Annotated in this window: 44 protein-coding genes, 2 rRNA genes and 1 pseudogene (2 of these 47 cut by a window edge); 14 read left to right on the top strand and 33 right to left on the bottom strand. The window is 59.6% G+C overall.

Features of this window, described 5'->3' with window-relative positions:
• Both PSPTO_RS04335 and PSPTO_RS04330 read left to right on the top strand, forming a co-directional pair.
• Positions 1-373, top strand: the end of a protein-coding gene (locus PSPTO_RS04335; protein ID WP_011103299.1) for an efflux RND transporter periplasmic adaptor subunit. It extends 743 nt beyond the left edge of the window; 373 of the gene's 1,116 nt are visible here — the last part of the coding sequence; its start codon lies off the left edge, out of view; it ends in the stop codon at positions 371-373.
• The gene (locus PSPTO_RS04330) at positions 370-3,480 is read left to right on the top strand and encodes an efflux RND transporter permease subunit (protein ID WP_011103298.1); all 3,111 of its coding nucleotides are present in this window, start codon (positions 370-372) and stop codon (positions 3,478-3,480) included. Before PSPTO_RS04335 ends, PSPTO_RS04330 begins: the two co-directional genes overlap by 4 nt.
• On the opposite strand, the gene PSPTO_RS04325 is transcribed toward PSPTO_RS04330, so the two are convergent.
• The 9 genes from PSPTO_RS04325 to PSPTO_RS04285 form a co-directional block, all read right to left on the bottom strand.
• Entirely contained in the window at positions 3,477-4,223 is a 747-nt protein-coding gene (locus PSPTO_RS04325) for an NADPH-dependent F420 reductase (protein WP_007246762.1), read from the bottom strand. The two genes, PSPTO_RS04330 and PSPTO_RS04325, sit on opposite strands and share 4 nt — an antisense overlap.
• Before the next feature lie 38 nt (positions 4,224-4,261).
• Positions 4,262-4,705: a MarR family winged helix-turn-helix transcriptional regulator gene (locus PSPTO_RS04320; protein ID WP_005769271.1), complete on the bottom strand. Its 444-nt coding sequence runs from the start codon at positions 4,703-4,705 to the stop codon at positions 4,262-4,264.
• Between the two features lie 130 nt (positions 4,706-4,835).
• Positions 4,836-5,939: a glycine oxidase ThiO gene (gene thiO, locus PSPTO_RS04315; protein WP_011103297.1), complete on the bottom strand. Its 1,104-nt coding sequence runs from the start codon at positions 5,937-5,939 to the stop codon at positions 4,836-4,838.
• A 28-nt stretch (positions 5,940-5,967) separates the two neighbouring features.
• Positions 5,968-6,369, bottom strand: coding sequence for a type IV pilin protein (locus tag PSPTO_RS04310; protein WP_011103296.1), 402 nt, complete (start codon positions 6,367-6,369; stop codon positions 5,968-5,970).
• Positions 6,370-6,380: 11 nt separating this feature from the next.
• Entirely contained in the window at positions 6,381-9,584 is a 3,204-nt protein-coding gene (locus PSPTO_RS04305) for a pilus assembly protein (protein WP_011103295.1), read from the bottom strand.
• Positions 9,571-10,077, bottom strand: coding sequence for a pilus assembly PilX family protein (locus tag PSPTO_RS04300; protein WP_011103294.1), 507 nt, complete (start codon positions 10,075-10,077; stop codon positions 9,571-9,573). The genes PSPTO_RS04305 and PSPTO_RS04300 overlap by 14 nt, the downstream gene beginning before the upstream one ends.
• Positions 10,078-10,088: 11 nt before the next feature.
• On the bottom strand, positions 10,089-10,796 hold the full coding sequence (locus PSPTO_RS04295) for a PilW family protein (protein ID WP_011103293.1): 708 nt from the start codon (positions 10,794-10,796) through the stop codon (positions 10,089-10,091).
• On the bottom strand, positions 10,793-11,308 hold the full coding sequence (pilV, locus tag PSPTO_RS04290; protein WP_011103292.1) for a type IV pilus modification protein PilV: 516 nt from the start codon (positions 11,306-11,308) through the stop codon (positions 10,793-10,795). The genes PSPTO_RS04295 and pilV overlap by 4 nt, the downstream gene beginning before the upstream one ends.
• Positions 11,308-11,781, bottom strand: a complete 474-nt coding sequence (locus PSPTO_RS04285) for a GspH/FimT family pseudopilin (RefSeq protein WP_007246769.1) — start codon at positions 11,779-11,781, stop codon at positions 11,308-11,310. Before PSPTO_RS04285 ends, pilV begins: the two co-directional genes overlap by 1 nt.
• A gap of 131 nt (positions 11,782-11,912) precedes the next feature.
• Between PSPTO_RS04285 and PSPTO_RS04280 the strand changes: the two genes are divergently transcribed.
• A complete protein-coding gene (locus tag PSPTO_RS04280; RefSeq protein WP_005769263.1) occupies positions 11,913-12,413 on the top strand; it encodes a GspH/FimT family pseudopilin in 501 nt (166 codons plus the stop codon).
• A gap of 6 nt (positions 12,414-12,419) precedes the next feature.
• On the opposite strand, the gene ispH is transcribed toward PSPTO_RS04280, so the two are convergent.
• From ispH to murJ, 6 genes are all read right to left on the bottom strand, one after another.
• Positions 12,420-13,367 carry a 4-hydroxy-3-methylbut-2-enyl diphosphate reductase gene (gene ispH, locus PSPTO_RS04275; RefSeq protein WP_005769262.1) on the bottom strand — a complete coding sequence of 316 codons (948 nt, stop codon included), beginning with the start codon at positions 13,365-13,367 and terminating at the stop codon, positions 12,420-12,422.
• An 83-nt stretch (positions 13,368-13,450) separates the two neighbouring features.
• Positions 13,451-13,927, bottom strand: a complete 477-nt coding sequence (locus PSPTO_RS04270; protein ID WP_003381292.1) for an FKBP-type peptidyl-prolyl cis-trans isomerase — start codon at positions 13,925-13,927, stop codon at positions 13,451-13,453.
• On the bottom strand, positions 13,920-14,441 hold the full coding sequence (gene lspA / locus PSPTO_RS04265; protein WP_005769261.1) for a signal peptidase II: 522 nt from the start codon (positions 14,439-14,441) through the stop codon (positions 13,920-13,922). The genes PSPTO_RS04270 and lspA overlap by 8 nt, the downstream gene beginning before the upstream one ends.
• Positions 14,434-17,265 carry an isoleucine--tRNA ligase gene (gene ileS, locus PSPTO_RS04260; protein ID WP_011103291.1) on the bottom strand — a complete coding sequence of 944 codons (2,832 nt, stop codon included), beginning with the start codon at positions 17,263-17,265 and terminating at the stop codon, positions 14,434-14,436. Before ileS ends, lspA begins: the two co-directional genes overlap by 8 nt.
• Before the next feature lie 20 nt (positions 17,266-17,285).
• Positions 17,286-18,212: a bifunctional riboflavin kinase/FAD synthetase gene (gene ribF, locus PSPTO_RS04255; RefSeq protein ID WP_005769259.1), complete on the bottom strand. Its 927-nt coding sequence runs from the start codon at positions 18,210-18,212 to the stop codon at positions 17,286-17,288.
• 132 nt (positions 18,213-18,344) lie between these two features.
• Positions 18,345-19,883: a murein biosynthesis integral membrane protein MurJ gene (murJ, locus tag PSPTO_RS04250; RefSeq protein WP_005769258.1), complete on the bottom strand. Its 1,539-nt coding sequence runs from the start codon at positions 19,881-19,883 to the stop codon at positions 18,345-18,347.
• A 250-nt stretch (positions 19,884-20,133) separates the two neighbouring features.
• On the opposite strand from murJ, the gene rpsT reads away from it, so the two are divergent.
• Positions 20,134-20,412, top strand: a complete 279-nt coding sequence (rpsT, locus tag PSPTO_RS04245) for a 30S ribosomal protein S20 (RefSeq protein ID WP_003344603.1) — start codon at positions 20,134-20,136, stop codon at positions 20,410-20,412.
• A gap of 204 nt (positions 20,413-20,616) precedes the next feature.
• Here the strand turns inward: rpsT and PSPTO_RS04235 are convergent, their stop codons facing one another.
• The 5 genes from PSPTO_RS04235 to rplU form a co-directional block, all read right to left on the bottom strand.
• The gene (locus PSPTO_RS04235) at positions 20,617-21,087 is read right to left on the bottom strand and encodes a CreA family protein (protein ID WP_005769257.1); all 471 of its coding nucleotides are present in this window, start codon (positions 21,085-21,087) and stop codon (positions 20,617-20,619) included.
• Positions 21,088-21,112: 25 nt separating this feature from the next.
• Entirely contained in the window at positions 21,113-22,231 is a 1,119-nt protein-coding gene (gene proB, locus PSPTO_RS04230; protein ID WP_003381304.1) for a glutamate 5-kinase, read from the bottom strand.
• Positions 22,232-22,321: 90 nt separating this feature from the next.
• On the bottom strand, positions 22,322-23,545 hold the full coding sequence (gene cgtA, locus PSPTO_RS04225) for an Obg family GTPase CgtA (protein WP_005769256.1): 1,224 nt from the start codon (positions 23,543-23,545) through the stop codon (positions 22,322-22,324).
• A gap of 216 nt (positions 23,546-23,761) precedes the next feature.
• A complete protein-coding gene (gene rpmA, locus PSPTO_RS04220; protein WP_002551972.1) occupies positions 23,762-24,037 on the bottom strand; it encodes a 50S ribosomal protein L27 in 276 nt (91 codons plus the stop codon).
• Between the two features lie 32 nt (positions 24,038-24,069).
• Positions 24,070-24,381, bottom strand: a complete 312-nt coding sequence (rplU, locus tag PSPTO_RS04215; protein ID WP_003381306.1) for a 50S ribosomal protein L21 — start codon at positions 24,379-24,381, stop codon at positions 24,070-24,072.
• Between the two features lie 239 nt (positions 24,382-24,620).
• On the opposite strand from rplU, the gene PSPTO_RS04210 reads away from it, so the two are divergent.
• On the top strand, positions 24,621-25,589 hold the full coding sequence (locus PSPTO_RS04210; RefSeq protein WP_003381308.1) for a polyprenyl synthetase family protein: 969 nt from the start codon (positions 24,621-24,623) through the stop codon (positions 25,587-25,589).
• Between the two features lie 72 nt (positions 25,590-25,661).
• On the opposite strand, the gene PSPTO_RS04205 is transcribed toward PSPTO_RS04210, so the two are convergent.
• From PSPTO_RS04205 to selD, 3 genes are read right to left on the bottom strand one after another with little or no spacing between them, the layout of a single operon-like run.
• Positions 25,662-26,426 carry a sulfite exporter TauE/SafE family protein gene (locus PSPTO_RS04205; protein ID WP_011103289.1) on the bottom strand — a complete coding sequence of 255 codons (765 nt, stop codon included), beginning with the start codon at positions 26,424-26,426 and terminating at the stop codon, positions 25,662-25,664.
• Positions 26,427-26,460: 34 nt separating this feature from the next.
• Positions 26,461-27,561, bottom strand: a complete 1,101-nt coding sequence (gene mnmH / locus PSPTO_RS04200; protein ID WP_011103288.1) for a tRNA 2-selenouridine(34) synthase MnmH — start codon at positions 27,559-27,561, stop codon at positions 26,461-26,463.
• The gene (selD, locus tag PSPTO_RS04195) at positions 27,561-28,595 is read right to left on the bottom strand and encodes a selenide, water dikinase SelD (protein WP_011103287.1); all 1,035 of its coding nucleotides are present in this window, start codon (positions 28,593-28,595) and stop codon (positions 27,561-27,563) included. Before selD ends, mnmH begins: the two co-directional genes overlap by 1 nt.
• 236 nt (positions 28,596-28,831) lie before the next feature.
• On the opposite strand from selD, the gene PSPTO_RS04190 reads away from it, so the two are divergent.
• From PSPTO_RS04190 to phnE, 4 genes are read left to right on the top strand one after another with little or no spacing between them, the layout of a single operon-like run.
• On the top strand, positions 28,832-29,683 hold the full coding sequence (locus tag PSPTO_RS04190) for a putative selenate ABC transporter substrate-binding protein (protein ID WP_011103285.1): 852 nt from the start codon (positions 28,832-28,834) through the stop codon (positions 29,681-29,683).
• On the top strand, positions 29,680-30,477 hold the full coding sequence (locus tag PSPTO_RS04185; RefSeq protein ID WP_011103284.1) for a phosphonate ABC transporter ATP-binding protein: 798 nt from the start codon (positions 29,680-29,682) through the stop codon (positions 30,475-30,477). Before PSPTO_RS04190 ends, PSPTO_RS04185 begins: the two co-directional genes overlap by 4 nt.
• Positions 30,471-31,298 carry a PhnE/PtxC family ABC transporter permease gene (locus PSPTO_RS04180; RefSeq protein WP_011103283.1) on the top strand — a complete coding sequence of 276 codons (828 nt, stop codon included), beginning with the start codon at positions 30,471-30,473 and terminating at the stop codon, positions 31,296-31,298. Before PSPTO_RS04185 ends, PSPTO_RS04180 begins: the two co-directional genes overlap by 7 nt.
• Complete coding sequence (gene phnE, locus PSPTO_RS04175) at positions 31,295-32,062, top strand: phosphonate ABC transporter, permease protein PhnE (RefSeq protein WP_005769243.1); 768 nt, start codon at positions 31,295-31,297, stop codon at positions 32,060-32,062. Before PSPTO_RS04180 ends, phnE begins: the two co-directional genes overlap by 4 nt.
• Positions 32,063-32,141: 79 nt before the next feature.
• On the opposite strand, the gene ggt is transcribed toward phnE, so the two are convergent.
• Positions 32,142-33,869 carry a gamma-glutamyltransferase gene (ggt, locus tag PSPTO_RS04170; RefSeq protein ID WP_011103282.1) on the bottom strand — a complete coding sequence of 576 codons (1,728 nt, stop codon included), beginning with the start codon at positions 33,867-33,869 and terminating at the stop codon, positions 32,142-32,144.
• A gap of 292 nt (positions 33,870-34,161) precedes the next feature.
• On the opposite strand from ggt, the gene PSPTO_RS04165 reads away from it, so the two are divergent.
• Both PSPTO_RS04165 and PSPTO_RS04160 read left to right on the top strand, forming a co-directional pair.
• Positions 34,162-34,926 carry a response regulator transcription factor gene (locus PSPTO_RS04165; RefSeq protein ID WP_005769238.1) on the top strand — a complete coding sequence of 255 codons (765 nt, stop codon included), beginning with the start codon at positions 34,162-34,164 and terminating at the stop codon, positions 34,924-34,926.
• Positions 34,927-34,955: 29 nt separating this feature from the next.
• Positions 34,956-36,302 carry an ATP-binding protein gene (locus tag PSPTO_RS04160; RefSeq protein ID WP_005769235.1) on the top strand — a complete coding sequence of 449 codons (1,347 nt, stop codon included), beginning with the start codon at positions 34,956-34,958 and terminating at the stop codon, positions 36,300-36,302.
• 284 nt (positions 36,303-36,586) lie between these two features.
• Here the strand turns inward: PSPTO_RS04160 and PSPTO_RS04150 are convergent, their stop codons facing one another.
• From PSPTO_RS04150 to PSPTO_RS04140, 3 genes are all read right to left on the bottom strand, one after another.
• Entirely contained in the window at positions 36,587-38,557 is a 1,971-nt protein-coding gene (locus PSPTO_RS04150; protein ID WP_011103281.1) for a TonB-dependent receptor domain-containing protein, read from the bottom strand.
• A gap of 114 nt (positions 38,558-38,671) precedes the next feature.
• On the bottom strand, positions 38,672-39,562 hold the full coding sequence (gene mmsB, locus PSPTO_RS04145) for a 3-hydroxyisobutyrate dehydrogenase (protein ID WP_011103280.1): 891 nt from the start codon (positions 39,560-39,562) through the stop codon (positions 38,672-38,674).
• Between the two features lie 34 nt (positions 39,563-39,596).
• Positions 39,597-41,123 carry a CoA-acylating methylmalonate-semialdehyde dehydrogenase gene (locus tag PSPTO_RS04140; protein ID WP_011103279.1) on the bottom strand — a complete coding sequence of 509 codons (1,527 nt, stop codon included), beginning with the start codon at positions 41,121-41,123 and terminating at the stop codon, positions 39,597-39,599.
• A 157-nt stretch (positions 41,124-41,280) separates the two neighbouring features.
• On the opposite strand from PSPTO_RS04140, the gene PSPTO_RS04135 reads away from it, so the two are divergent.
• Positions 41,281-42,225 (top strand): LysR family transcriptional regulator, encoded by a 945-nt coding sequence (locus PSPTO_RS04135; RefSeq protein ID WP_005769228.1) that lies wholly within the window; start codon positions 41,281-41,283, stop codon positions 42,223-42,225.
• A 53-nt stretch (positions 42,226-42,278) separates the two neighbouring features.
• Positions 42,279-42,593 (top strand): annotated as a pseudogene (locus PSPTO_RS04130) (transposase); the annotation flags it as partial.
• 146 nt (positions 42,594-42,739) lie between these two features.
• Here PSPTO_RS04130 and PSPTO_RS04125 read toward each other — a convergent pair.
• Positions 42,740-43,717 carry an IS5-like element ISPssy family transposase gene (locus PSPTO_RS04125; RefSeq protein ID WP_007247571.1) on the bottom strand — a complete coding sequence of 326 codons (978 nt, stop codon included), beginning with the start codon at positions 43,715-43,717 and terminating at the stop codon, positions 42,740-42,742.
• A gap of 593 nt (positions 43,718-44,310) precedes the next feature.
• On the opposite strand from PSPTO_RS04125, the gene PSPTO_RS04120 reads away from it, so the two are divergent.
• Positions 44,311-45,213, top strand: a complete 903-nt coding sequence (locus PSPTO_RS04120) for a hypothetical protein (RefSeq protein ID WP_044393960.1) — start codon at positions 44,311-44,313, stop codon at positions 45,211-45,213.
• Positions 45,214-45,439: 226 nt separating this feature from the next.
• Here PSPTO_RS04120 and recD read toward each other — a convergent pair whose 3' ends face one another.
• The 5 genes from recD to PSPTO_RS04095 form a co-directional block, all read right to left on the bottom strand.
• The gene (gene recD / locus PSPTO_RS04115) at positions 45,440-47,533 is read right to left on the bottom strand and encodes an exodeoxyribonuclease V subunit alpha (RefSeq protein WP_011103277.1); all 2,094 of its coding nucleotides are present in this window, start codon (positions 47,531-47,533) and stop codon (positions 45,440-45,442) included.
• Positions 47,530-51,222 carry an exodeoxyribonuclease V subunit beta gene (gene recB / locus PSPTO_RS04110; RefSeq protein ID WP_011103276.1) on the bottom strand — a complete coding sequence of 1,231 codons (3,693 nt, stop codon included), beginning with the start codon at positions 51,220-51,222 and terminating at the stop codon, positions 47,530-47,532. Before recB ends, recD begins: the two co-directional genes overlap by 4 nt.
• On the bottom strand, positions 51,219-54,695 hold the full coding sequence (gene recC / locus PSPTO_RS04105) for an exodeoxyribonuclease V subunit gamma (RefSeq protein WP_011103275.1): 3,477 nt from the start codon (positions 54,693-54,695) through the stop codon (positions 51,219-51,221). Before recC ends, recB begins: the two co-directional genes overlap by 4 nt.
• 193 nt (positions 54,696-54,888) lie before the next feature.
• A 5S ribosomal RNA gene (gene rrf / locus PSPTO_RS04100) occupies positions 54,889-55,004 on the bottom strand.
• Positions 55,005-55,162: 158 nt separating this feature from the next.
• Positions 55,163-57,671 (bottom strand): 23S ribosomal RNA (locus PSPTO_RS04095) (it continues 385 nt past the right edge of the window).

Genomic DNA, 57,671 nt, shown 5'->3' with positions numbered 1-57,671 from the left:
CCGCCAGACCCGCACCTTCGAGGCACGTTATGTGCTGGAAGGCGAGATGGCGAATGCACCGCTCGGCACCACCATTACTGTGAAGATCCCCAGTGCCGATGTCGCCGGGCAGAGCACGCTGCAGGTGCCCATAGGTGCGTTATACGACGCTGGCAAAGGACCGGGTGTCTGGGTCATTCAAGGGGAGCCGGCTCAGGTCAACTGGGCACCGGTAGTGGTTCAGCACCTTGATGACGAGCACGCCCGCATCAGTACGCAACTCAAGCCTGGCGCGCGGATAGTCGCACTCGGCGCGCACCTTCTGCATGAAGCCCAGCAGGTCAGGGTGATCGCTCCAGCGAACGTCTCCGTGGCGGAGGGTGCGCGCCCATGAGCGAAGGTCGTTTCAACCTGTCAGTGCTGGCCGTGCGCGAGCGCTCGATCACCCTGTTCCTGATTTGCCTGATTTCGCTGGCCGGGGTCATTGCCTTTTTCAAACTGGGCCGCGCCGAAGACCCGGCCTTCACGGTCAAGGTAATGACCGTGGTGTCGGTCTGGCCGGGCGCAACCGCCCAGGAGATGCAGGATCAGGTGGCGGAGAAGATCGAAAAGCGCCTTCAGGAACTGCGCTGGTACGACCGCACCGAAACCTACACGCGGCCTGGCATGGCATTCACAACCCTGACCCTGCTCGACAGCACGCCGCCGTCGCAAGTGCCGGATGAGTTTTATCAGGCACGCAAGAAAATCGGTGACGAGGCCATGACGCTTCCGGCCGGGGTGATCGGGCCGATGGTCAACGACGAGTATTCGGACGTTACTTTCGCGCTGTTCGCGCTCAAGGCCAAAGGCGAGCCGCAGCGCGTGCTGGCACGTGACGCCGAATCGCTGCGCCAGCGCCTGCTGCATGTGCCGGGCGTGAAGAAGGTCAACATCGTGGGCGAGCAGCCCGAGCGCATCTACGTCGAGTTCTCCCACGAGCGACTGGCAACGCTGGGTATCAGCCCGCAAGAGGTATTTGCCGCGCTGAATAATCAGAATGCGCTTACCCCGGCAGGCTCGGTCGAAACCCGTGGGCCGCAGGTGTTCATTCGGCTCGACGGCGCTTTCGATGAGCTGCAGAAGATCCGCGATACGCCGGTTGTGGCTCAGGGCCGCACGCTGAAGCTGGCGGACATTGCCACGGTCAAACGCGGTTACGAAGACCCGGCAACGTTCATGATTCGCAACGGCGGCGAGCCGGCACTGTTGCTGGGGATCGTCATGCGCGATGGCTGGAACGGGCTGGACCTTGGAAAGGCGCTGGATCATGAGGTGGGCGCGATCAACGCCGAGCTGCCCTTGGGCATGAGCCTGAACAAGGTCACGGACCAGGCCGTCAACATCAGTTCGGCGGTCGATGAGTTCATGATCAAGTTTTTCGTCGCATTGCTGGTGGTCATGCTGGTCTGCTTTATCAGCATGGGCTGGCGTGTGGGCGTTGTGGTGGCTGCCGCCGTACCGCTGACCCTGGCGGTGGTCTTCGTGATCATGGCCATGAGCGGCAAGAATTTCGACCGCATTACATTGGGTTCACTGATTCTGGCGCTCGGGCTGCTGGTCGACGACGCGATCATCGCCATCGAAATGATGGTGGTGAAGATGGAAGAAGGTTACGACCGCATCGCGGCCTCTGCGTACGCCTGGAGCCACACCGCCGCGCCCATGTTATCCGGCACCCTGGTCACCGCTGTCGGCTTCATGCCCAACGGTTTTGCGCGCTCCACGGCAGGCGAATACACCAGCAACATGTTCTGGATCGTCGGTATCGCGCTGATTGCCTCATGGGTGGTCGCGGTGTTTTTCACACCGTATCTGGGCGTGAAACTGTTGCCTGAGGTGAAGCAGGTCGAAGGCGGACATGCAACGCTTTACGACACCCCACGCTACAACCGTTTCCGCCGGGTTCTGGCACGCGTCATTGCAGGCAAGTGGCTGGTCGCAGGTTCGGTCATCGGGTTGTTCGTCCTGGCAGTGCTGGGCATGGGGCTGGTCAAGAAACAGTTTTTTCCGGTGTCCGACCGCCCAGAGGTGCTGGTCGAACTGCAGATGCCTTACGGCACCTCGATTGCTCAAACCAGCGCGGCCGCGGCCAAAGTGGAAAGCTGGCTGGCCGAGCAGGCAGAAGCCGGGATCGTCACCGCCTACATTGGCCAGGGCGCGCCACGTTTCTACATGGCGATGGGGCCGGAATTACCTGACCCGTCATTTGCCAAGATCGTGGTGCGCACCGACAGCCAGGAACAGCGCGAGACACTGAAACACCGCTTGCGTCAGGCTATTTCCGAAGGGCTGGCTGGCGAGGCGCAAGTGCGCGTCACGCAACTGGTCTTCGGCCCGTATTCACCCTACCCGGTCGCCTACCGCGTTACTGGCCATGACCCGGACACACTGCGCAGCATTGCGGCGCAGGTGCAACAGGTGCTGAGCGCCAGCCCGATGATGCGCACCGTCAATACTGACTGGGGCACGCGCACCCCAACGCTGCATTTCACCTTGCAACAGGACCGGATGCAGGCCATCGGGTTGAGTTCCAGCCAGGTCGCGCAACAATTGCAGTTCCTGCTGACCGGCCTGCCGGTTACGGCGGTGCGCGAGGACATTCGCACCGTGCAGGTGGTTGCCCGCTCGGCTGGCGACACCCGACTGGATCCGGCAAAAATCATGGACTTCACCCTCACAGGCGTCGATGGGCAACGTGTTCCGCTGTCGCAGATCGGTGCAGTCGATGTGCGCATGGAAGAGCCGGTCATGCGCCGGCGCGACCGCACGCCAACCATCACCGTACGGGGCGACATCGCCGACGGCCTGCAACCGCCAGATGTATCGACGGCCATTACCCGGCAGTTGCAGCCCATCATCGACACGCTGCCCAGTGGCTATCGGATCGATCAGGCAGGTTCAATCGAGGAATCCGGCAAGGCAATGGCGGCGATGTTGCCACTGTTCCCGATCATGCTGGCGGTCACGCTGATCATCCTGATTCTGCAGGTGCGTTCGATATCGGCCATGGTCATGGTGTTTCTGACCAGCCCGCTGGGGCTGATCGGTGTGGTGCCTACGCTGATCCTCTTTCAGCAGCCCTTCGGCATCAATGCACTGGTCGGGCTGATCGCACTGTCCGGCATTCTGATGCGCAACACGCTGATCCTGATCGGCCAGATCCACCACAATGAACAGGCGGGGCTCGACCCGTTTCAGGCCGTGGTCGAAGCCACCGTACAACGTGCGCGCCCGGTGATACTGACAGCGCTGGCCGCCATTCTGGCGTTTATCCCCCTCACCCATTCGGTGTTCTGGGGCACGCTGGCCTACACGCTGATCGGCGGCACATTCGCCGGTACGGTGCTGACCCTGGTGTTTCTGCCGGCAATGTACTCGATCTGGTTCAGGATCAGGCCCGATGGCAACGAGCGGCCGCAAGGCGGTCATTCCTTGTCCACAGGTAAAGGGGTGAGCTAGTGCAAGACCGTTCCGGTGACTGCACGATTCAAGGCAACGGTCTGAGTGTGGCTCAGGGGCTCGGGTGCAGACATGAGCGCTTTCAGCACAGTTTCACGATGCTGCGCGGCTTGAGTTTTATCAGCAGCGGCCAATGCGCGCTCCAGCTCACCAACCAGCAATTCGGTGCAATAAGCCGGAGTGCCCGGCTGCTGACGCCATGAGTCGGATAAACTGCCCGAGTCCACGGCATCAAAGCCCGTTGCATCGACCAGCTTCAGCGCTACCGCCTTGGCTTCGTCATTATCGCCAGCAACCGGAAGGGCCAGTCGCAAAGGCGAACCGATTGGCAAGCCCTTGCTGGCAAGCGTCTCGGCCAGCAAAGCATTCCAGGCTTTAACCACAGGGCGGCCGATCTGTTTACTGACCCACACGCTTTCGGGCTGGCCATCGTCAATACCCTCTATCACGCCGTCGCGGATGGGGTAGTAATTGGACGTGTCGATAACCACAACATGCGCAGGCACCTGGCTGAACAGGTTAGCCAGGTCCGGATAGTTTGCGAACGGGATCGATGTAATCACCACATCAACGCCGTTGACCGCCTCTTCCTTACTGACCGCACTGGCACCCACATCGCGGGCAAGATCGCCAATGGAGTCGGGGCCTCTGGAGTTGGCCAATTTGATTTCATGGCCACTGGCGGCCAGTTTACGGGCCAAGCTCGCGCCGATTGAGCCCGTGCCGATAATTCCGATCTTCATGTGTTCGTCCTCGTTTGGGGATAGGTACAGCGCGCCGCTCAGTCAGTCGCAGGACGCGCAAAGTCGTTCAGCGTGTCGCGAAGTGTCTCCAGCCCATCGTCGGTCAGCTGACAAGCGCTCTTTATTTGCTCGGTGATGCTCCACGTAGCGTCACGTAGCGCCTCTCCAGCCTCGGTCAACGCGATCAATACCCGGCGCTCATCACTCCGATCTCGAGTACGCGTGACCATGCCCGAGACTTCCAGGCGTTTGAGCAGTGGCGTGATGGTGCCAGTGTCCATCGCAAGTCTGGCGCCCAGTTCGCCCACGCTTCTGGGGGCGGCGCTGAACAGCTCAAGCATGACGAGGTATTGCGGAAATGTGAGACCCAACGGCTCCAGCAGAGGCTTGTGCAGACGGATCATTCGGTTGGCGGCGCCATAGAGTGCGAAGGACAGTTGAGTCCCGACTTCTCGGCGCGCTTTTGATTTATTGGCACTCATTGCGTTTTCTAGCTCGCTACTATCTAGTGCACTAGACAATAGCAGCAATAACCGCTTCAGGCAAAACAGGCGGACTTGAATGACAGCATCAGATTCAGGCGAATGTGCTTTGCCGCATGAACTCAGTCAGTCAAAAATGCAGACGGCCTAACGGTGAGTAAGGTGCAGGATCGATGATCGGTTTGCGGCCCAGCAGCAAGTCGGTGAGTAGCTGGCACGAAGCAGGTGCCAGCACCAGGCCGTTGCGGTAGTGGCCGCAGTTGAGCCACAGCCCATCGAAGCCAGCCAGCGGTCCGATGAAGGGAATGCCTTCGGGCGAGCCCGGACGCAGCCCGGCCCATTGGGCGATGGGTTCGGCGTTGGCCAGTTCGGGAATCAATTCGATGGCCGACGCCTTGAGACTTTCCAGCGCGGCCTGCGTGGTGGTCTTGTCGAACCCTTCATGCTCCAGCGTGCTGCCGATCAGAATGTGGCCATCGCGGCGCGGGATTGCGTAGCGCCCTTTGGCCAGGACCATGCTGGAAAGGAAGTCAGATGCGCATTTGTAGAGGATCATCTGCCCTTTCACCGGCTCGACCGGCAGGTCCAGGCCGAGGGTTTTGAGCAAGTCACCGCTCCAAGCTCCCGCCGTCAGAATCACCCGGTCACCGGTGACATCGCCTGACGGCGTGCTCACGCCTGAAACCCTGCTGCCTTCGCGCACAAAACCGCTGACGTTGCACTGCTCGCGAATGTCCACGTTGGGCATCGCCAGCAGCGCGGCTTTGAGCGACTTGACCAGCCTGGGGTTGCGCACATTCGCCACGTCGGCCATGTGGATCGCCCGCGAGTACCCCTCCCCCAGCGCCGGCACCGCATCGTTCACTGCCGAGATATCGACACTGCTCAATGGCCGGTTCTCACGCGCAGCCCATTCGAGCGCGGCCTGTTCATCGTCGAGGTCGAGCCAGTACAGGCCGGTCTTGTGAACTTCGGGGTCAATGCCGGTTTGCGCAAACAGACGCTCGGCGAGGTGCGGGTAGAAGTCCTGCGACCAGTGCGCCAACGCGGTGACTGCCGGGCTGTAGCGCCACGGATAAAGCGGCGAAACAATCCCGCCGCCCGCCCAGGAGGACTCTTGCCCGACACCCGAGCGATCCAGCAATACGACGTTGACCTGCTCGGAGGCGAGATTGAAGGCGGTCAGCAGACCTATGACACCGCCGCCGACAATGACTATTTTTTGCTTGGGCATCTTGGTCTCGGAACAAGGAAAAACGGTTTTAGCGGCCCCAGCAGTCTTTGGTGGTCACGCCAGTGGTCGCGCCTGAGTTACTGCGCGCACCGGTATTGGTGATGACGAAACTGCCGCATTTGTCGCCGGCCATCATAGTGCCCCCGGTGGGGGCTGCTGTCAGGGTGAAATCAGTGGCGTTGAGGACCGGTGTAATCGTGTAATAGGCATTGCCGCCAACCACACCTTTGTAATCAGCGTAATTGCCCTTTTGCGAATAGAAACGCTCCAGCGCTTGAACCTGTTCGGAAAGCAAACTGGCGACTGCCGAGCGCTGAGTACGCTTCACGTACTCGGTATAACTGGGGTACGCGATGGCGGCCAGAATACCGACAATCGCCACGACGATCATGAGTTCGATTAACGTAAAGCCCCTGGATGTCGCTCGCATGATTCGTTTCCCTATTGGATTTGTCGCCACATGATGCGCTGGTTGCCGCTCCCGCCCTTTTCCTTCAGAACATCAGGCGTGTTACCCGTGGAGTTATTAATGATCTTCACCTCATTCCCGTCCCCGGTACCCGAAACGATAGCGGATACGACGGGGATACCTGTGTACCCGATCCCGGCGGCAAACAGGTCTGAATTGTTGATGCTGTTATCGCCGTTGGTATCAAGCACCTGGTAGTTGAGCATGCTGCCGGTGGCAGCATTGAGTTCAAATACCCGCCCGGTGCCTGTGCTTTCACAGGGGTCAGCGGAGTTCACGGATGCTGTCGAGAAGATAATCCGGCCTCGACTGGTCTGCGCGGGGTAAATGATTCGCTCCCCCAGATAGGGCGCTACGGCGGAAAGCGGCATGTACCAGCCCTTCTTGACTGACCAATCCACATCGTTGGTTGTCGACGTGAAATAGGTGGTTCCGTTACTGACAACACTGCCATTGACCGCCTGCGCTTGCAGGTTCGCCTCGACCGTGCCGCCCGCTCCGGAGTCCGCATCCCATATCGCGTAGAAATCCTGAAGAGCGGAGGTCTGCTTGTCTGCAACTTCGAGGAACTTGCCGGTGCCGAAATACACGATCTTGCCGTTGAGCGGATGATCAAGCACGAATGGCTGAACCGTTATTGGCTGATTGGCGCCTCGCGGTGCAGTGAACAAAGGCGCGCCGCCAAACGCTATTTTCCAGCTGGCAGCGGTTGCGCCACTCAAGTCGAACTTCCACAACCGCCCCTTCAGGTCGCCCGCATAGGCAGCCTGAACCACATTCTGAGAGTTGACGCGCAATTTGACCGAAGAAAGCCCGTTATCGGTTTCGCTATTAAGGATCGGTGTCTGAATCTCGGCAATGAACGCCCCGGTGTTGGCATTCAATACATAGAGCGAAGCTCTGCCGGTGAAGCTGCCGTAACCGTTGCCGACCACCACAATCCCGGTGCCATCCGCCATCCGGGCAACATCAGGCCTTGCATAGGCATAGCCAAGATTGTTGAATTTATTGTTGGTGTCGGAAGTGTCGGGGGCCTTGACCTCCCATAATGCGCTGACAGTGTTGCTGACACCCTCGAATAACTTGATTGCGAAGAACGCTTTGCCGCCCGCCCCCGTACCACCATAGGCAACGGTGCGCCATGAGGAACCCGCGGCAAGCTGTGTATCGAACACTGCGATCTGGCCATCGACGGTGAACTTGTGAACGCCAGATCCATAGGTGGTTGATGCGATGGTCGCCAGCGACGTCAGAGCCGTCGAAGGCATATACGCATAGCGCCTTGAACCATCGCCAGAATTGATGACGTTGAAAAAGCCGTCATTGGCATTGGCCAGAATGCTGGAGCTCATGCTGTTTGCCTTGATGGCCAGATAGGTGGTGTAGGTGGTATCACCCGTCAGGTCGGCGGCGGTCTTTTGCTTAGGGAACGCAGTACCTAGCGAAGAGTTGACGATATCGCCCAACAGCCGGGTGCGTGGCCGAAACTTCGCGTTGGCAGTGCCTTTGGCCCAGTTAATAAGCTCTATACCGTTGGCATTGCCTGGCAATGTTGCATTCAGTGCCGCCTGCTGAGCAGGGCTGAAGTTGTTGTAATCCAGAGCGATCCTTCCCGAAGTGGAAACCGTGTTCCAGGATTCAAAAACCGGTGCCGTTGATCCACTGACAATGGCAGTGTCGGTAGTCCATACGGGGGCACTCAATGCTCCCGTGGTCTGATCCAGATTGAAGGCTCTGATGGTGCCGTGCCAATCGGTCGGGTCATAGAGCGTCTGGTAAAACTGGGTACCCGCCTGGAGCGTTGATGAGTTCGCTGCCCCACCTGCGCCAGAGCCGACTTTGGCGTAAATATCGCTCAACGCCAGATTCAAGGCTGAAGTCAGCCCCGTGCTGTCATTGGCCTGAAAGTATTTGCCATGGCCATGGGTATCGTCGGCAGCATCGTTCAGCATCTGGTTAGATGCGGTGAACCCGATGGTGTAAGTGCTCATGTTCTGCTTCGCAAAGCCTGCGGTATCCCAGCTTTTTCCGGTCAGGTCGCCGCCAGTCGTCACCGCATCCCGCCGCAGGTCGATGTCATAGGCAAATTTGGCCAGGTCGTCCAGATAAAGTGTATCCCCTTCACCATCACCGGACAGGTTGTCGCCGTCATTGGCTGCATTTAAATCCCAGTTGGGTAATGAGCGCGTGGTGTCCAGAACATCGTCAGGGTCGTTGGCTGGAAACGTCCGGTCATAGGTCGGCAGGCCATCGGTAACCACAACACCGTAGTTTTTCTGGCAGCGGTATTGAATCGGACTCACGTAGTTGGAGCCGCTTTGATAGAACGGTGACATACCGCGAAAATACCGCGTGATCTCGTAATAGGTTTCAGCCAGTGGCGTGTTGGCTGACGGCGTCAGGTTGGTGATAGCGGTCTTGAGGTCAGTGATATTTTGAGTGGCCTGCTGTTGAGACACGCCGGAAGGTTGAAAGGTACTGATCGCTACCGGAGACAGGTCAGTGACAAGCCTGGCAATCTTGCCTCCTGGGCCAAGGTCACTGTTGGTCGGTTGGTTGAAGGACGCGAGCCCGATTCTGAGCGTCGTATTGTTGGTTACCAGGTTGGTCGCTACGGTTTTCGCGACATTCATTCTGAAGTCGTTCGGGATCACGCCATTGGTGTAGTTGCGAACGCCAAAAAAGCCAGGGCTGACCAGATCAATAAGATAGGACAGGTAATCAGCCGTATAACGCGTCAGCCCGTTACCGGCCGGATCGGGCAGGTTCAGACAGTACTGAATGTCATTACGAAAAACCGGACGCCCCCCAAACGGACACCTCAGTTGCAACGTGAGGATATTGGTACCATTGATATCGCCCAGCGAGAGCGTTTCATCACCCGACAGGGTGCTCAAAAATGGGCAAACTACTGTTATCAAACCGCTTAAGCACTGCGTTGAGAAGTAACTGATGTCCGGACGATTGACCGACGCGTCAAACCCCGAATCCCAGATGATGTTGTACATACTGCCCGAGTTGTCCACGAGCAACATCAGATTGGGCGGCACTGCCGGGGAGGTCAACAAAGGGACTTGCGCCGGCGTGAAGGCATAAACCGGGCTCGCCAGATACAGCGCCAGCAAAGCGCCATAGAGGTATTTCAAGCCACCACGAAGCGCCTTAGCAGTTGGCATAAATACTCTCCAGCACTGTTCGTGAAGTGCCTTGAATGGCGATGGCTGTTACCCGATACATCGTGACCGAACCCGAGCAATTTGCAGGGCGTTTTATGGGTGCGGCCGTTGTACCCAGATTCTGGATGCCAAACATCCCGGCGCTTGTGCCAATCCAGTTGACGCCAGACGTACCCACCCCAGGATTGAGTACTGTAGTCGAATCAACAGGCGGGGCGCAGGCGGCAAGTGAGTTACAGACAACCATTGCAAAACCGGACTCCATGATCTTCGACTCACCGAGACGCAACTGTGCCTCAGCCGCCTGAAACGAAACATTGCGAACCGTCACACTGCCCGCCATCTTTTCCTGCAGCGTGGCGTTCTGCATGGATGAAATGCCCAGCAATGTCAGCAGTAACAGAAATACGAGGCTGACCAGCAGCACCATACCGCGCTGTCTGGCGGGAAACGTGCAAGTCTTTGTCGAGGTGAAACGCATGGTCTTGTTCATGCCCGGCCCGTTCAAAAGCGATTACGCAGATAAGCAACGACGTTGTACTGCTGACTCTTGACCAGACCATTCTGCCCATCCTGCAGTGTCAGACTGATCCGCACGCTACGTATGTCACCGGCATTAGCCTTGGTCACAGCCGAGGTATAGGACATCGGATTCCCTGCCATCCCGAAGGAAACAGAAAAATCCGCGACGTTCTGCAATAACGGCTGTACATCGCCGCCCGTACCGAACTGAATGGTCAAGTTTGTTCCGGTAAGCTTGTAAACCAGCTGCCGCAGCGGAAAAGCGGTCTCCCCCGCAGCAGGTGCCCGACTGTTGGCGTAGAGATTTGTAGTGTTTTGACAGTCCGAAACAATGGTCCAGGTCGGGGGACTCCCCGTTGTGCCCACATCAGTGGTCACAAGAGTGAGTGTCTTGTTCGGATTATCCCAAAGAATCGGAGTATCCAGTGCGACCGGCCAAGGGATAGCCGGTGATACAGGCGTGTAATTGCTGAAACTCAGGCAACCATACATACCCGTCATCCTGATTTCCTGAATCAGTTTGCTCAAGATGAACCGGGCGTCTTCCTGCATCCGGGCAGCTGCGTTCTGGCTCTGATAAGTGGCTCTGGAAGCGGTGAATATCTGGATGATGCCCAGGCTGACCACCAGCCCAAGCACCAGCGCCACCATGATTTCGACCAGCCCGAAGCCTCTGGAAAGCTTTCTCATGGGTTGACCCCGATGCGGGACGTCAGGGTGAAGCTCTGGGTCGTCGGGCTAACGGTCGTGCTGCCCGTGGCCTGATTGCTTGCACCCGCAGCTCGCGTGTCGCTCCAGCCAATAGTGATGGTCACTATCGGAGCAGTGTTGACAACAATGCTGCCTGTGCCGCTCGCGCCTGCAAAATTAACGATATTGGTTTTGAAATCGTACAGATCCTGCGCCCGCGCATCATTCGGGTTGGCAGCCGGGGCACCAGCCAGGTTCGCCAGTGCATAAGTCGCCAGCACGTTGGTCGAACCATTGGCGCTGGCGTTGCCATCAACATTGGCGCGAATGCGGTCCATCATGTCGTAGGCGATGAAGCTGGCCTGGCTGGTCATGGCGGAACTGTCGGTGTACTTGAGGGCGTTAAGCTGGATGGCGGCAGCGCCCAGCAGGCCGATCGCCAGGATCAGGACCGAAACCAGCACCTCGATCAGGGTCATGCCGGCTTGGCGATGTCGAGCGTGACAGGGCATCAGCAGCCCCCATTGAGGACGATTCTGCCGGTCAGGCAAATATTCATGGTTCTGACAATCGTGCCTCGGGTATAGGTCATCACTACCGCCGCGGCCGGGTTGATAAGCCCGCCCAGGTTGTTGAAATCAATTGCCGCCACACTGTTGGTTGCCACCAGCGTACCGCCGCTGCTCATGGCCGCGACTTTACGAAGGGCTGTGGGCGTCGCCTTGGTGTCGGAAGCCAGATAAACCTGCAATTCGCCCGTCCACGCCGTGCCGCTGGTCGGCGCAATGCGCACCGTTACTCCCCTGTTTATCGCCTCAAGTCGCGCATAGTTGAGCGCGCGCTGCAAATCACTGAGTTCGGTGTCGGCCTTGTTGCTTTGAATGGAGCTGGTAAAGCTCGGAATAGCGATAGCCGCAAGGATGCCCACCAGGGACACAGTGACTAACAATTCGATGAGGCTGAATCCCTTGGCTATATGACGCATTGAGTGTCTCCTAGACGTTACGACTATAAGGCAGCAATGCCGCTGGAAAATCCATAGCGGGACGTACGGTTGTTTTGCGACGACGAACGCCCGCAAGGTTCTGTAACGGCGGTTTCCAGGGAGGAACGCACATGAAGCATGCAGGGTTCACACTGATCGAATTATTGATCGTCGTTGCACTGGTGGCCATTCTGGCCAACGTCGCAACACCTTCTTTCAAGCAACTGATCGACTCCAATCGGGGGCTCGTCGCCGCTCAGGAACTGGCCAGCGGTATTCGTTCGGCAAGAGTCGCCGCTATTACGCGCAATCAGATTGTGACGATTCACGCCATTGAAGAGGACTGGAGCAACGGCTGGCGGATCATACTCGACCTGGACGGCAAAGGCCCCGACGAAAAAGATACGTTGCTGGTAGAGCGCGCCAATGGCGGCACGCCTCGGGTGGTCGGCAACCGTAAAGTGACGGAGCGACTGAGCTTCAATGGCTTGGGCAACCTGCGAAACAGAACCAATGGCACGCTGCATGTGTGTCTCGACGACCAGCCGGCCAGCCACTATCGCGTGATAGTGGCGCCGACTGGACGGGTCAGGATTGAGGACACCAAGCGTGACGTTGCGTTGTGCAGATAGGCAGCCCTAGAGCAGCGACTTGACCCGCAGCTCTTTAGGCATGGAGAACGTGATGTTCTCTTCGCGGCCAGCCAACTCATCCGCGCCGGTTGCGCCCCAGGCCTGCAATTGCTGGATCACGCCGCGCACCAGCACTTCCGGGGCCGATGCGCCAGCGGTGATGCCGATACGCTCGACGCCATCGAACCAGCCCTTCTGCATGTCTTCGGCGCCATCAATCAGATAGGCCGGGGTGGCCATGCGCTCGGCCAGCTCGCGCAGGCGGTTGGAGTTGGAGCTGTTCGGGCTGCCCACCACCAACACCACGTCGCACTCGTCGGCCAATTGCTTGACCGCGTCCTGGCGGTTTTGCGTGGCGTAGCAGATGTCGTCCTTGCGTGGCCCGCCGATGGCCGGGAAGCGCTTGCGCAACGCGTCGATCACCCGACTGGTGTCGTCCATCGACAAGGTGGTCTGGGTCACGAACGCCAGCGACTCGGGATTACGCACCTCAAGGCTGGCAACGTCCGCTTCATCTTCGACCAGATAGATCGCCCCGCCATTGACGGCGTCGTACTGGCCCATGGTGCCTTCGACTTCCGGGTGACCGGCGTGGCCGATCAGGATGCACTCGCGACCATCGCGGCTGTAGCGGGCGACTTCGATGTGCACCTTGGTCACCAGCGGACAGGTGGCATCGAAGACTTTCAGGCCACGACCGGCAGCTTCGGTGCGCACGGCCTGGGAAACACCGTGGGCACTGAAGATGACGATGACGTCGTCCGGCACCTGTTCAAGCTCTTCAACAAAGATCGCGCCACGAGAGCGCAGGTCTTCGACGACAAATTTGTTGTGAACAACTTCATGGCGCACATAAATCGGCGGACCAAACACTTCCAGAGCACGATTGACGATTTCGATCGCGCGGTCCACTCCGGCACAAAAGCCGCGGGGGTTGGCGAGTTTGATTTGCATGCTGTGCCTCATGGTTGCGTGCAGAATTGCGTACAGAGTTACGTGCGGAGCAGCCCGGCCGAAACCAGGCTTGATGGCGCCGGTCAGGAAGCCAGGATTGCCTTCACTTCGAAGATCTCCACTTCAAAGCTCAGTGTCTTGCCTGCCAGCGGGTGATTGAAGTCGATGGTGACCTGCTCGTCATCGAATGCTTTCACCACGCCGGGCAACTCGGTGTTGGCCGCGTCATTGAAGATCACCAGCAACCCTTCGGACAGTTCCATGCCCACGAACTGCGAGCGTGGCATGATCTGTACGTTTTGTGGGTTGGGCTGACCAAAGGCGTTTTCCGGCAGAATCTCTACGGTCTTTCGATCGCCGGCTTTGAAGCCGAAAATCGCCATTTCAAAACCGGGCAACAGGTTACCGTCGCCGACCTTGAACGTGGCCGGGGCCTTTTCAAAGGTGCTGTCGACGGTGTCACCGTTTTCCAGGCGCAGGGCGAAGTGCAAGGTGACCTGCGTGTTCTGACCGATACGCAGCTCGTCAGACGAGCCCTGAGTCGACGACTGTTCAGTCATTGACGGTTTCTCCGGTTTTCTTGCTCTTGAACATGTCCAGCGCCAACATGATTGCGCCGACGGTGATTGCGCTGTCCGCGACGTTGAACGCCGGGAAATACCAGCGGTTTTGCCAATGCACCAGAATGAAGTCGATCACATGCCCTAACACCACGCGGTCATACAGGTTGCCCAGCGCGCCGCCCAGTACCAGCGCCAGCGCAATGGCCAGCCAGGTATCATCGCGACCCAGACGCTTGAGCCAGACCACCAGCACCGCACTGACCACGACCGCGATCAGGGCAAACAGCCAGCGCTGCCAACCGGCACCGTCCGCCAGAAAACTGAAGGCGGCGCCCGTGTTGTAGGCCAGTGTCCAGCTGAAGTAGTCCGGGATCACAATGATCTGCTGATAAAGGCTCAGCGCGTTCTCGAAGTAGTACTTGCTGACCTGATCTACAGCCACAATCAGTACGGTCAACCACAGCCAGGCCAGGCGGCCGAGCGAGGTATTAGACAAAGTGGCGTCAGGCATAATGACGCACCTCGCCCGCACCGCTGATGTTGTCTATGCAACGACCGCAGATTTCCGGGTGCTCAGGGTTCACCCCCACATCCTCGCGGTGATGCCAGCAACGGGCACACTTGGCGTGGCCGGACTTGACCACTTTCAGCTTGAGGCCCGCAACCTCGGTGACCACGGCATCCGCCGGAGCCGACACGAACGGTGCAACGCTGGCGGTGGAGGTGATCAGCACGAAACGCAGCTCGTTGCTCAGTTTCGACAGGTCAGCAACCAGCGAGTCTTCAGCGTACAAGGTCACTTCGGCCTGCAGGTTGCCGCCGATTGCCTTGGCAGCGCGCAGGTTTTCCATTTCCTTGTTGACCGAGGTCTTAACCGCCATGATCCGCTCCCAGTAGGCGCGGTCCATTTCAAAGTCGGCAGGCAGTTCGGTCAGGCCTTCGTACCAGGTGTTGAGCATTACCGACTCGTTGCGCTCGCCCGGCAGGAACTGCCACAGCTCGTCGGCGGTAAACGCCAGGATCGGCGCGATCCAGCGCACCAGCGCTTCGGAGATGTGGAACAGCGCCGTCTGGCAGGAGCGACGCGCAGTGCTGTCGGCAGCCGTGGTGTATTGACGATCCTTGATGATGTCCAGATAGAAACCACCCAGCTCCTGCACGCAGAAGTTGTGGATCTTCGAGTACACGTTCCAGAAACGGTATTCGCCGTAATGCTCTTGCAGCTCGCGTTGCAGCAGCAGCGTGCGATCCACGGCCCAACGGTCCAGCGCGAGCATTTCTTCGGCGGGCAGGATGTCGGTCGCCGGGTTGAAGCCCGACAGGTTGGAGAGCAGGAAGCGTGCAGTGTTGCGGATACGACGATAGGCATCGGCGCTGCGCTGCAGGATCTGATCGGACACCGCCATTTCGCCCGAATAGTCAGTCGCCGATACCCACAGGCGCATGATGTCCGCACCCAGTGAGTCGTTGACCTTTTGTGGCGCAACCACGTTGTTCAGCGACTTGGACATCTTGCGGCCGTTCTCGTCGACCACAAACCCGTGGGTCAGCAGTTCGCGGTACGGCGCGTGATCGTCCAGCATGCAACCGGTCAGCAGCGACGAATGGAACCAGCCGCGGTGCTGGTCAGAACCTTCCAGGTACAGATCGGCACGCGGGCCGGTTTCGTGGCCCATCGGGTGTGAGCCGCGCAGTACGTGCCAGTGCGTGGTGCCCGAGTCGAACCAGACGTCCAGTGTGTCGGAGATCTTGTCGTACTTGGCGGCCTCGTCACCCAACAATTCGCTGGCGTCCAGCTTGAACCAGGCTTCGATGCCTTCTTTCTCGACGCGCAGGGCCACTTCTTCCATCAGTTCGACGGTACGCGGGTGCAGGTCGCCGCTCTCCTTGTGCAGGAAGAACGGAATCGGCACGCCCCAGTTGCGTTGACGCGAGATGCACCAGTCAGGACGGTTAGCGATCATCGAATGCAGGCGCGCCTGGCCCCAGGCCGGTACGAACTCGGTGTCTTCGATGGCCTTGACCGCGCGCTTGCGCAGGGTTTCGCCGCTTTCAGGCTGCTTGTCCATGCCGACGAACCACTGCGCGGTGGCGCGGTAGATCAAGGGCGACTTATGGCGCCAGCAATGCATGTAGCTGTGGCTGATGGTTTCGGTGTCCATCAGGCTGCCGACTTCGACCAGCTTGTCGATGATGTTCTGGTTGGCCTTGAAGATGAACTGGCCACCGAAGAACTCCAGCGATTCGACATACACGCCGTTGCTCTGCACCGGGCTGATGATGTCGTCGTTGCTCAGGCCGTATTGTTTGCAGATTGTGAAGTCGTCCACGCCATAGGCAGGCGAGCAGTGAACAATACCGGTGCCGGCACTCAGTTCAACGTATTCGGCCAGGTAGATCGGCGACAGACGATCGTAGAACGGATGGCGGAAATTGATCAGTTCCAGCGCCTGACCGGTGGTGGTCGCAACGACCGTGCCTTCCAGCTTGTAACGGGCCAGACAGCTTTCAACCAGCTCGGACGCCAGCACCAGCAGTTTGTCGCCTACATCGACCAGCGAGTATTCGAACTCGGGATGGACGTTCAGCGCCTGGTTGGCCGGAATGGTCCACGGCGTGGTGGTCCAGATGACGATGGACGCAGGCTTGCCCAGTGACGGCAGACCGAAGGCTGCGGCCAGCTTCGCCTCGTCGGCAATCGGGAACGCCACATCGATGGTCGAGGACTTCTTGTCCTGGTATTCGACTTCAGCTTCAGCCAATGCCGAACCGCAATCGAAGCACCAGTTGACCGGCTTCAGACCCTTGAAGACGAAACCGCCCTTGACCATCTCGGCCAACGCGCGGATTTCTCCGGCTTCGTTGGCGAAGTTCATGGTCAGGTACGGATTGCTCCAGTCGCCCAGCACACCCAGACGGATGAACTCGGACTTCTGGCCTTCGATCTGCTCGGCCGCATAGGCGCGGCACAGCTCACGCGTCCGGTCTGCGGAGAGGTTCTTGCCGTGGGTCACTTCGACCTTGTGCTCGATCGGCAGACCATGACAGTCCCAACCCGGCACATAGGGGGCATCGAAGCCCGCCAGGGTCTTGGAACGCAGGATCATGTCCTTGAGAATCTTGTTGACCGCATGACCGATGTGAATAGTGCCGTTGGCGTACGGAGGACCGTCGTGCAGGACGAACTTGGGACGATCCTTGCCAATCTCGCGCAGCTTCTGGTACAGGCCAATGCTGTCCCAGCGCTGCAGAGTTTGCGGCTCGCGCTGGGGCAGGCCGGCCTTCATAGGGAAGGCGGTGTCCGGAAGGTTTAGCGTGGCTTTATAATCAGTCATTTCAGGCTCTTGTTTAGCGGTTAGCCATGCCAATGGGCACGGGCGGCGGCGACGTCCGCATTGATCGCCGTCTTGAGCGCCTCCAGTGAGGCGAAACGCTGCTCATCACGCAGCTTGTGGTGGAAAGCCACCGTTAAACGCCGACCGTAAAGATCGCCGGCAAAATCCAGAAGATGCACTTCGAGGTGCGCGCTGCCATCACCCGCCACCGTCGGACGCACACCGATGTTGGCGACGCCTGGCCAAGGCTTGCCGTCGATGTCCATGCTGACCAGATAAACCCCGCTCAACGGTACACGACGACGCTTGAGTTGCACGTTGGCGGTGGGCGTACCCAACTGACGCGCCAGCTTCTGGCCATGCAATACCCGTCCGGTTATCTGGAACGGGCGACCGAGCATGCGCTCGGCAAGGGCAAAGTCCGCCGCAGCCAGGGCTTTACGCACCTTGGTGCTGCTGACGCGCAGGCCATCGATTTCAACGGTCTGCGCCGCTTCTACGGTAAAACCATACGTCGTGCCGGCCTGCTGCAGAAAATCAAAATCACCGACCCGGTCGTAGCCAAAACGAAAATCGTCGCCTACTTCAAGGTGCTGCACGCCCAGACCGTCGATCAGCACGGTCTCGACGAAGCTTGCCGCACTGAGTTTGCTCAGGCGCTGGTTGAAGGACAGACACAATACCCGGTCCACGCCCTCGGCACCCAGCAGTTCAAGCTTGTCGCGCAAACGCGCCAGACGTGCCGGAGCCGTTTGCGGCGCGAAGAACTCACGCGGCTGCGGCTCGAAGATCACCGCGCAGCTGGGCACACCCAATTCGACGGCACGCTCACGCAAACGCGCCAGGATCGCCTGGTGGCCGCGGTGAACACCGTCGAAATTGCCAATCGTGGCGACGCAGCCCCGATGCTCGGGGCGCAGGTTGTGAAGGCCTCTAACCAGCTGCATAACGCACTTCTTGCTCATAAAGTGGCCGATTATAACCACACACGGCCGTGGACGACAGGCAACACACCAAGAGCGGATGAAGGTTCTCGGCCTGCAACGAAAAAAAACGACGATCAACCCGCAGGAAGCGGCCTACATAATGGCCTTGCGGGCGAAATCCCTCAGGCGAAAGCCCAGCATCAGAAGCATGGCGAAATACGTCACCACCCCCGCCGCGACCAGCGCACCCAGACGCAGAAAACGCTCCAGCATATGACCTTCGTCCCAGGCCGGCATGACATGCATGAGCCCCAGCAGCACAGCAGACATGACCGCGACAGCAACGATCAGCTTGAACAGAAATTTCGTCCAGCCCGGTTGCGGCTGAAACAGATCCTGTCTGCGCAATTGCCAGAACAGCAGCCCCGCATTGATGCACGCCCCCACGCTGATGGCCAGCGCCAGACCGGCATGCTGCAAAGGCACGATAAACGCCAGGTTGAGCAACTGAGTCACTATGAGGGTGAAAATCGCGATTTTCACCGGGGTACGGATATTTTGTTGGGCATAAAAGCCTGGGGCCAGCACTTTGATCAGGATGATACCCAGCAAACCGACCGAATAGGCGACCAGCGCACGCTGGGTCATGGCCGCGTCCAGCGCATTGAACTGGCCGTATTGAAACAGCGAAACGGTCAACGGTTCAGCGAGCAGGCCCAGCGCCAGCGTGCAGGGCAGCACCAGCACAAAACACAGACGCAGGCCCCAGTCGAGAATCCGCGAGTATTCCTGACGGTCGCGCTGCGCGTAGGTCTTTGACAGGATCGGCAGCAGAATCGTCCCCAGCGCGACGCCCAGGACACCGGACGGCAGTTCCATCAGTCGGTCAGCGTAGTACATCCACGACACGGAACCGGCGACGAGGAACGAGGCGAATATCGTGTTGATGATCAGAGAAATCTGACTGACGGAGACGCCCAGAATCGCGGGCAGCATCTGCTTCATGACCCGCCAGACGCCGGTATCGCGCAAATTCAGACGCGGCAGCACCAGCATGCCGATTTTTTTCAGGTGCGGCAGTTGATAAAGCAATTGCAGCAAGCCACCGACCAGCACCGCCCAGCCCAGCGCCATGACCGGCGGGGCAAAGTACGGGGTGAGGAACAGCGCGAAGAAAATCATGCTGACGTTGAGCAGGGTTGGCACGAACGCAGGCACCGAGAAACGATTCCAGGTATTGAGGATCGCGCCGGCCATCGAGGACAGGGAAATCAGCAATATATAAGGAAAGGTCACCCGCAGCAGGTCCGAGGTCAGGGCGAATTTTTCCGGCGTGTCGGCAAAGCCTGGCGCCGTGGCCCAGATCACCCAGGGCGCAAAGATCACCCCCAGCAGCGTCACCACTGCCAGCGCCAGGGTCAGCAGCCCGGTGACATAGGCGACAAACGTGCGGGTCGCCTCCTCGCCCTGCTGGCTCTTGTATTCGGCCAGAATCGGCACGAAGGCTTGCGAAAAAGCCCCTTCCGCGAAGATGCGACGCAGCAGATTGGGCAGTTTGAAGGCGATGAAGAACGCATCCGTGGCCATTCCGGCGCCGAAAGTGCGGGCAATGATGGTGTCGCGCACGAAGCCCAAAACCCGGGAAACCATGGTGATAGAGCTTACGGCGGCGAGTGATTTGAGTAGATTCATTGAAAGAGTTGTGCGCCTTGGCAAAGGATGGGCGATAAAGCCAGCCATTTATGCGATACTTCGCGCCGCAAAAACGCCCGAAGCAAAGGCCGCGAGTTTACAGGTCACAGGCCGGAAATAAATCATCCGGTCAAATGTAGCAACCACTCAGCGGAACACCTTAACTGCCCTTGACAAGACTTCAACTCATCGGCATGATTCGCGGCCTATTTTGTTTGCTATTTCACAAAGTCTTTCGAGGAGCTCGACGGTGGCCAACACACCTTCCGCCAAAAAACGTGCAAAACAGGCTGAGAAGCGTCGCAGCCACAACGCCAGCCTGCGTTCCATGGTTCGTACCTACATCAAGAATGTAGTTAAAGCCATCGACGCAAAAGACGCAGAAAAAGCGCAAGCCGCTTATGTTCTGGCAGTGCCTGTTATCGACCGTATGGCCGATAAAGGCATCATCCACAAGAACAAGGCTGCTCGCCATAAAGGTCGTCTGAACGGTCACATCAAGGCTCTGAGCCTTGCTGCTGCAGCCTAAGCGATCCGCTTGTTAAAAAACCGACCTCAGGGTCGGTTTTTTATTGCCTGCGGGAAAGTAGCGTGGCGCGACGAAAACGTGTGACGCAGAGCGTCACGACAGGCAGTCCCACGCTGGAGTGCAGGTAACGATAATTTTAACTATCGTGCGACGCTCCGCATCGGCATGCCGTTCTGGACGCTCTGCGTCCGGCCGTGAGACACATCAAGGTGCGGGCGCGGTTACCCATGGCAGGATCGGGATCGCGGTGACGGCGTTTTGCGGGCTGCCTTCGATGACACGGTCGCTGTAGACCAGGTACACCAGCGCATTGCGCTTCTTGTCGAAGAAACGCACCACCTGCATGGTCTTGAAGACCAGCGATGTACGCTCCTTGAATACCTCGTCGCCATCCTTGAGTGTTTCCTTGAAGCGGATAGGCCCTACCTGACGGCAGGCGATGGACGCCTCGGCGCGGTCTTCAGCCAGCCCCAGGCCACCCCTCACGCCGCCAGTCTTGGCACGCGACAAGTAGCAGGTCACGCCGTCCACCTTGGGGTCATCAAACGCCTCGACCACAATGCGGTCGTTAGGCCCCACCATTTTGAACACGGTCGACACCTGACCAATCTCTTCTGCCGAGACCAGGGCCGGCACAAAAAGCAAAGCAGCCAGAAATCCGTTGATAGCGCGCATTGAATCTTCCTTTTAACGACCGTAATCAGACAAGAATCAGATTATCCCGATGAATCAGCTCCGGCTCGGCCATATAGCCCAGCTCGCGCACGATGGCCTCGGATGAGTGACCAATGATCTTCTGCGCCTCGATGGCACTGTAGTTACTCAACCCGCGAGCGATCTCCCGACCGTCAGGCGCGACACACACCACCATCTCGCCGCGACGGAAGCTGCCCTGCACCAGCTTGACGCCAACCGGCAGCAGGCTTTTGTGATCGCTGGCCAGCGCCGAAACCGCGCCGTCGTCCAGCACCAGCGTACCGCGGGTCTGCAAGTGGCCAGCCAGCCATTGCTTGCGCGCCGCGAGCATTTCGCGCTCGGGCGACAGCAATGTTCCCAGCCGTTCGCCCCCCTTGAGCCGCGCCAGCACGCGCTCGATGCGCCCGCCGACGATCACGGTATGCGCACCGGAACGCGCAGCCAGGCGCGCAGCACGCAATTTGGTCTGCATGCCGCCACGCCCCAGCGCACCGCCCGTACCGCCCGCTACCGCATCCAGCGCCGGATCATCGGCACGCGCTTCGTAAATCAGCTGCGCATCAGGGTTGTTGCGCGGATCAGCGTCGAACATGCCATCACGATCAGTCAGGATGACCAGCAGATCGGCCTCGACCAGGTTGGCAACCAGCGCCGCCAGTGTGTCGTTGTCGCCAAAACGGATCTCGTCGGTGACCACTGTGTCGTTTTCGTTGATGACCGGCACCACCCCAAGCTCGACCAGCGTACGCAGGGTGCTACGGGCATTCAGGTAGCGTTTGCGGTCCGACAGGTCGTCGTGGGTCAGCAGGATCTGCGCGGTATGCCGGCCATGCTCGGCAAAACTCGACTCCCACGCCTGCACCAGCCCCATCTGACCGATTGCAGCGGCAGCCTGAAGCTCGTGCATTGCACTGGGTCGCGCCGTCCAGCCAAGGCGACTCATACCGGCAGCAACAGCCCCGGAAGAAACCAGCACCAGCTCGACGCCTGCTTCATGCAGCGCCACCATCTGCTCTACCCACACACCCATGGCGTTGCGATCCAGGCCCTTGCCATCCGCGGTCAGCAAGGCACTGCCAATCTTCACAACCCAGCGCTGGGCGCCCGTCACTTTGCTGCGCATCTTCTTCCAACCTTAGCCAGAGAGTTTTCAAATTCAAGATACAAAAACGCCGCTAACAATCGTAGCGGCGTTCAAGTTTACTTCAAGCGATCAGTCGCGGACGTAAATGATTTCCGGACCGTCTTCATCATCCACATCTTCTTCGTCCCAGTCATCTTCACCGATGTCATGCACGCTCTTCACGCCACTGCGACGCAGGGCACGCTGATCGTCCAGGGCCTGCAACTGCGCGCGCGCTTCGTCTTCGATGCGCTGATCGAGCTCGGCCAGCTCTTCGGCGTAACCAGGCTCTTCGGCGATGCGCAGGCTGCGCTCTTCGAGGTAACGCATGATGTCGCGAGTCAGCTGCTCGGTGCCTTCTTTGGCAATGGCAGAGATCACGTAGACAGGGCCGGTCCATCCCAGGCGATCAACGATCTCCTGCTTGCGGGCTTCCTGCTCCTCTTCAAGGATCTGGTCGCACTTGTTCAGCACCAGCCAGCGATCACGCTCTGCCAGCGACGGGCTGAATTTTTCCAGCTCGCTGACGATCACTTCTGCAGCGTCCGGGGCACTGGTTTCATCCAGAGGCGCCATATCGACCAGGTGCAGCAGCAGACGGGTACGCGCCAAGTGCTTGAGGAAGCGAATCCCCAGACCGGCACCGTCGGATGCACCTTCGATCAAGCCCGGAATGTCGGCGACGACAAAGCTCTTCCAGCGATCGACACTGACCACGCCCAGGTTTGGCACCAGCGTGGTGAACGGATAATCGGCAACTTTCGGCTTGGCAGCCGATACCGAACGAATGAACGTGCTCTTGCCGGCATTCGGCAAGCCCAGCAGGCCAACGTCGGCCAGCACTTTCAGCTCAAGCTTGAGATCACGCTGATCACCTGGCTTGCCCGGGCTGGTCTGACGTGGCGCACGGTTGGTACTGGATTTGAATCGGGTGTTACCCAGACCGTGCCAGCCGCCTTGTGCAACCATCAGGCGCTGACCGTCTTTGGTCAGGTCACCGATGATTTCCTGGGTGGTGGCGTCAATGATGGTGGTGCCCACCGGCACACGCAGCACCAACTCTTCACCTTTACGACCGGTGCAATCGGCGCTGCCGCCATTGGCGCCGCGCTCGGCATCGAAGTGTCGGGTGTAGCGGTAGTCGACCAACGTGTTCAGGTTGACGTCGGCGATCATAAAGACCGAACCGCCATCGCCACCGTCGCCGCCGTTTGGACCACCGTTTTCAATGAATTTTTCGCGACGGAAGCTCATGCAACCGTTGCCGCCGTCACCGGCTTTTACTCGAATGGAAACTTCATCTACAAATTTCATAACGCACGCCTCCCGCCACAGGGACGAGCAGAACCACATAAATTACATAAGACTCTTGCAAAAATGAGCGTTGCGATACCGATCAGAAACCAGCGACCCCAAGGGTCAACATCACAACAGCCCGCACAAACAGTTTTGCAAGAGACTCACCTGCCTCTCTACCTCTACAAACAAAAAAGCCCCGTCGCAAGACAGGGCTTTTAAGCAACTGCGTGATTACGCTGCGGAGACTTCAGTCTTCGGAACGATGCTCACGTAGCGACGACCGAAGGCGCCCTTGACTTGAAACTTGATCACGCCTTCCACTTTCGCGAACAGGGTGTGATCTTTACCCATGCCAACGCCGTAGCCAGCGTGGAATTGGGTGCCGCGCTGACGCACGATGATGTTGCCAGGGATGATAGCCTGGCCGCCATACATCTTCACGCCAAGGCGTTTGGCTTCTGAGTCGCGCCCGTTACGGGTACTACCACCAGCTTTTTTGTGAGCCATGAGTCAATTCTCCAGTTGAGGATTAGGCTGAATTAAGCCTGAATACCTGTAATTTTGATCTCGGTGTACCACTGGCGGTGGCCCATGCGCTTCATGTGGTGCTTACGACGACGGAACTTGATGATACGAACCTTGTCGTGGCGACCTTGCGAGATCACTTCAGCTACAACGGTAGCGCCAGCAACAACTGGAGCACCGATGTTGACGTCGTCGCCATTGCCAACCAGCAGAACGCGGTCGAAAGTGACGGATTCGCCAGTAGCGATTTCCAGTTTTTCAATTTTCAGGTATTCACCTGGGGCGACTTTGTACTGCTTGCCACCGGTAACAATTACTGCGTACATGGTATTTCTCCGAAAATCCTGCTCACCCAGCTCTTTATAAGAAGAGTATTGGCTGGCATGGCTGCATGGGGCTGGAACGGCCCGTTTGCATTGCGTAAGGCAGGTGCTGCCCAGGAAAGTTAGGGTGCGCGATTGTACGCAAGGGATTGGTGTGTTGCAAGAGGCCGCTCGTCATACCTTGACACGCTCTACCCCGCGACCTAGCATGCGGCGCAACCTATCCGGAGCACGTGTCGCTGATGCAACCCCAAGCCTTCTACCGCGCGGTGGCGGACGACTTTAGTGCCGTTGACCTTATCATCAAAAAGCAACTGACGTCGCGTGTACCGCTGGTCTCCAAGATCGGTGATTACATTACGTCGGCAGGTGGCAAGCGCCTGCGCCCGCTGCTGGTGCTGCTGTGTGGCAAGGCTCTAGGCCGTGAAGGCGACGACATCCGCCTGCTGGCCGCCACCATCGAATTCCTGCACACCGCCACCCTGCTGCATGACGACGTTGTCGACATGTCGGGCATGCGTCGCGGCCGCTCCACTGCCAACGCCCTGTGGGGCAACGCGCCCAGCGTATTGGTGGGTGACTTCCTTTATTCGCGCTCGTTCGAAATGATGGTTGAACTGGGCTCGATGGAAGTCATGAAGATCCTGTCCAAGGCGACCCGCATCATTGCCGAAGGCGAAGTGCTGCAGTTGTCCAAGATCCGCGACGCCAGCACCACCGAAGAAACCTACATGGAAGTGATTCGCGGCAAGACAGCCATGCTGTTCGAGGCCTCGACCCACAGCGCCGCAGCCCTGTGCAAGGCCTCCGAAGCGCAGACCGAAGCCCTGCGCACGTTCGGTGACCATCTGGGTGTGGCCTTCCAGCTGGTCGATGACCTGCTCGACTACCGCGGCGATGCCGAGACCCTGGGCAAGAACGTCGGTGACGATCTGGCCGAAGGCAAGCCGACCCTGCCGCTGATCTACACCATGCGCGAAGGCAGCCCGGAACAGGCCGCACTGGTTCGGCAGGCAATCCAGAAAGGTGGCCTGGAAGATCTGGAAAGCATCCGTAATGCCGTGGAAAGTGCCGGTGCGCTTGATTACACCGCACAACTGGCCCGCGACTACGCTGCGCGCGCCATTGCCTGCCTGGACGCCTTGCCGCCCAGCGAATACCGCGATGCCCTGATCGAACTCAGCGAGTTCGCCGTCGCCCGTACGCACTGACAGCCAGCGCAGTCAACAGCCCGTCCAGCGACGGGCTGGCGTGTTGTTGATCTGTCTTTGTCGCGCTCGTGATCAGCCTTTTATCAGCAGATGCAGCCCCAGCAGCCCCATCCCGATAAAGAACACCCGCTTGAACAGCACCGCGCTGATGCGTTGCCGCAGCCATTGGCCCAGCAGCATGCCCAACAGCGCCGGAGCCAGTGCCAGCAGCGACGCGCCCAGCTCGGTGCCGCCCAGCGCACCATTCCATGACAAGCCAACCGCCAGCGCCGCAGTCGAGACGGTGAAAGACAGCCCCAGCGCCTGCACCAACTCGTTACGCTCAAGCCCCAGCGCTTGCAGATAAGGCACCACGGGAATCACGAATACCCCGGTGGCCGACGCGATAACGCCAGTCACAAAACCACCCAACGGCCCCAGCCAGCGCTCGGCAGCCTCCGCGACCTTCAACGTCGGCAGGAACAGGCCACTCAACGCATAAAGCAGCAGCGCCGCGCCCAATGCCCGCGTCATCGAATGGCTGCCACTCATGCCCAGCCAGAACGCACCGGCGCAGGTGCCGATGAAAATCATGCTCAGCATTGGCCACAGGCGTTTGAGCAAGGGTCGCAGGCTCCCGCCAGTAGCCAGTTGCCAGACGTTGGTGAGCGCCGAGGGGATAATCAGCAAGGCCGCAGCCTGCGGCGGCAGCATGACCAGCCCCAGCAAGCCCATCGCCACCGTGGGCAGGCCAAGGCCGATAACCCCCTTGACCGTGCCTGCCAGCAAAAAGGTGCCGATCACCAGCGCCGAAAGGCCCCAGCCGAGGGTTTGGTAGAAATCGAAGACTGCGCTCATGGCATCCCTGTCCGCCAGCTAAAAAACCATCAGACTAGCGCCGCGATGAACGCTCGCTTAAATAGCCCGACACTTCAAACTGGTTGCCCGCGAACTCGATTCGCGCGGCTTTATGTTCGCGCTGATAAGCGTACATCGGGTCGTAGTATTCGCCGAGCAAGCCTTCGATCCAGCCCCGATGCAGCTCAACCGCGCCGCTGCGCTGTTGCTCTTCCAGCGCAGTCTGCATGAGCGCCAGCAAACGCTGGTGACGCTCGCCGCCCAGGCGTTTGTGAATGTTGTTCAGGCTCTGCAGCAGGCGATCGGCAAACAGCCCGAAGCCGAGTTCTTCGCCCTTGACGCTGATGAACTCTGCGCAGAGGTTGACCACGTAATCGGCCAGAATACGCTCGACGCGGTGCTCGAAGCTGTCTTCCAGCCAGACCACCGGACAGCCTTGCATGGCCTGGTGCAATTCCAGCGGCACGTTGCAACTGCCGACCAGACGGCTTTCGTCTTCCACAACGAACTGTTCGATACCGGCGGCGCGCTTCTTGAGCAGGTTGATGGCCAGGCGGTTCTCGAAGTCGATCTGCGCCGGTTGCCCGGTGGCGCGCTTGCCGAAGCTGGAGCCGCGATGATTGGCGACGCCTTCCAGGTCCAGGCCGTTGGGCAATTGCGTCAGCACTTCGGTTTTGCCGGTGCCGGTCATGCCACCTAGCACCACCAGATCGCACTCGGTCACGGCTTCATGCAGGGTATCGAGCAAAAACGTGCGCATCGCCTTGTAACCGCCGAGGATGCGCGGGTAATCAACCCCTGCATCTTTCAGCCAGCGCTGCACAGTCTGTGAGCGCAGGCCACCGCGAAAGCAGTACAGGTAGCCATTCGGGTTGGCTCGGGCGAACTCGACCCACGCCTCGACCCGCTCATCCTTGACCTGCCCGCAGACCAGTTGATGCCCGAGCTGAATGGCCGCGTCCTGGCCATGTTGCTTGTAGCAGGTGCCGACCTTCTGCCGCTCGATGTCGTTCATCAGCGGCAGGTTGATCACGCCTGGAAATGCGCCCTTGGAAAACTCCACCGGGGCGCGAGCGTCCATCATCGGCACGTCATTGAGGAACAGTGCCCGGTAGTCGCTGCTGTTGTCGGCCATCAGAACACCTCGACGGCGTGGGTCTGTCGCTCGAGCAAGGTGCCGATCGGGTTAAGTTGCAGGCCCAGTTCGGCCGCCACCGCCAGAAACTCCGCTTCACCTTCAGGGCTGACCGCGACCAGCAAGCCGCCGCTGGTTTGCGGATCGCACAACAGGTCGCGCTGGGCATCGCTCAGCGCGGCAATCTTGTCGCCATAGCTTTCGAAGTTGCGCAACGTGCCGCCCGGCACGCAGCCCTCCGCGATGTAATGCTCGACACCCGGCAGACGCGGCACAGCGGCATAATCCAGACGAGCGGTCAGGCCCGCGCCGTCAGCCATTTCCACCAGATGCCCGAGCAGACCAAAACCGGTGACATCGGTCATCGCCGCCACGCCGGCCAGTTTGCCGAAACGGCTGCCCGGCGTGTTCAGTGTGCACATCCAGTCCCGCGCCAGGCCCATGTCTTCTTCACGCAGTCTGGCCTTCTTTTCAGCGGTGGTCAGAATGCCGATGCCCAATGGTTTGGTCAGGTACAGCACGCAGCCGGCCTGCGCGGTGTCGTTGCGTTTCATGTGTTTTTTCTGCACCACGCCAGTGACGGCCAGGCCGAATATCGGCTCCGGCGCATCGATGGAATGGCCGCCCGCCAATGGGATACCGGCAGCGTCGCACACGGCACGACCGCCACGGATCACTTCGCGAGCCACTTCGGGCGGCAGCACATTGACCGGCCAGCCGAGAATGGCGATGGCCATCAGCGGATCGCCGCCCATCGCATAGATGTCGCTGATCGCATTGGTCGCTGCGATGCGGCCGAAGTCGAACGGATCATCGACGATGGGCATGAAGAAGTCGGTGGTCGAGACCACGCCGCGCTCGTCGTCCAGCGCGTAAACCGCTGCATCGTCACGCGAGGTATTGCCGACCCAGAGTTTCGGGTCCAGGTTCTGCGCGCCGCTGCCGGCAAGGATCACGTCCAATACCTTGGGGGAAATCTTGCAGCCACACCCTGCTCCGTGACTGTACTGGGTCAGGCGGATTGGCTCATTCATCGCGACACTCTCGGTAACCGGGGAACAGGCTGCGGAGTCTAGGGGCTGTTCGCGTATCAGCGCAAACCGCAGCGCCCGCCGGGCGTGTCAGCCGACAGTGAAGCGCTGAACTGGCCTTTCTCGCCATGCCTCTTATAATCCCCGCGCACGGCTACCCAACTCTGCGCGGCGCTGGCTGTCCATTGATGCACGCGCTGCCTTACTTGTCTTCCTGCTCTCGACCCGGAGAAACTTCCATGCTCAAGCGTACCCTGGCGCTCGCCGCCGGCCTTGCCCTGTCCTTCTCCGCGCTGACCAGCCATGCGGCCGATACCTTGCGCGTCTCGGCCATCCCCGACGAGGCGCCCACCGAACTGCTGCGCAAGTTCAAGCCGCTGGGGGCTTATCTGGAGCAACGCCTGGGCATGAAAGTCGAGTTCGTGCCGGTAGCGGATTACCCGGCCGTGGTCGAAGCACTGGCCACCGACCGCCTCGACATGGCCTGGCTGGGCGGCTTCACCTTTGTTCAGGTCAACCTCAAGACCGGAAATGCCATGCCTCTGGTACAGCGCGAGCAGGACGCCAAATTCACCAGCAAATTCATCACCTCCGATCCGGCCGTGAAGGCTGTGGCTGATTTGAAAGGCAAGACGTTTGCCTTCGGCTCGGTGTCGTCCACTTCCGGCAGCCTGATGCCGCGCTATTTCATGCTCAAGGAAAACATCAAGCCGGAGACCTTCTTCAGCCGCGTTGCCTATTCCGGCGCCCATGATGCGACGGCGGCCTGGGTTCAGGCGGGCAAGGTCGATGCCGGCGTGCTCAATGCCAGCGTGTGGGACAAACTGGTCGCCAGCGGCAAGGTCGATACCAGCAAGGTGCACGTGTTCGCGACCACGCCGACCTATTTTGACTACAACTGGACCGTGCGCGGCAGCCTTGACCCGGCGCTGGCGACGAAGATCAAGCAGGCCTTCCTTGACCTTGACCCGGCCAACCCTGAGCAGAAGGCGATTCTCGATCTGCAGGCTGCCAGCCGCTTCATTGAAACCAAACCCGAGAACTATAAGGGTATCGAAGAAGCCGCACGCGCTGCCGACCTGCTGAAATGACCCTGCGCCTGTCCGCCATCGACCTGCGCCACAGCAATGGCACGCTGGCGTTGCGCGGGCTGGACCTGAGCATTGAGCGCGGCGAGCGGGTCGCAATCATCGGCCCGTCCGGTGCGGGCAAGACCACCTTGCTCAACCTGCTGGCCAGCGCGCTGCCGCCCAGCGCCGGGCAGCTGGAAGTGCTGGGCGTCAATCCGTGGCAGCTGTCCAGCCGGCAACGCCAGCAATTGCGCAGCCGCATCGCCCTGATTCATCAAGCGCCGCCGTTACCTGCGCGTCAGCGTGTGGTGACTGCTGTGTCGGCGGGCAAGCTGGGGCAATGGGGGCTGGGCAAAAGCCTGCTGAACCTGTTGCACCCGCTGGACGTGCCCGGCGCACGCGCGGTGCTGGCGCGCCTGGACCTGGCCGACAAACTGTTCGAGCGTTGCCAGCAGTTGTCCGGTGGCCAGTTGCAGCGCGTCGGCATCGCCCGCGCGTTGTATCAGGCCCCTGAGTTGTTACTGGCCGATGAACCGGTTTCGGCGATGGACCCACGTCTGGCCGATCACACCCTGGCGTTATTGTGTCAGCACGCCATCGAACACAACGTGACGCTGGTCGCGAGCCTGCACGCAGTGGAACTGGCGCTGGCGCACTTTCCGCGCATCATCGGGGTGCGCGACGGTCGTATCCACTTTGATCTCCCGGCCGGCGAGGTCGAACGGCAACACCTCGACACGCTTTACGCCAATGAACAACTGAGCCCGCAGCAGGTTTGCGAGGTTGCAGAAACGGTATGGGCGCCGCGATGTTGAGTCGTGACCGGCGTGACCCGGCAGCAGTGCCGCGCCTGTTGCTGGCGCTGCTGGCTATCGCACTGCTCTGGCCAGGCATTCGCCTGGCCGAGCTGAATCCGTTTGTGCTGCTGCAAGCCGACAACGCCCGGACGATGGGCAACTTCCTTGCCGGGTTCTGGCCTGTGGCGCACTCCACAGAGTTCCTCGGTCTGCTGCTGCAAGCCACCCTGCAAACCCTTGCGATCGCGACTGCCGGTATCGCCCTTGCCCTGCTGCTGGCCATACCGGCAAGCCTGCTCGCCAGCAAGGCACTGTCTTTGTCGGCGGCCTCGCGTGGCGGGCGGCCGGGCTGGCTCGGCCAATGCCTGCGCTGGCCGGTGCGCGGGGTGTTGATCTTCCTGCGCAGCGTGCCGGAAATCGTCTGGGCGCTGCTGTTCGTGCGCGCGGTCGGTCTCGGCCCTACAGCGGGCGTACTGGCCATCGCCATCACTTATGCAGGCATGCTCGGCAAGGTCTATGCCGAGATATATGAGTCAGTGGACCAGCGCCCGGCTCACGCCTTGCTCCAGGCAGGCAGCGGGCGGCTGGCCGCGCTGGCTTACGGCATTGTGCCCAACGCGGCGGCAGAGCTAACGTCTTACACGGTGTATCGCTGGGAGTGCGCAGTGCGGGCCTCGGTGGTGATGGGCTTCGTCGGCGCGGGCGGTCTGGGCCAGCAGATCGACTTGTCGATGCGCATGTTCGCAGGCGATGAGGTGGCGAGCATGCTGCTGACCTTCTTGTTGCTGGTACTGCTCGCCGATCAGCTCAGTCGCTTGTTGCGCAGGCGGTTCACATGAGGCGCACAGGCAACGTGGTGCTGTTGCTGGCGATTGTGGCGGCGGTGACCGGATCGTTTGTGTACCTCGACCTGGACCTGTTCACGCTTGGCAGTCACGACAACCTGACGCAGATGGGCCGTTATGCATTGCGCTTCATCAGCCCCGACCTGAGCCGCGATCACGTGCAGGCCATCGGCAAAGGCGCGCTGGAAACGCTGGCCATGTCGGCCCTGGGTACATTGCTGGCAGCCGTCGCCGGCTTGCTGCTCGCCTTGCCCGCTGCCGGGCGTCTGGGCTGGCCGCTGCGCAGCCTGAGTCGCTTGCTGCTCAATGCGCTGCGCGCCATCCCGGAGCTGGTCTGGGCCGTGCTGATGGTGCTGGCAGCAGGGCTTGGCCCCAACGCGGGCACGCTGGCGTTGGCGTTGCACACCACCGGCGTGCTCGGTCGGCTGTTTGCAGAAGCGTTGGAAAACACCTCGCCGGAGCCCGCCGCTGCGATTCGTCTGCAAGGTGGCAGCGCCTGGCAGGCCTTCGGCTACGGCACGCTGCCCAACCTCTGGCCGCAGTTGCTGGCTTACACCCTGTACCGCTGGGAAAACAACATTCGTATGGCCAGCGTGCTGGGTTTTGTCGGCGCGGGCGGGCTGGGCCAGATGCTTTACGTCAGCCTCAGCCTGTTTCAGGAAGCGCAGGCCAGCAGCGTGATTCTGGCGATGCTGATACTGGTGTTCGCCGTCGATGCGTTGAGTGGCTGGAGCCGTCAGCGCTGGGTGCGCAACTGACTCACCAGCACAAACAAAAACGCCACGACCCTAAGGCCGACTCTAAAGCTCAGTGCCGTGGCGTGGTCAGCAGAATGACTCAGTAACCCAGCGACAACCCGGTGTTGCGGCGCGGGTCGTTGGCGCCGTAGAAACGGTTGTTACCGACCGGCTTGCCACCCAGCGAGGGCGCACCGACCAAAATGGCCGCCACGTGGTTGAGCGGTTGCGGGCCGGCAAACTTGTGGCCCCAGCTCTCAAGAATCTTCAGCGTGTCGGGGCTCACGGCGAAGGTGTCGATGTTGGTTGCTTCCGGCTGCCATTGCTGATGGAAACGCGGCGCGTCCACGGCTTCCTGAATGTTCATGCCGTAGTCGATGACGTTGAGCATGGTCAGCAGGGTTGCGGTGATGATGCGACTGCCGCCCGGCGTACCGACGACCATGACAGTCTTGCCGTCCTTGGTAACGATGGTCGGGCTCATGGATGACAGCGGCGTCTTGCCTGGCGCGATGGCGTTGGCTTCGCCCTGCACCAGCCCGTACATGTTGGGCACGCCGACCTTGACGGTGAAGTCATCCATTTCGTCGTTGAGAATCACGCCGGTCTTGCTGGCCATGACGCCCGCGCCGAACCAGTTATTCAGGGTGTAGGTCACCGATACCGCGTTGCCCCATTTGTCGACAATCGAATAATGCGTGGTGTTGCTGCCCTCGTGTGGCGCGACGCCCGGCTTGATCTTGTTCGAGTCACCGGCTTTCTGTGGCTCGATGGCTTCGCGCAGCTTGGCCGCGTACTTGACGTCCAGCAGATGTTCGACCGGGTTCTTGACGAAATCGGGGTCGCCCAGGTAGCTGTTGCGATCCACGTAGGCATGGCGCATGGCTTCGATCTGATAATGCATACCCTGCGCCGAACGGAAACCCAGTTCTTTCATCGGGTAGCCTTCAAGAATATTCAGAATCTGGCAGATGACCACACCGCCGGAACTCGGCGGCGGTGCCGACACTACGTGGTAGCCGCGGTAGTCACATTCGACCGGCGCCAGCTCGCGGGTCTTGTAGTGATCAAGGTCAGCCTGGGTGATGATGCCCTTTCCGGCCTGGCTCGAATCGACCAGCGCCTTGGCCACCCAGCCTTTGTAGAAACCGTCGCTGCCCTTCTCGGACACTTCCTTGAGGGTCCTGGCGAGGTCTTTCTGCACCAGCTTCTGACCGACCTGCATCGGCTTGCCCTTGTCGAGGAAGATCGAGCCGGAATCAGCCATGTCGGCCTTGAACACATCGGTGGCGCTGGACAGCATGTCAACGTCGCCCTGCCCCAGTACAAAGCCGTCTTCGGCCAGCTTGATCGCCGGGGCAATGACCTCTTCGCGCTTGCGCGTGCCGTATTTGTTCAGCGCCATTTCCATGCCGGACACGGTACCCGGCACGCCGACGGCCAGATGGCCTTTGGCACTTAGATCAGGAATGACCTTGCCGTCCTTGTCCAGGTACATATTGGCAGTCGCTGCCAAGGGCGCCTTTTCGCGGAAGTCGAGAAAGGTCTTGCGCCCGTCAGCCAGCTGGATGGTCATGAAGCCGCCGCCACCGAGGTTACCGGCTGCGGGGTAAACCACTGCCAGCGCGTAACCGACTGCAACAGCGGCATCGACCGCGTTGCCGCCATTCTTGAGCACATCGACACCCACATGGGTGGCCAGATGCTGGGCAGTCACGACCATGCCGTTTTCGGCAGCAACCGGGGCTTGTGACGCGGCGAATGTGGGGGAATACGCGACAATCAATGCCGTCGCGATCAGCGACCTGGCGAGGGGTTCGAACTTCATGATCGCTCTCTTCTTTTTCTGAGTCAGGGACGTTTGATGAGTGCAGCGTCAGCCTCGGGCGAGGGATGCTGCACTTCTCATCGAAGCGTACCGTGCATCCCTGCGCGGGTTTGATGAGGGTCAAAGTAGCCGGTTCTGGCGCGTTTACCTAGTGTAAAAATATCGATACATAACGCGAATCGGCGGTGCGGAGTAATGGCTTTTCGCCGTGCGGCGACTCTCCAACCACAAATGGGATAAGATCGCGCCACTCAATGAGAATCATCCCCGGCTGTGCCGCAGGAACATCATGATGTGCGCTACTCCTCAGCTTCGTCCTGCTCCGCGCGTTCTTGTCGTGGATGATCACCGCAAGATCCGCGACCCGCTGGCCGTCTATCTGCGCCGTCATTTGTTCGACGTGCGCACGGCCGAGGACGCGGCGGGTATGTGGCAATTGCTCAGGCAACAGCCGTTCGATGTCGTGGTGCTGGACGTGATGCTGCCGGACGGCGACGGATTTGAACTGTGCAGCCGTCTGCATCGACGCGAGAACATTCCGGTGATTCTGCTCACCGCACGCGACACGTCTGCCGACCGGGTGCGTGGTCTGGACATCGGGGCAGACGATTACCTCACCAAGCCGTTCGAGCCGCGCGAACTGGTGGCACGCATCAACAGCGTGTTGCGCAGGCGCGGGCCGGTGCCGACGGTCATGGAGGCTACACCTGCCGAGGCTGCGCTTGCGCCGACGCAACACTATGCGTTCGCAGGCCTGAGTTTCATGAGCAGTACCGGAACGCTGCGGCGCGGTGACGGCTCGGCGGTCAGGCTCAGCACGGTGGAAGCCCGTCTGCTGGGCGTACTGCTCTGCCATCCCAACACCATTCTCAGTCGCCAGCGCCTGATCGATCTGACTGCGCGACCGGGCTGCGAAGTCTACGACCGCGCTATCGACCGACAGATCAGCCGCCTGCGCCGCAAGCTCGATGACAACCCGCTTGAGCCCCAATTGCTGCGCACCATCTGGGGCGACGGCTACATGCTCGCGGCCAGCGTCGCAGCGCTCGACGCATGACCGTGCCGAACTGGCTGTGGCCAAGGCGCATGACGCAACAACTGGCGCTGTTGCTGCTGCTTGCCTTGCTGGCTTCCAATGCCATCGCGATGCTTTTTCTGCAACGTACCGGCGCGCTGATTCATCCACTGTCGCGCACGCTTGCCGTCGAGCGGCTGATCACCGCGTACCACGCCACGCAGGGTTTATCGGCTGAAGACGCTTCGCGCTTGCTGGCCGCCATGCAGACGCCGGATTCAGAGTTGTGGGTGTCCGCCTGGCCCATCGCCAATACGCTGGACATGCGCGCCGAAGAATATCGACTGGTCGCCGACCTGAGTCATCGCCTGAAACTGCCCGCCGAAACCACCATCGGCATGCAGCTTGAACGCATCAGCGGTGGGCCGGCGCGCGAGCATGTGTTCGTTGCGGCGGGCTGGGCCCCGTTGCGGCTGCGCACCAGTATCGACCTGCTGAACGGCTCGTACCTGAATGGCATTCAGCACCCGGCGGGCGGCTATGAGTGGGGCCGAATGCTGGCCTATACCCTGCCGGTGACGACCATTCCGGTGCTGCTGATCGTGGTGTTTTTCATGCGCCGTATCGTGCGGCCGGTCAAGACCCTGGCCAAGGCAACCGAGCGCGTCAGCCGCGGTGAATGGATCCCGCCGCTGCCGCTGTCCGGCCCGCAGGAGGCCCGTGATCTGACCACGGCGTTTAACATCATGCAGGCGCGCATTGCCCGCCATGTGGAAGGTCGCACGCGCATGCTGGCCGCCATCAGTCATGACCTGAACACGCCGATCACCGAACTGCGCCTGCAAATGGAGCTGCTTGACGACGGGCCAGAGCGCGATGACATGCTCGACAGCCTTGATGAGCTGCGTGCGATGGTGCGCGAGACCCTGAACTTTGTGCGCGGAGATGCGGTGCAGGAAGCCACGGTAGAGATATCGCTGACCGTCCTGATTGATGATCTGGCAAAGCGTTACACGACGATGGGAACGCCGATTGGCTGGCACGGCGCAAGCGAGATCACCTGTCGCTGTCGGCCCTTGGCGCTGAAACGCGCCCTGACCAACTTGATCGACAACGCACTGAAGCACGCCGGGGATGCCACGGTGAGTTTATTCAAAGCGTCCGACGGGGACATTCACCTGGAGGTCCTCGATCACGGCACGGGCATCGAACCGGCATGGCTGACTCAAGTGTTCGAACCCTTCGTGCAACTGAGCCAGACCGGCACAGACCACCCTCAAGGCGGCGGACTCGGCCTTGGGCTGGCCATCGCCCGCGCCTGCGTGCAAGCCCACGGCGGCGAACTCACCCTGGAAAACCGCCCGCCCGCGGGGTTGTGTGCGGTGGTGCGGCTGCCTGCGGGCGTCGCAAACCTGTGACGCAGAGCGTCACGCAATGCATTCCGACGCTGGAGCGTGCGGAACGATAATCTCAACTGTCGTGCGACGCTCTGCGTCCGGTCTTGAGTACGGCGGTACGCCGCAGATCTGTGACGCAGAGCGTCACGAAATGCATTCCGACGCTGGAGCGTGCGGAACGATAATCTCAACTGTCGTGCGACGCTCTGCGTCCGGTCTTGAGTACGGCGGGACGCCGCAAATCTGTGACGCAGAGCGTCCTCCCAAGCATTTCCACTGGGGCACAAGGAACGATAAGTACCACCTCAAAACCGTACAGTGGTGCTCGCCCACAGCGTGCGGCCGTAGTTGACGGTGCCGTAGGTTTCGTCATCCAGTCGCTTGTCTGCCACGTTGTACAGCGCGGCGTTGAGCGAGATGTTTTTGCTCAGTTCATAAGAGCCGCCCAGGTCGGCTGTGGTGTAGCCCGGCGCGGCCACGTCAGTGAGGGTGTTGCCGTATTCCTTGCCGTAGTAATTGGTCGAGGCCCACAGTTGGGTACGGTCGTTGAGTTTCCACTCGGCGCGCAGATTGGCTTTTTGCTCCGGCGTAAGCGCCAACGGAGCACCGGCGTTGGCGCCGCTTTTCTGCTCGGAGTCGGTGTAGGTGTAATTGCCCTTGATCGCGACCGTAGGCGTGATGTCCCAACGGCCATTGAGCTCGACGCCCTTGATGACGGCCTTGTCGACATTGACCCGATCCATGACGATAAAACCATTCCACACTTCGGTAGTGGTCACGGTAGAAAGCTTGTCCTGAAAATCGTTGTAGAACACCGTCGCACCCGCCGACAGGTCGTTGCGGTTGGACCACAGTGCCGACAGCTCGTAGTTGGTGCTGGTTTCCGGCTTGAGACCCGGGTTGCCGAACATCACGAACCGGTTGCGACGCAGGTAAGAATAACCCGGCACCACGGCGCGCACTTCAGGGGCCTTGAAGCCTCGCGCAACACCGCCCTTGATGGTCCAGTCATCGGTAGCGCGCCAGACGCCATAAACCCTAGGGCTGAAATGCACGCCGTACTGTTCGTGGTGGTCCATGCGCAGGCCGGTGGTCAGCGCAAAAGTGTCGGTCATCGACCATTCGTTTTCCGCGAACAGCGCCTTCTGCACCACCGAGAACTCGTAGTCCTTACGGTCGCCCAGCCCTTGATTCCAGTCGGTCACCGTGGTGTCGTTCCACTGCAGGCCGGTGGTGGTGATATTGCGTTCGGTGGGCATCACCAGCTTGGCGTCGAGCACCCGGTTTTCAACTTCAGGCTTGCGTCCCAATACGTCCGTCTGGGTTGCGCTAGCCTCGCCTTCACGGCTGGATTTTTCATACGCCAGCGACACGTCCGAGGTCGCCCAGCCCCAACGGCCCTGGTGCGAGATCGACCAGTGATCGCGGTTGTTTTCCTGCTCACGGGTGGCCCAGTTGGCGCTCACGCCATCGCCATTCTTGAGGCGCGTGGCACCGGCTTCCAGGAGGATGTCGTGGTCGACCGTCGGCGTGAACGACAGCCGTGCAGTCAGGTCGCGATGGTCTGCCTTGCTGAAACCGTTGGTGGTTTCGACGTCGTCGTCAGCCTGACGATCCAGGTAGCGTCCCCAGACCTGTAAGCCCAAAAAGTCTTCCTTGATCGGGCCACTGAGGAAGAACTGGGTCTGGCGCGCGTTGCCCTGATCGCTGTGCTGACGCGCCGAGTAATCGTAGGTGACCGAACCGCCCCACTCCGACGTGACCTTGCGTGTGATGATGTTGATCACCCCGCCAATCGCATCCGAGCCGTACAACGATGACATGGGCCCGCGAACCACCTCGATACGCTCGATGGCCTCGGCGGGCGGAATGAAACTCTGCTCATAACCGCTGTTGCCGTTGACCCGCGATTCACGGGCGCTCTGACGTTTGCCATCGACCAGAATCAGCGTGTAATCAGCAGGCATGCCGCGAATGGAAATATCGGTTTCGTTGGCCCCGCCATTGACGGTCACGCCCTCGACGTCGCGCAATGCATCCGTCAGATCGCGAAAGGATTTCTTGCGTAATTCGTCGCCGGTAATCACCGTCATCGAAGCCGGTGCATCCTCCAGGTTCTGCTCGAAGCCGGAAGCGGTGACCACCACGTCATCAAGCGACAGCACATTGGCGGGCTCGACCACGGGCTCGGCAGCATGAGCGTGGCCCGCAGCCAGGCAGGCCAGCGCGAGTTTGACCATCACAGCCGCAGGCCGCAAACGAAGAGGAGAATGCATGGAGCTTCCTTACGATTCACAAGTAAAAGAGAATCGTATGCATCTGCATTCAGGAAGGTTGGACAAGATGTGACAACATTTCGGGGCAGCAGGGCCGCCCCGGCCTCTTTTCTGTCAAAGCGCTTTTTTACGATAGCCCTCGATGATCGCCGAGAAGTCCTTGCCGCCATCGCCGCGCAGGCTCATCGCCTGATAAAGCTGCTGGGCGATGGCACCGAGAATCACCGGCTGATGCGCAACGCGCGCGGCCTCGGTTGCCAGCCCCAGATCCTTGAGCATCAGCTCCGCGCCAAAGCCGCCGCTGTAGCCGCGCGATGCGGGCGCAGTTTCGACGATGCCAGGCCAGGGGTTGTACGCCTCGGAGCTCCAGCAACGGCCGGTCGAGGTATTGATGATGCTGGCCAGCACCTCGGTGTCGATGCCCAGCGCGCTGCCCAAGGCCATCGACTCTGAAACACCGATCATGGAAATCGCCAAAAGCATGTTGTTGCAGATTTTGGCGATCTGCCCTGTGCCCACTTCGCCGCAATGCACGATGTTGCGGCCCATTATTTCCAGCACCGGCTTGAGCGCTGCAAAGTGCTGCGCCGAACCGCCGACCATGAACGTCAACGTCCCGGCCTGCGCGCCGCCGGTGCCGCCCGATACTGGCGCGTCACCCAATACGACACCTTGTTGCGCAGCTATAGCGGCGATGTCGCGGATCGTTTGCGGGTCGATAGTGCTGCAATCAACGGCCGGGACGCCGGGCGCAATCCCCTTCAACACGCCGTCGTCGTTCAGGTACACGCTGCGTACATGCGCAGCGGCAGGCAGCATGGTGATGACCAGTCCACTGCCCTCAGCGGCTTGCCTGGGTGAATCACTGACCTTTGCGCCCAGCCCGGCGAATTCGCTCAGTACATCCTTGTTCAGATCGAACACATGCAGGCTGTGCCCGGCGTTGATGAGGTTGCGAGCCATGGGCGCGCCCATGTTGCCCAGACCGATAAATGCGATGTTCATTATTGTTCTCCTTGGCCTGGCTGACAGGCAGCACTCAACGCAGATTGATCGTGGTATTCACGCCATCATTCACGCTGTCGTCATCGAACCAGCGGCTGGTGACGGTCTTGGTCTGAGTGTAGAACTGCACCACCTGTTTGCCATACGGCCCCAGATCACCCAGCTTGGAACCCCGCGAGCCGGTGAAACTGAAAAACGGCACCGGTACAGGAATCGGTATGTTGATGCCCACCTGGCCGACGTCGATCTCACTCTGAAACTTGCGCGCTGCGGCACCGCTTTGTGTGAACAAGCCCGTGCCGTTGCCGAACGGGTTGGCGTTGACCAGCGCAATCGCTTCATCCAGCGTGTCGACCTCCAGCACCACCAGCACCGGGCCGAATATTTCCTGGGTGTAGATCTGCATGTCGGTGGTCACACCCGAGAACAGCGTCGGCCCCACGAAATTGCCGCCTTCATAGCCCGGCACCGAGACTTCCCGGCCATCCAGCTCAAGGGTCGCCCCTTCGCGCACGCCGCTTTCGATCAGGTCGAGAATGCGCTGCTTCGCCCGCCGGGAAATCACCGGACCGATGTCCGTGCCCGGCTCGTGACCGGCATTGACCTTGAGTTTCTGCGCCAACGCTTTAAGGTCCGACAGCCACTGCTTCGACGCGCCGACCAATACCACCACGGACGTCGCCATACAACGCTGCCCTGCTGCGCCAAAGCCTGCGCCCACCAGCGCGTTGAGCGTCTGCTCACGATTGGCGTCGGGCAGCACGACGGCATGATTCTTCGCCCCCATCATCGCCTGCACGCGCTTGCCATGCCGTCCGGCCAGGTCATAAACGTGCGTGCCGACAGCGGTCGAGCCGACAAAGGAAATCGCCTTGATGTCCTTGTGCATGCAGATCGCGTCCACCACGTCCTTGCCGCCATGCACCACGTTGAGTACGCCCGCTGGCACACCCGCCTCGACCGCCAGTTCGACCAGCAGCAGGGTCGATAGCGGGTCCTGTTCGGAGGGCTTGAGGACAAAGGTGTTGCCGCAGGCAATCGCCATCGGGAACATCCACAGCGGAATCATCGCCGGAAAGTTGAAAGGGGTGATGCCCGCGCACACGCCGATGGGTTGGCGCAGGGTGTAAGTATCGACGCCACTGGCGACGTTCTCGGCGAACTCGCCCATTTGCAGCGTACCGATCGAGCACGCATGCTCGACCACTTCAAGACCGCGAAAGATATCGCCTTCGGCATCCGCCAGCGTCTTGCCCTGCTCGGCGCTCAACACCGCCGCAATGCGTTTGGAGTGCTCACGGATCAGCGCCTGCAACCTGAGCATGATGCGCATGCGAGCGCCGACGGGCGTGTCACGCCAGGTGCGATAGGCGGCGTGGGCGGCCGCAACGGCAGCGTTCACTTCATCGCTCGTCGCGAACGGCACTTGGGCGAGAATTTCCTGAGTGGCCGGGTTGACGATGTCTTGCCATTCACCGCTTTGCGAGTCGATCCACTCGCCGTTGATCAGCAGTTTCACGCGAGCAACGGTGGTCGAAGTGTCGTTCAATGAGGCATTCATGGCAGCGGTCTCCCTTCAGAAAAGCCACGCGTCCGGTGCATCTGCAAGCGGATCGCCGTGGTTTCCCGGCAGTATTGTTTTGAGTTGGTCAGGGGGCGTGCTTTGGAGTATAGATGTGCAAACTTCTAACAAGAACGCAGATAAAAGCAGGGTCAACATGCAAAAAAACATCACATCCCTGAGCGGGTTGAACTGGGATGACCTGAAATTTTTCCTTGAAGTGGCACGCACTCGCAAAGTCAGCAGCGCGGCCCGGCGCCTGGCGGTCGACTACACCACCGTGTCGCGGCGTATCAATTCGCTGGAAACTTCGCTCGGCACATTGCTGTTCGAGAAGTCGCGCAACAACGGCTTCATCATGACCGCCGAAGGTCAGCGCCTGCTGGGCTACGCCGAGTCCATCGAAAGCACGCTGCACATGGCCTGCGAACAGGTTTCCGGCTCCAGCGTGGCCTTGTCCGGGCATATCCGCATGGGCTGCACCGAGGGTTTCGGCAGCTTCTTCATCACCCCGCAACTGAGCCACTTTCTCGACAATTACCCGAGCATCTCGGTGGACATCCTGCCGCTGCCGCACTTCATCAGCCTGTCGAAACGCGAAGCAGACATCGTCATCGCCCTGGAGCGCCCGGAACACGGCCCGTACGTGTGCTGCAAACTCTGCGACTACAGCCTGCGCCTGTACGCGACCCAGGAATACCTGGACAACCACGCGCCGATCCAGCGCAAGGCCGACCTCAGCGAACACGTATTCATCAGCTACGTCGACGACCTGGCGTTCAGCTCAGAGCTGCTGTACCTGAGCAACCTGCTCCCCAACGCCCAGGCGCAACTGCGCAGCACCAGCGTCATCGCCCAATACACCGCCGCCTTGCAGGGCCGCGCACTGGCAATCCTGCCGTGCTTTCTCGCCGCGCAGGACCCGCGCCTGCTGCCGGTGCTGACGGAAGAGGTGAACATTACCCGGCAATTCTGGATGTACTGCCGGGAGGATTTGAGGAAGCTGAAACGGATCACGTTGTTGTGGGATTACATTCGCGAGGTGACGGAGTTGAATAAGGGTTTTTTGTTGGGGGAAAACCGCGCCGCTCGCTTTGTGTAATCACAGATTTTCAAGGAATCAGGTGGCCGTATCTTAACGAGGGAAGGAGGCGGTACGCCGGTTGCAACGCGCTTGGCGCGCAAGCCGGGGTCGAGCGCCTGGGTTGCTGGACGCATGCTCGTCGCAAGTTCGTAGAAGCACAAAAAGTGCAGCCCAAGGGCAAAACCGGGCGGGTTGATGTTGCTCTGAGTTTTATCAACAAGCTTTACGGTATAGAGCGGGCGTTAAAAGAAGGCAGCGATGAGCAGCGTTATGAAGCTCGCCAGCAAAACAGCGTACCGGTGCTGACTCAGTTGCTCGCCTGGATAGAGAAAACGCCGTCTCACGTCACTGCGCAAAATGCGCTGGGTAAGGCGATCAGTTATCTAGGGAAGGTCTGAAGTAGGCATCGATTTTTGACGCTCTCATGGCCTGAGGTTCAAAAAAAGCTCGCCCGATCAGATAATTAGACGTTTTCCGCTCTTAACTCATCGATTTTCCTTCAAACAGCACCTTTCCAAGGCGTTTTTCCGCATTACAGGCGCACCTCTCCCATCGCCAGCAGCCGTTTTCGCACCATCCAAAGGTTCGACAAGGCAAACAGAGTAGCCTGTTGCGCGGTGTTTTTAGCCAGCCCGCGAAACCGGACTTTCGTATAACCAAACTGGCGCTTGATCACGCGAAACGGATGTTCAACCTTCGCCCGTAACTGGGCTTTCGTGAACTCGATTTTGCGATAGACCCGTGCGATCAAACTTTTCTCGCCATGCTTTTTATAACGGCTTGGGCGGGCCGCAATTGACCAGATCATCTGACGATCCTGATGCTCCGCACGCTTGTCCACGCCGGTGTAGCCCGCATCACCGCTGACATAGGTTTCCTCACCATGTAGCAATTGATCAACCTGAGTCACGTCCGCCACATTCGCCGCAGTACCCACCAGGCTATGGACTAAACCCGACTCGGCATCGACGCCGATATGCGCTTTCATGCCGAAGAAATACTGGTTTCCTTTCTTCGTCTGATGCATTTCGGGATCGCGTTTGCCGTCCTTGTTCTTGGTCGAGCTCGGCGCATGAATGATCGTCGCATCGACCACCGTACCTTGGCGCAGCATCAAACCTCGATCACCCAGATAGCCATTGATGACCTGCAAAATCCCGCCTGCCAACTCATGCTTTTCCAACAGACGCCGGAAGTTGAGAATCGTGGTTTCATCGGCGATTCGATCCAGACTCAACCCTGCGAACTGGCGCAGGATCGTTGTCTCGTAAAGTGCTTCCTCCATCGCCGGATCGCTGTAACCAAACCAGTTCTGCATCAGGTGAATACGCAGCATCGCCATCAGCGGATAAGCCGGACGGCCACCTTCGCCCTTTGGATAATGTGGTTCGATAAGGGCAATCAAGCCTTTCCAGGGCACAACCTGATCCATCTCGATGAGAAAGCGCTCGCGGCGGGTATGCTTACGTTTACCCGCGTACTCGGCATCGGCGAAGGTCATCTGTTTCATCAGGGAAGCTCGGTGAAAGGTGTTGGGGTATTTTGCCAAATCAGGAAACCTTTTTCAGAGTTTCCTTAGCATACAAGCCGAATGCAGGCTGAAGCTTGTTAGTAATGTTTCGAGCAATCAAGGAATACCCTATCAAACGAATGCGAAAATTTCTCTTAGACCAGAATCGCCTAAAGCCCAGCGACTTCATCCTGACGCGCTGGAGCTTTATTTCTCCACACCCATAAACACAACCTCATCAACTGGCAATACGACACATCATTTTGAATGGGCAGTAAGAGCACAATTCACTCTGATACGCAGTGGGGGAAAGCGACACTTTCCTGCGCCGCCCGTCAAGGATGGAACCCAATTTAGCGAAGCGTGGGCCAAGCCAGACTTCAACAAAGTCAACCAGCCATTTTGGGCTGACGAATCAACCCACAAGGCTAAGCCTAATGACTGAGTCAATCCATAGATCTTATTACGGCTCTCGTGCGTATAGCCCAGGCAAAACTTTACGACAAGCACCTGCACTAAAGAGCCTCCCTATTTTGTCTGGCGCTACACGTCTGCCTTGGTCCTCGACTCAGGGGACAGTGCCTATTGAACTAATGATGAGCCACACACCTGAGAGCATGAGGTTTTGGCAAAAAGCTCAGGTGGACAAAATACGGCAGAAAGCTGATAAGACTTATGTGCCGGCCAAATTTGAATCAGTTGACTTACATCAAAAATATGACCAAGAGCGATTCCGCTTTGCTCAGCTGCCGTTTCAAACGCAATTATGGTTGTTCATGCAGCAGGGTGGGAAATGGTCTTTCATTATCTTGCTACCTATGTTTTTGCTTGTAAGTTTTTTGGGTATAAACAAGCCGGCGGGGTCAGCCTTCACCCTGTACGTTAACAATGTTATCGAAACATTTCCGATTCTTATGGGACCTTGGCTGGCCTTTTGGATCATTGGCCACGTCGTCATCAACTACTTTCCCAGAGTCTGGTTCCGCCCCCCAAAAGGCCCACTCTGGGAGCTCAATCGCAGAACCGGTCTGGTCACGATCTTCGGCTACAAACGCCATCGAAAAGAAGGGGTGATCGACGAGTTCGTCGCGCCGTTCTACGAGTTCGATGCCTACATGATCACCACGCATGATCGTCATGGACCGTATTACGGCCTGCTACTCCAGCATCGCTATGAGGAGCAGCACATCAACTTCCATGCGCTGCTCGGCCCGGACGACTTTCAGCAACGCCCCTGCGCACTCTGGGACTTCCTGCAAAACTACATGGACACCAGCGGCCCGATTCCGGACATTCCACTGTTTGAACCGTATCGCCATCTGGACCCGGTCACCGCCATTTACGATCAGCAGCGCGGCCGCAACCCTCGCTACTGGATCGATATGGACGACGCCACGTTCAAGGCTGAGGTTGATGCCATGTGGCAGCGGGTTTATGCGATTGACACGTTTAGCCGCCCGAACCTTATGGCGCGGTATGTGGATTATGGCGTGTGAGGCGTTGTGTCGGATCTGCGGCGGCCCTGAAACGGGCTGCCTCAGTTGCGTCTGATGTACCGTGTGTACCGTTGCTGCCGGTTCCCGGCAGTTCGCGGACGAGTCCCCACTACAAGCGAAGCGCCAGGTCCGCTCCCGCGCCATCCGGGCAGACGCCAGCTTTTCAGAGCCTTCACGACTTGTGCATTACAGACTGCAGGCGGCTTAGGCATGATCACGGGCAGATTCAAAGCCCGAGCATCAAGCCGCTCAGGCGTTTGACTTTGCGGCGCAGGGCTTCCTCGAAGATGCCCTGGCGCGGTTCGATCAGGCTGAACCAGTGTTTGGCGCGGGTGATGCCGGTGTAGATGAGTTCTTTGGTCAGTACCGGGTTGAGGGCTTCGGGCAGAATCAGGGCGGTGTGGGCGAATTCCGAGCCTTGGGATTTATGCACGGTCATGGCGTAGACGGTTTCGACTTCGTTGAGGCGGCTGGGCAGGACGAAGCGCACGCCGCCGCTGCCATCGTTGCGCGGGAAGGCGACGCGCAGGACCTGTTTGCCCTCGCCATCGCGCTCGGGCAATCGCAAGGTGATGCCGATGTCGCCGTTCATCAAGCCCAGGCCGTAGTCGTTGTGGGTCATCAGGACTGGCCGGCCTTCGTACCACTGCTGATCGCTTTCGATCAGCTGCGCATTGAATAACGCATGGGTGATGCGTTGGTTAAGGCCTTCTACGCCCCACGGGCCTTTGCGTACAGCGCAGAGCAACTGGAACGAGTCGAAGGCGTCGAGTACCGAGCGTGCCCATCGGGTCCAACATTCATCGTCCAGTTCAGCGCCGACTGCCGGGCGCTCGGCGCCGAGCACGTTCAGGTAATGCCTATAACCCTGCGGGCCTTGCTCGCCTTGGCCAAGGCCTTCCAGCACCAGCCGCTCGAACTTGAGGTCTTGCTCGCCCTTGAGCGCCAGGGCGAACAGATCGGTGTGACTGCCTGCCGACAGCAGCGCCCTCGCCTGTTGATCCTGTTGCTGGTTGACCAGCCGGGCCAACTGGCCGATGCCGCTGCCTTGGCCAAAACGGCGCGAGTGGCGCAGCATGACCACTTGTTGGGCCAGTGGATGTTGCTGCGCATCGCCTTGGCGCAATGTGCCTTTGCTGAGGTCTTCGCCGCTGACAGCTTCGAGCCAGGTCTGGGTTTGCGGGCTGTAGAAGCCGTCTTCGGCGTCGCGACACAAATCACCCAGTACCGCGCCCGCCTCGACGGAAGCCAATTGGTCTTTGTCGCCGAGCAGAACCATGCGCGCGTGCGGCGGCAGTGCGTCGAGCAGGTTGGCCATCATTTCCAGGTCGATCATGGACGCTTCGTCGACGACCAGCACGTCCAGTGGCAGCAAGTTACCTGCGTGGTGACGGAAATGGCGCGTGCCAGGGCGGCTGCCCAGCAAGCGGTGCACGGTGGTGACTTCACTGGGGATTTTCTGCCGCACCTCGGCGCTGACGTCCAGGCTTTGCACTTGCTGGCTGATGGATTCGGTCAGACGTGCTGCCGCCTTGCCGGTCGGCGCTGCCAAACGAATGCGCAGCGGCTGGCCGCTCTGCACGGCAGGAGCCTGAAGCAACGCCAGCAAGCGCACCACGGTGGTGGTTTTGCCCGTGCCGGGGCCGCCGGTGATGATGCTGAATGCCCGGCGGGTTGCCAGTGCGCAGGCCAGTTTCTGCCAGTCGATGATGGCGTCCGGCGCTGAGTTCGCAGGCCCGAACAAAGCGTTCAGGCGCTGCGGCAGATCGTCGGGCGGAGCATCGGCTTGCTCCAGACGCCGACGCAGGGCTGCAGCGATGCGGCGTTCGTAGGTCCAGTAGCGGCGCAGGTACAAACGTCGTTCTGCCAGCACTAAGGGTTTTTGCAGCGCCTCGGCGCTTGAGTCTGTGGCTTGCGCGACCAGCATGCTGCGCGCCAGCGCCTGGCACCACGCTGCGCCATCCAGCGCTGCCAGCAATTGCGAGGGCAGCAGCATTGCCCCGTCTTGCTGATCACCTTCGGGCGGCAGTGACAAGGCGAAGTCCGGCTCTTTCAAGGTCTCGTAAAGATCGAGGCAGACATGGCCGTGGCCCAGTTGATGGCTGGTGAGGGCCGCAGCGACCAGCACCAGTGGATCGGCCTGCGGGTCGAGGTCGCTGAGGAACGCGACAAAAGCCCGGTCCAGGGCGCGCAACCAACCGCGCTCGACCCAGCGTTCCAGCAGCATCAGCAGATCGTCGGCGCGGGTCAACGGGCTCAAGTCGGCGAGGCTGATGTCGTCCAGCGCAGTGGGCAACAGATCGTCGAACGAACGGCTCATGCCAATGCTCCAGGCAGGTCAGGCGTTAAGGGTTTGCCCTGAAACAGCAGGTCCAGGCTCTCGATCAGTTCGCGTGGCGGACGAGTGAAATACGCGCCTTGAGAGGCGGAACGGCTGCCGCGCAGGAACAGGTAAAGCGCGCCGCCCATGTGCTGGTCGTAGTCATAATCGGCCATGCGTGTCTTGAGCTGTCGATGCAGCGCCAGCAGATAAAGCACGTATTGCAGGTCATAGCGGTTGTCGAGAATCGCCGTTTCCATCGCCAGATCGGTGTAGGCGTCGTCATCGCTGCCCAACCAGTTGGACTTGTAGTCAGCCACGTAGTAACGGCCTTCGTGCTCGAATGTCAGGTCGATGAAGCCTTTGAACATGCCGTTGAGCGAGACGGTTTCGGTGGCGGCCCGTGGCGCATTGTCGTGGGTGAAACGGCGCACAAGGGTATCCATCTGCGCCACGTTGACGTTAGTGCTGGCGAACCAGAACTCCATTTCGACGCGGTACTGATTGGGCTGATTCAGGTCGCCTAATGCAACCGGCGTGGAATCAGGCGAGAGGCGCAGCGGCATGTTCAGCATATGCTGCAGCCAGTCGCGCAGGGTGTTGATCCAGCCGGCCCAACCGCGTCGATTACAACGACGCGCCACGGCGTCTTGCAGTTGGACCGAATCATGCGCCGTGTTCGCAAACCCCTCGTTGCCTGCCCATTCCAGCAACCCGTGCAGAAAGGTGCCGGGGTTCGGGCCACGCGGGAAGCGGTGGATATCGCCGCCGCTGACCAGTATGTCGCGAGGCGCTTCGGGATCAAGGCGCTCGTCGTCAAACAGCTTTTGTGCCTGCGGGCTGTCAGGTGACTCGTCGGCACCTGCCGTTACCGTGTCGCCAATACGCAGCGCGCTGTAGGAGGCGATCCACCAATTCTCGGCAGCACGGCGTTTGGGTACCAGCAGTTTGACCAGCGAGGCCTCGTTACGCGGCGCACTAAAGCTGTCATCGGTGGGTTCGGGAACCGGCTGCAAAGCAATCGCGCTGCAACCCTCGGCCAGATCACGCAGCCAGACCTTGAGGTCAGCCGACTCGGGCAGCGCCGTACCGCCACCCAGCAAATAGCCCAGCGCCGAGCGGTGCAACATCGAGCTGTTGGCATTGCCGCGTTTGAGGTCGGCAACGCCTAGCCAGCAGGCATGCTCCGAACGGGTCAGCGCGACATAAAGCAAGCGCAGGTCTTCTGCCAGGCGCTCGTCATCGGCTTGCTGAATCAGCGCCTCGGTGGGCTGCAGACTGATCTGCGCGCGGCCATCGGCATCATGAAACTGCAGTGGCAGGCGGCTGCCGTCGACCGGTTTGGACGAGCAGATGAACGGCAGGAACACCAGCGGGTATTGCAGCCCCTTGGACTTGTGAATGGTGACGACTTTGACCAGTTGCTCGTCGCTTTCCAGGCGCAGGATCTGTTCTTCTCCGGCCTGCCCGGACAGCGCCAGGTGATCGCCCAGATGACGAATCAACGCCTGTTCGCCATCCAGCTCGGCGGCGGCCTGTTGCAGCAGTTCGGACAGGTGCAGCAGATTGGTCAGCACTCGCTCGCCGTCGGTGCGGGTCATCAAGGTTTGCGGCAGGGCAAAGTCATGCAGCAGGCGACGCAGCATCGGCAGCACGCCCTGACTGCGCCATACAGCGCGATAGCCACGGAACTGCATCACACGCTGTTCCCACGCCAGTTCGTCCTGATTCAAGCGTTCCAGTTCGGCAAGCGGCAGGTCGAGGGTAATACAGGCCAGTGCCGCGCGCAGCGTACGTTCGGAATCCGGCTCGGCGCAGGCTTTGAGCCAGGACAGCAGGTCGTGCGCCTCCTGCGCGGCGAACACTGAATCCTTGTCCGACAGGTACACGCTGCGCACGCCACGCGCCGTCAGTTGAGAGCGCACCGCCTGCGCCTCTTTGCCGTCGCGAACCAGAATCGCGATGTCGGCCGGGCGCAGCCCACGCTGGGCATTGCCCGGTGCAGTGAAGCCCGCGCGGCCCTGCTGACCGGCGTTGAGCAGGCGCACGATCTCGCTGGCGCAGCGGCTTGCAAGCTGCTGGCGATAGACGACACCGGACACCGGCTGCTCGCTCTCAAGATGCCATACGGTCAATGCGGTGAGCGCGGCGCCATCGACTTCCAGAGTTTCCTTGCGACCTTGGGCCAAGGCATCGGAGAACGGCACCTGATTGCCTTCCTCGTCACGGAACAGAAACGCACCTTTACCTTCCGGGCGTTGCTCTGCTCGCGTGAAGACATGGTTGACCGACTCGACCATCGCGTGGCTGGAGCGATAGTTGGTGTCCAGCGTGTGCCAGCGACCATCGGTGGCCTGCCGGGCGCGCAGGTAGGTGTAGATGTCGGCGCCACGGAAGGCGTAAATGGCTTGCTTGGGGTCGCCGATTAGAAATAAGCCGGTTTGCTCATCGTTGCCTTCCAGACGATAGATGCTGTCGAAGATCCGGTACTGCACCGGATCGGTGTCCTGAAACTCATCGATCAGCGCCACCGGAAACTGCTCGCGAATCAGCGTCGCCAGCCGCTCGCCGCCAGCGCCGTGCAATGCGCCGTCGAGCCTGAGCAGCATGTCGTCAAAACCCATTTCGGCACGGCGGCGCTTCTCTTCTTCAAAACGCGCACTGACCCACTGCGCGGCATGTTGCAGCACGGCCGCATCTGGCTTGGGCAGACCGTCGAGCGCTGCTTTCAGTTGCGCCATTGCTGCAAACGCCGGGTGCGACGGTGGATCACTTTTCCAGGCCTCGGCGACGCCGTCTGGGGTCAAGCGTGTGAAGCCGGTGCCCAGGTCCAGCGCTTCCTGAGTTTCGTCAGCGGCCCACGCGGCGAGCTTTTCAAACCAGGGTTTGAAGAATCGCTCCTGCATCTTGCGGCCATCGACCACCTTGCGGGCCACGGCGTCCTGGCAGAGCGTGTAGAGCTCGTCAGACCATACGGCCCAAGGGGCTTTCAGGGCGGCAAGCGCTGCCCGACGCTCCAGCAACGACGCCTCGATGAGCTCGGCCGGCGCTTGGGTGTTGGTGCTGCGGTCATGGCCAAACAAGCCACGTACGCGGGGCAACAGTGCCGCCGGACCGCTCCAGTTTTCCCGCACCCAGGCCAGCGCGTCACCGCTCATGGGGTAGCAGAATCGCCGCCAGTAATCGCGCAGGACTTCGCCGAGCAGGTCACTGTGATCGGTTTCGAGGGTCTGGGTGAACAGGCTGCCGCTGTCGAAAGCATGCTCGCGCAACATGCGCTGGCACCAGCTGTGGATGGTCGAGACGGCGGCTTCGTCCATCCATTGCGCGGCGATGTCCAGACGGCTGGCACAGGCAGGCCACTGCTCGGCCTCGAACTGCTCGCGCAATTGGCTGATCAGTTCATCGGGGGCACAAATTTCGTCACGAAAGAACCGCGCAGCTTCGGCCAGCCGGGTACGAATCCGGTCGCGCAGCTCTTTGGTGGCAGCGTCGGTGAAGGTCACGACGAGGATCTGCGGCGGCAGCAATTCGCGGCCAAAACCTGACTGTTCGGAGCCGTGGCCGAGCACCAGGCGCAGGTACAGCGCAGAGATGGTGAAGGTCTTGCCGGTCCCGGCGCTGGCTTCGATCAGTTGGCTGCCACGTAACGGAAAGCGTAGCGCCAGAGGGAGCGATTGATTACTCATGCGCCACCCTCCCCGCCAGACAACGACTGCCAGGGCGCGTCGTAAATCGGCTTGTAGAGTGTCTCGCACCAGCCCGCGAATTCCTCGCTGTCCATCAAGGCGTCGAAGTCCGCAAACTGCCGGGCCAGCGCGGTGCTTTCGCGTCGTTCGCCATCGGTGGTCTGCCCGTCACCTTCGTAGGCTTTGCGAGCGGCGGCTTCGGCTTTGTCGGCGGGTTGGCCCAGCCAGGCAAATGCGGTTTTGACGGCCACCGGCAGCGGTTGTTGCATGCCGCGCAGCCAGGCCATCAGCAGGTGGTTCAGCGTGGTGATGGCAGCATCTTTTTCCAGCGGGTCGAGCATCAGGGTTTCGTCACTGGCCACCAGCGCGGTGCTCAATGGCAGCTCACAGGCGCAGGCCACCAGATGATTCACCCACGGGCGAATCAGTCGATGCCACTTACGGGTCTTTTTAGAGCCAATGCTGTTGGGAATCGCCGTGACCAGCAATAGCTCGCCGCGAGTGTTGCGGTGTAACCCGCCAAGCCAGCCGTCGATGCTGACGCCACGGTGGCTGAAACTGATCGGCAAGGCACTGCTCAAGGTTTCGGGCCACAGCGTCAGCAGATCGTGGTAGCGCCTGAGCACGTCCGGCAAGGGCTCGATCAGTTCGTCCTGCATGCAGGTGCCGAACCCGGCGAGAGGCAGCAGGCCGCTGGCTTGCAGTTTCAGAGCCTGGGCTTTCAGGGCGACATCACTATTGTCAGGGGAAACCATCGCCGCGTTGAGCAGGCTTTCACTGAGGCCGTAGCGCTCAAGGGCGTCGAGCACGAACGGTTCTTCATCAGCGAGCGGCGCTTCGGCGACCTCGAAATAGATCTTCAGGCGCTGGCTGAAAAAGTGCTTTACCGGGTTTCGCAGGAAGTCCTGCAATTGCGCAATCGACAGTGGCTCTTCCTGCTCGTGAGGGGGAAGCGCTTGAGGCACGGGCACCTGGAGGTCGGTTTCATGCAGCAGGCGCCATTCGCGGGCGAAGCTGAAGTAGCCGGTGCCTGCATGAAAGTAATTGGCGCTGAACGGCTGCAGCGGGTGATGCACCGTCAGTGCTTTCAGAAGACGTTCGCCGTCGTCCAGTTTGCTGTCAGGGTCGGCTTCGCCTGCCAGTTTCCAGCCACTGGCCAGGTGATCACGCAGCTGGCCAATCAGTACCGATGCAGGGCGCTCGCTGTTGTCACGAATGCTGCGGCCAACCCAGCTGACGTACAGTTGATCCCGCGCCGAGAGCACGGCTTCGAGCAACAGATAACGGTCATCTTCACGACGCGAACGGTCACCGGGGCGGTAATCACTGCCCATCAGGTCGAAGTCCAGCGGGGGTTGCGCGCGCGGGTAATCGCCATCGTTCATGCCCAACAGGCAGACCACTTTGAACGGGATGGCGCGCATGGGCATCAACGTGCAGAAGTTGACCGAGCCTGCCAGAAAACGCTGAGACAAGCGGCCCTGATCAAGCCCGGCAAGCCAGGCCTCACGGACCACGGTCAGCGGCAGCTCATCAATCAGGTTTACCGCTGCACAGGTTTCCAGCCAGTTTTCACGCAGTGTTTCGAGCTGAGCAAGCAGGTAGTCGTCATGCTCGCTTTCAGCAATGAAGAACAGCTGGAGAATGGCTTGCAAGCGTGCGCCCCATTGCTCCGGGGTGGCGGGCGTGGACAGCTCTGTATGGGCAACCTGCAGCCCATCGATCAACGCTACCAGCGGGCCTATCAATGCAGCATCCAGCCCGCCGATCTCGTCGTAGGGCTCAATGCCGTCATAAGCGGTACCGGCACCCACAGCGTAACCTAGCAACATGCGGCGCAGGCCGAAGTGCCAGCTGTTCTGTTCCAGCGCATCCGGCAACCCCAGACCGGCGCGTTGCTGCGCATTGAGGCCCCAGCGGATGCCTGCGCCTTCAATCCAGCGATGCAGGGTTGGCAGATCGCGCTCCTGAATGCGAAAGCGCGCTCGCAAGGCCGGAACGTCCAGCAGGTCGAGAATTTCGCTGACCGGGAAGCGGCTGTCGGGGAGCTTAAGCAGATGCTCGACAGCGATCAGCAATGGCTCACGACCACGTTGCCCCTGATCGGCCAGCGTGAAGGGAATAAAACGGCGATCTTCGCGTTCGATCTGGCCGAAGACAGCGCGAATGTGTGGCGCGTAGCTGTCGATGTCCGGAACCATGACAATCACATCACGCGGGCGCAGGTTGGGGTCTTTGCTGAACCGCGCCAGGAGCTGGTCATGCAGCACTTCCACTTCACGCTGCGCGCTGTGGGCAACGTGAAACCGGAGCGAGCGGTCTTCAAGCGGGTCAATGGCTGGCCATATCTCCCGCGTTTCATCCAGCGGGCGCAGTTCGAGAATATCGTCCTGCAACTGGTTCAGCAGATTGGTTGGCTCGACCTCACTGAACAGGTCAATCCGCTCGTCCTTGAATGACGAACGATAGCTGCGCGGATCGTCATGGCTGTCCAGCAGGTTGATGTAATCACGGCCCTGCTTTCCCCAGGCAGCGAGCAGCGGATGCGCATGCTGATGCAGCGCTTGCGGATCGAGGATCATCGGCATACCGGTCTTGCGGGCCTGACGCTTGTACTGATGACGCAGCAGGTCCTTGTCAGCGACGATGTCGGTCCAGTGGTGACGGCAGGGGTTGTGCACACAGAGCAGCACCTGGCTGAACTTCGCCAAGCCGGCCAGTGCTTCCAGCGCCTGCGCCGGGAGTGACGATATGCCGAATACGATTACCCGCGATGGCAAGCCAGGCGGCGCTTCGGTCATGGTGCCAATGCGCTCGATAAACCGCCGGTGCACGCCAGCACGGCTCTGGGCCATGCCCTTGGCTCCGACATCATCCAGCAGTGCGCGCCATAACTCGGCCTGCCAGCAATTGGCAGTGGACAAGGGCCGTGGCTGACCTCGTGCGTCGCGCAATTGGTGTAGGCCTGCGGCCCAGTCTTCCAGCCAGTCAGCGCGATAGACCTGATATTGGTCGAACAGATCAGACAAGCGTTCGGATAATTGATAGCGCTTGCGCAGGTCGGTGTCGTCGGTCAGAAAGCGCTGCAGTGGCTCGAAGTGGGGCTGATTGATCAGTGCGGGAAGCAAGCGCATCAAGCGCCAGGTCAGCGGGGTCTTGTCGAGCAGAGACGTCTGAGGAATTTCATCGCTGCCGAGGACCCTGCGATACAGCGTCCACATGAAACTGCCAGGGAGCTGAACATCTATCGCAGCCGCAATGCCGCAGCCGCCGTTGTCATCGTCCTGAGCGTCTTCAGCCAGCGCAAGTTTGAGCCATTGCGCAATGCCGTTGCTCTGCACCAGCGCAATCTCGTTCTCAAGCGGTGCCAGGGGATAGCGACGCATCCAGGACACAACCAGACTGCGCAGTTCATCCGGGCGGTTGCCTTGAACCACCATGAAACCTGCACTCAGCGGGGTTGTAACGGACATGCTTGCTTCCTTGGCGGGTGCGATTGAAACCTGAAGCCGAACCATAAGGGCAAGCGCGCTGGAATGCCACACGCATGTTGAACTGGATGACTACCGGGGATGGGTGATGGGGCGACAGGCAAGGCGATGTTTTATAAACGCCACAAAAACAAAAACCCTCAACGCGTAAGCGATGAGGGTTTTTGGAATTTAATCTTGACGATGACCTACTCTCACATGGGGAAACCCCACACTACCATCGGCGATACATCGTTTCACTGCTGAGTTCGGGATGGGATCAGGTGGTTCCAATGTTCTATGGTCGTCAAGAAATTCGGGTACCGAGTCGTGCCGTACGGCGCGCTTCAGCAAATCGGGTATGTGATAGCAAGCTGTTGCAGGTGTCGTTCGTGACGCAAACCTTCGGTTCGTGTCATCTCCACAGTCACCGCAATCTGGTCATTCGACTCAAATTGCTTGGGTGTTATATGGTCAAGCCTCACGGGCAATTAGTATTGGTTAGCTCAACGCCTCACAGCGCTTACACACCCAACCTATCAACGTCGTAGTCTTCGACGGCCCTTCAGGGAACTCAAGGTTCCAGTGAGATCTCATCTTGAGGCAAGTTTCCCGCTTAGATGCTTTCAGCGGTTATCTTTTCCGAACATAGCTACCCGGCAATGCCACTGGCGTGACAACCGGAACACCAGAGGTTCGTCCACTCCGGTCCTCTCGTACTAGGAGCAGCCCCTCTCAAATCTCAAACGTCCACGGCAGATAGGGACCGAACTGTCTCACGACGTTCTAAACCCAGCTCGCGTACCACTTTAAATGGCGAACAGCCATACCCTTGGGACCGGCTTCAGCCCCAGGATGTGATGAGCCGACATCGAGGTGCCAAACACCGCCGTCGATATGAACTCTTGGGCGGTATCAGCCTGTTATCCCCGGAGTACCTTTTATCCGTTGAGCGATGGCCCTTCCATACAGAACCACCGGATCACTAAGACCTACTTTCGTACCTGCTCGACGTGTCTGTCTCGCAGTCAAGCGCGCTTTTGCCTTTATACTCTACGACCGATTTCCGACCGGTCTGAGCGCACCTTCGTACTCCTCCGTTACTCTTTAGGAGGAGACCGCCCCAGTCAAACTACCCACCATACACTGTCCTCGATCCGGATAACGGACCTGAGTTAGAACCTCAAAGTTGCCAGGGTGGTATTTCAAGGTTGGCTCCACGCAGACTGGCGTCCACGCTTCAAAGCCTCCCACCTATCCTACACAAGCAAATTCAAAGTCCAGTGCAAAGCTATAGTAAAGGTTCACGGGGTCTTTCCGTCTAGCCGCGGATACACTGCATCTTCACAGCGATTTCAATTTCACTGAGTCTCGGGTGGAGACAGCGCCGCCATCGTTACGCCATTCGTGCAGGTCGGAACTTACCCGACAAGGAATTTCGCTACCTTAGGACCGTTATAGTTACGGCCGCCGTTTACCGGGGCTTCGATCAAGAGCTTCGCTTGCGCTAACCCCATCAATTAACCTTCCGGCACCGGGCAGGCGTCACACCCTATACGTCCACTTTCGTGTTTGCAGAGTGCTGTGTTTTTAATAAACAGTCGCAGCGGCCTGGTATCTTCGACCGGCGTGGGCTTACGCAGTAAATGCTTCACCCTCACCGGCGCACCTTCTCCCGAAGTTACGGTGCCATTTTGCCTAGTTCCTTCACCCGAGTTCTCTCAAGCGCCTTGGTATTCTCTACCCAACCACCTGTGTCGGTTTGGGGTACGGTTCCTGGTTACCTGAAGCTTAGAAGCTTTTCTTGGAAGCATGGCATCAACCACTTCATGTTCTAAAAGAACACTCGTCATCAGCTCTCGGCCTTAAGATCCCGGATTTACCTAAGATCTCAGCCTACCACCTTAAACCTGGACTACCAACGCCAGGCTGGCCTAGCCTTCTCCGTCCCTCCATCGCAATAACCAGAAGTACAGGAATATTAACCTGTTTTCCATCGACTACGCTTTTCAGCCTCGCCTTAGGGACCGACTAACCCTGCGTCGATTAACGTTGCGCAGGAAACCTTGGTCTTTCGGCGTGGGTGTTTTTCACACCCATTGTCGTTACTCATGTCAGCATTCGCACTTCTGATACCTCCAGCAAGCTTCTCAACTCACCTTCACAGGCTTACAGAACGCTCCTCTACCGCATCATCAAAAGATGATACCCGTAGCTTCGGTGCATGGTTTGAGCCCCGTTACATCTTCCGCGCAGGCCGACTCGACTAGTGAGCTATTACGCTTTCTTTAAAGGGTGGCTGCTTCTAAGCCAACCTCCTAGCTGTCTAAGCCTTCCCACATCGTTTCCCACTTAACCATGACTTTGGGACCTTAGCTGACGGTCTGGGTTGTTTCCCTTTTCACGACGGACGTTAGCACCCGCCGTGTGTCTCCCATGCTCGGCACTTGTAGGTATTCGGAGTTTGCATCGGTTTGGTAAGTCGGGATGACCCCCTAGCCGAAACAGTGCTCTACCCCCTACAGTGATACATGAGGCGCTACCTAAATAGCTTTCGAGGAGAACCAGCTATCTCCGAGCTTGATTAGCCTTTCACTCCGATCCACAGGTCATCCGCTAACTTTTCAACGGTAGTCGGTTCGGTCCTCCAGTTAGTGTTACCCAACCTTCAACCTGCCCATGGATAGATCGCCCGGTTTCGGGTCTATTCCCAGCGACTAGACGCCCTATTAAGACTCGCTTTCGCTACGCCTCCCCTATTCGGTTAAGCTCGCCACTGAAAATAAGTCGCTGACCCATTATACAAAAGGTACGCAGTCACCCAACAAAGTGGGCTCCCACTGCTTGTACGCATACGGTTTCAGGATCTATTTCACTCCGCTCTCCGCGGTTCTTTTCGCCTTTCCCTCACGGTACTGGTTCACTATCGGTCAGTCAGTAGTATTTAGCCTTGGAGGATGGTCCCCCCATATTCAGACA

It is taken from the genome of Pseudomonas syringae pv. tomato str. DC3000 (assembly GCF_000007805.1).
Lineage (GTDB): Bacteria > Pseudomonadota > Gammaproteobacteria > Pseudomonadales > Pseudomonadaceae > Aquipseudomonas > Aquipseudomonas avellanae.
Note: the sequence above shows the minus strand (reverse complement) of the source record. Positions and strands in the feature narration are given on the sequence as shown.

What these genes read in the sequence shown, in the direction of transcription:
- PSPTO_RS04285 (WP_007246769.1), bottom strand. Translation starts at nt 11,781, where the DNA reads ATGCGTCATATAGCCAAGGGATTCAGCCTCATCGAATTGTTAGTCACT.
- PSPTO_RS04150 (WP_011103281.1), bottom strand. Translation starts at nt 38,557, where the DNA reads ATGCATTCTCCTCTTCGTTTGCGGCCTGCGGCTGTGATGGTCAAACTC.
- thiO (WP_011103297.1), bottom strand. Translation starts at nt 5,939, where the DNA reads ATGCCCAAGCAAAAAATAGTCATTGTCGGCGGCGGTGTCATAGGTCTG.
- pilV (WP_011103292.1), bottom strand. Translation starts at nt 11,308, where the DNA reads ATGCCCTGTCACGCTCGACATCGCCAAGCCGGCATGACCCTGATCGAG.
- ispH (WP_005769262.1), bottom strand. Translation starts at nt 13,367, where the DNA reads ATGCAAATCAAACTCGCCAACCCCCGCGGCTTTTGTGCCGGAGTGGAC.
- rpmA (WP_002551972.1), bottom strand. Translation starts at nt 24,037, where the DNA reads ATGGCTCACAAAAAAGCTGGTGGTAGTACCCGTAACGGGCGCGACTCA.
- PSPTO_RS04325 (WP_007246762.1), bottom strand. Translation starts at nt 4,223, where the DNA reads ATGAAGATCGGAATTATCGGCACGGGCTCAATCGGCGCGAGCTTGGCC.
- PSPTO_RS04210 (WP_003381308.1), top strand. Translation starts at nt 24,621, where the DNA reads ATGCAACCCCAAGCCTTCTACCGCGCGGTGGCGGACGACTTTAGTGCC.
- rplU (WP_003381306.1), bottom strand. Translation starts at nt 24,381, where the DNA reads ATGTACGCAGTAATTGTTACCGGTGGCAAGCAGTACAAAGTCGCCCCA.
- PSPTO_RS04295 (WP_011103293.1), bottom strand. Translation starts at nt 10,796, where the DNA reads ATGAGAAAGCTTTCCAGAGGCTTCGGGCTGGTCGAAATCATGGTGGCG.
- PSPTO_RS04310 (WP_011103296.1), bottom strand. Translation starts at nt 6,369, where the DNA reads ATGCGAGCGACATCCAGGGGCTTTACGTTAATCGAACTCATGATCGTC.
- PSPTO_RS04160 (WP_005769235.1), top strand. Translation starts at nt 34,956, where the DNA reads ATGACGCAACAACTGGCGCTGTTGCTGCTGCTTGCCTTGCTGGCTTCC.
- lspA (WP_005769261.1), bottom strand. Translation starts at nt 14,441, where the DNA reads ATGCCTGACGCCACTTTGTCTAATACCTCGCTCGGCCGCCTGGCCTGG.
- PSPTO_RS04185 (WP_011103284.1), top strand. Translation starts at nt 29,680, where the DNA reads ATGACCCTGCGCCTGTCCGCCATCGACCTGCGCCACAGCAATGGCACG.
- recB (WP_011103276.1), bottom strand. Translation starts at nt 51,222, where the DNA reads ATGAGTAATCAATCGCTCCCTCTGGCGCTACGCTTTCCGTTACGTGGC.
- PSPTO_RS04235 (WP_005769257.1), bottom strand. Translation starts at nt 21,087, where the DNA reads ATGCGCGCTATCAACGGATTTCTGGCTGCTTTGCTTTTTGTGCCGGCC.
- PSPTO_RS04140 (WP_011103279.1), bottom strand. Translation starts at nt 41,123, where the DNA reads ATGAATGCCTCATTGAACGACACTTCGACCACCGTTGCTCGCGTGAAA.
- proB (WP_003381304.1), bottom strand. Translation starts at nt 22,231, where the DNA reads ATGCGCAGCAAAGTGACGGGCGCCCAGCGCTGGGTTGTGAAGATTGGC.
- PSPTO_RS04205 (WP_011103289.1), bottom strand. Translation starts at nt 26,426, where the DNA reads ATGAGCGCAGTCTTCGATTTCTACCAAACCCTCGGCTGGGGCCTTTCG.
- PSPTO_RS04190 (WP_011103285.1), top strand. Translation starts at nt 28,832, where the DNA reads ATGCTCAAGCGTACCCTGGCGCTCGCCGCCGGCCTTGCCCTGTCCTTC.
- ileS (WP_011103291.1), bottom strand. Translation starts at nt 17,265, where the DNA reads ATGACTGATTATAAAGCCACGCTAAACCTTCCGGACACCGCCTTCCCT.
- PSPTO_RS04330 (WP_011103298.1), top strand. Translation starts at nt 370, where the DNA reads ATGAGCGAAGGTCGTTTCAACCTGTCAGTGCTGGCCGTGCGCGAGCGC.
- PSPTO_RS04305 (WP_011103295.1), bottom strand. Translation starts at nt 9,584, where the DNA reads ATGCCAACTGCTAAGGCGCTTCGTGGTGGCTTGAAATACCTCTATGGC.
- ggt (WP_011103282.1), bottom strand. Translation starts at nt 33,869, where the DNA reads ATGAAGTTCGAACCCCTCGCCAGGTCGCTGATCGCGACGGCATTGATT.
- recC (WP_011103275.1), bottom strand. Translation starts at nt 54,695, where the DNA reads ATGTCCGTTACAACCCCGCTGAGTGCAGGTTTCATGGTGGTTCAAGGC.
- PSPTO_RS04165 (WP_005769238.1), top strand. Translation starts at nt 34,162, where the DNA reads ATGTGCGCTACTCCTCAGCTTCGTCCTGCTCCGCGCGTTCTTGTCGTG.
- PSPTO_RS04120 (WP_044393960.1), top strand. Translation starts at nt 44,311, where the DNA reads ATGATGAGCCACACACCTGAGAGCATGAGGTTTTGGCAAAAAGCTCAG.
- phnE (WP_005769243.1), top strand. Translation starts at nt 31,295, where the DNA reads ATGAGGCGCACAGGCAACGTGGTGCTGTTGCTGGCGATTGTGGCGGCG.
- mnmH (WP_011103288.1), bottom strand. Translation starts at nt 27,561, where the DNA reads ATGGCCGACAACAGCAGCGACTACCGGGCACTGTTCCTCAATGACGTG.
- ribF (WP_005769259.1), bottom strand. Translation starts at nt 18,212, where the DNA reads ATGCAGCTGGTTAGAGGCCTTCACAACCTGCGCCCCGAGCATCGGGGC.
- PSPTO_RS04280 (WP_005769263.1), top strand. Translation starts at nt 11,913, where the DNA reads ATGAAGCATGCAGGGTTCACACTGATCGAATTATTGATCGTCGTTGCA.
- PSPTO_RS04270 (WP_003381292.1), bottom strand. Translation starts at nt 13,927, where the DNA reads ATGACTGAACAGTCGTCGACTCAGGGCTCGTCTGACGAGCTGCGTATC.
- PSPTO_RS04125 (WP_007247571.1), bottom strand. Translation starts at nt 43,717, where the DNA reads ATGAAACAGATGACCTTCGCCGATGCCGAGTACGCGGGTAAACGTAAG.
- PSPTO_RS04300 (WP_011103294.1), bottom strand. Translation starts at nt 10,077, where the DNA reads ATGAACAAGACCATGCGTTTCACCTCGACAAAGACTTGCACGTTTCCC.
- PSPTO_RS04320 (WP_005769271.1), bottom strand. Translation starts at nt 4,705, where the DNA reads ATGAGTGCCAATAAATCAAAAGCGCGCCGAGAAGTCGGGACTCAACTG.
- recD (WP_011103277.1), bottom strand. Translation starts at nt 47,533, where the DNA reads ATGAGCCGTTCGTTCGACGATCTGTTGCCCACTGCGCTGGACGACATC.
- mmsB (WP_011103280.1), bottom strand. Translation starts at nt 39,562, where the DNA reads ATGAACATCGCATTTATCGGTCTGGGCAACATGGGCGCGCCCATGGCT.
- murJ (WP_005769258.1), bottom strand. Translation starts at nt 19,883, where the DNA reads ATGAATCTACTCAAATCACTCGCCGCCGTAAGCTCTATCACCATGGTT.
- cgtA (WP_005769256.1), bottom strand. Translation starts at nt 23,545, where the DNA reads ATGAAATTTGTAGATGAAGTTTCCATTCGAGTAAAAGCCGGTGACGGC.
- PSPTO_RS04135 (WP_005769228.1), top strand. Translation starts at nt 41,281, where the DNA reads ATGCAAAAAAACATCACATCCCTGAGCGGGTTGAACTGGGATGACCTG.
- PSPTO_RS04180 (WP_011103283.1), top strand. Translation starts at nt 30,471, where the DNA reads ATGTTGAGTCGTGACCGGCGTGACCCGGCAGCAGTGCCGCGCCTGTTG.
- selD (WP_011103287.1), bottom strand. Translation starts at nt 28,595, where the DNA reads ATGAATGAGCCAATCCGCCTGACCCAGTACAGTCACGGAGCAGGGTGT.